Origin of the sequence: Dyella monticola (genome assembly GCF_003363155.1) — a bacterium.
Taxonomy (GTDB): domain Bacteria; phylum Pseudomonadota; class Gammaproteobacteria; order Xanthomonadales; family Rhodanobacteraceae; genus Dyella_B; species Dyella_B monticola.
Map to the genome: position 1 here is coordinate 1 of NZ_QRBE01000008.1, position 57,671 is coordinate 57,671.

General features: G+C 61.2%; 48 protein-coding genes and 3 tRNA genes (1 of these 51 running past the window's edge). 17 read left to right on the plus strand and 34 right to left on the minus strand.

The window, feature by feature from the left end; genetic code table 11:
- Window positions 1–297: 297 nt before the first annotated feature.
- From DWU98_RS13295 to DWU98_RS13310, 4 genes are all read right to left on the minus strand, one after another.
- A complete protein-coding gene (locus DWU98_RS13295) occupies window positions 298–675 on the minus strand; it encodes an LrgA (RefSeq protein WP_115496058.1) in 378 nt (125 codons plus the stop codon).
- On the minus strand, window positions 672–1,952 hold the full coding sequence (serS, locus tag DWU98_RS13300) for a serine--tRNA ligase (protein WP_115496059.1): 1,281 nt from the start codon (window positions 1,950–1,952) through the stop codon (window positions 672–674). Before serS ends, DWU98_RS13295 begins: the two co-directional genes overlap by 4 nt.
- Before the next feature lie 368 nt (window positions 1,953–2,320).
- On the minus strand, window positions 2,321–2,902 hold the full coding sequence (locus DWU98_RS13305; protein WP_115496060.1) for a hypothetical protein: 582 nt from the start codon (window positions 2,900–2,902) through the stop codon (window positions 2,321–2,323).
- Window positions 2,903–3,168: 266 nt separating this feature from the next.
- The gene (locus DWU98_RS13310; RefSeq protein ID WP_115496061.1) at window positions 3,169–4,527 is read right to left on the minus strand and encodes a replication-associated recombination protein A; all 1,359 of its coding nucleotides are present in this window, start codon (window positions 4,525–4,527) and stop codon (window positions 3,169–3,171) included.
- 485 nt (window positions 4,528–5,012) lie between these two features.
- On the opposite strand from DWU98_RS13310, the gene DWU98_RS13315 reads away from it, so the two are divergent.
- Together DWU98_RS13315 and DWU98_RS13320 are read left to right on the plus strand one after the other, a co-directional pair.
- Window positions 5,013–7,265, plus strand: a complete 2,253-nt coding sequence (locus tag DWU98_RS13315; RefSeq protein ID WP_115496062.1) for a TonB-dependent receptor — start codon at window positions 5,013–5,015, stop codon at window positions 7,263–7,265.
- The gene (locus DWU98_RS13320) at window positions 7,265–7,969 is read left to right on the plus strand and encodes an acid phosphatase (RefSeq protein WP_115496063.1); all 705 of its coding nucleotides are present in this window, start codon (window positions 7,265–7,267) and stop codon (window positions 7,967–7,969) included. Before DWU98_RS13315 ends, DWU98_RS13320 begins: the two co-directional genes overlap by 1 nt.
- A 126-nt stretch (window positions 7,970–8,095) precedes the next feature.
- Here DWU98_RS13320 and lolA read toward each other — a convergent pair whose 3' ends face one another.
- Both lolA and DWU98_RS13330 read right to left on the minus strand, forming a co-directional pair.
- Window positions 8,096–8,749, minus strand: a complete 654-nt coding sequence (lolA, locus tag DWU98_RS13325; protein WP_115496064.1) for an outer membrane lipoprotein periplasmic chaperone LolA — start codon at window positions 8,747–8,749, stop codon at window positions 8,096–8,098.
- A 376-nt stretch (window positions 8,750–9,125) separates the two neighbouring features.
- Window positions 9,126–11,459, minus strand: coding sequence for a DNA translocase FtsK (locus DWU98_RS13330; RefSeq protein WP_115496065.1), 2,334 nt, complete (start codon window positions 11,457–11,459; stop codon window positions 9,126–9,128).
- Between the two features lie 257 nt (window positions 11,460–11,716).
- Here DWU98_RS13330 and trxB point away from each other — a divergent pair, with 257 nt between their 5' ends.
- The 3 genes from trxB to aat all read left to right on the plus strand — a co-directional run bounded on the left by trxB (window position 11,717) and on the right by aat (window position 14,704).
- Window positions 11,717–12,676 (plus strand): thioredoxin-disulfide reductase, encoded by a 960-nt coding sequence (trxB, locus tag DWU98_RS13335; protein ID WP_115496066.1) that lies wholly within the window; start codon window positions 11,717–11,719, stop codon window positions 12,674–12,676.
- A 145-nt stretch (window positions 12,677–12,821) separates the two neighbouring features.
- Window positions 12,822–13,958 carry a GNAT family N-acetyltransferase gene (locus DWU98_RS13340; protein WP_115496067.1) on the plus strand — a complete coding sequence of 379 codons (1,137 nt, stop codon included), beginning with the start codon at window positions 12,822–12,824 and terminating at the stop codon, window positions 13,956–13,958.
- On the plus strand, window positions 13,955–14,704 hold the full coding sequence (gene aat, locus DWU98_RS13345) for a leucyl/phenylalanyl-tRNA--protein transferase (RefSeq protein WP_115496068.1): 750 nt from the start codon (window positions 13,955–13,957) through the stop codon (window positions 14,702–14,704). The genes DWU98_RS13340 and aat overlap by 4 nt, the downstream gene beginning before the upstream one ends.
- Here the strand turns inward: aat and DWU98_RS13350 are convergent.
- Window positions 14,688–15,503, minus strand: coding sequence for an HD-GYP domain-containing protein (locus tag DWU98_RS13350; RefSeq protein ID WP_115496069.1), 816 nt, complete (start codon window positions 15,501–15,503; stop codon window positions 14,688–14,690). The genes aat and DWU98_RS13350 overlap by 17 nt on opposite strands.
- A gap of 375 nt (window positions 15,504–15,878) precedes the next feature.
- Entirely contained in the window at window positions 15,879–17,816 is a 1,938-nt protein-coding gene (locus DWU98_RS13355) for an acetyl-CoA hydrolase/transferase C-terminal domain-containing protein (RefSeq protein ID WP_115496070.1), read from the minus strand.
- Between the two features lie 61 nt (window positions 17,817–17,877).
- On the opposite strand from DWU98_RS13355, the gene DWU98_RS13360 reads away from it, so the two are divergent.
- The 4 genes from DWU98_RS13360 to DWU98_RS13375 all read left to right on the plus strand — a co-directional run bounded on the left by DWU98_RS13360 (window position 17,878) and on the right by DWU98_RS13375 (window position 24,026).
- Window positions 17,878–19,332, plus strand: a complete 1,455-nt coding sequence (locus DWU98_RS13360) for a phospholipase D-like domain-containing protein (RefSeq protein ID WP_115496071.1) — start codon at window positions 17,878–17,880, stop codon at window positions 19,330–19,332.
- A gap of 129 nt (window positions 19,333–19,461) precedes the next feature.
- Window positions 19,462–20,829, plus strand: coding sequence for an exodeoxyribonuclease VII large subunit (gene xseA, locus DWU98_RS13365; RefSeq protein WP_115496072.1), 1,368 nt, complete (start codon window positions 19,462–19,464; stop codon window positions 20,827–20,829).
- Window positions 20,830–20,943: 114 nt separating this feature from the next.
- The gene (locus DWU98_RS13370) at window positions 20,944–22,593 is read left to right on the plus strand and encodes an acetolactate synthase large subunit (RefSeq protein ID WP_115496073.1); all 1,650 of its coding nucleotides are present in this window, start codon (window positions 20,944–20,946) and stop codon (window positions 22,591–22,593) included.
- Between the two features lie 2 nt (window positions 22,594–22,595).
- Window positions 22,596–24,026: an aldehyde dehydrogenase family protein gene (locus DWU98_RS13375; protein WP_115496074.1), complete on the plus strand. Its 1,431-nt coding sequence runs from the start codon at window positions 22,596–22,598 to the stop codon at window positions 24,024–24,026.
- A gap of 125 nt (window positions 24,027–24,151) precedes the next feature.
- Here the strand turns inward: DWU98_RS13375 and DWU98_RS13380 are convergent, their stop codons facing one another.
- Entirely contained in the window at window positions 24,152–25,099 is a 948-nt protein-coding gene (locus DWU98_RS13380) for an AraC family transcriptional regulator (RefSeq protein WP_115496075.1), read from the minus strand.
- Between the two features lie 176 nt (window positions 25,100–25,275).
- On the opposite strand from DWU98_RS13380, the gene DWU98_RS13385 reads away from it, so the two are divergent.
- A complete protein-coding gene (locus tag DWU98_RS13385; RefSeq protein ID WP_115496076.1) occupies window positions 25,276–26,334 on the plus strand; it encodes an NAD(P)-dependent alcohol dehydrogenase in 1,059 nt (352 codons plus the stop codon).
- 143 nt (window positions 26,335–26,477) lie between these two features.
- Here DWU98_RS13385 and DWU98_RS13390 read toward each other — a convergent pair whose 3' ends face one another.
- Window positions 26,478–27,239: a YdcF family protein gene (locus DWU98_RS13390; protein WP_115496077.1), complete on the minus strand. Its 762-nt coding sequence runs from the start codon at window positions 27,237–27,239 to the stop codon at window positions 26,478–26,480.
- An 83-nt stretch (window positions 27,240–27,322) separates the two neighbouring features.
- Between DWU98_RS13390 and DWU98_RS13395 the strand changes: the two genes are divergently transcribed.
- Window positions 27,323–27,922, plus strand: a complete 600-nt coding sequence (locus DWU98_RS13395) for an IMPACT family protein (RefSeq protein WP_115496078.1) — start codon at window positions 27,323–27,325, stop codon at window positions 27,920–27,922.
- Between the two features lie 89 nt (window positions 27,923–28,011).
- On the plus strand, window positions 28,012–29,784 hold the full coding sequence (locus tag DWU98_RS13400) for an ABC transporter transmembrane domain-containing protein (RefSeq protein ID WP_115496079.1): 1,773 nt from the start codon (window positions 28,012–28,014) through the stop codon (window positions 29,782–29,784).
- 188 nt (window positions 29,785–29,972) lie between these two features.
- Here the strand turns inward: DWU98_RS13400 and DWU98_RS13405 are convergent, their stop codons facing one another.
- The 7 genes from DWU98_RS13405 to DWU98_RS13435 form a co-directional block, all read right to left on the minus strand.
- A complete protein-coding gene (locus tag DWU98_RS13405) occupies window positions 29,973–30,179 on the minus strand; it encodes a cold-shock protein (RefSeq protein ID WP_115496080.1) in 207 nt (68 codons plus the stop codon).
- A gap of 151 nt (window positions 30,180–30,330) precedes the next feature.
- Window positions 30,331–31,080: an S-methyl-5'-thioinosine phosphorylase gene (locus DWU98_RS13410; RefSeq protein WP_230474847.1), complete on the minus strand. Its 750-nt coding sequence runs from the start codon at window positions 31,078–31,080 to the stop codon at window positions 30,331–30,333.
- A 72-nt stretch (window positions 31,081–31,152) separates the two neighbouring features.
- The gene (locus DWU98_RS13415; RefSeq protein WP_115496082.1) at window positions 31,153–31,710 is read right to left on the minus strand and encodes a hypoxanthine-guanine phosphoribosyltransferase; all 558 of its coding nucleotides are present in this window, start codon (window positions 31,708–31,710) and stop codon (window positions 31,153–31,155) included.
- A 10-nt stretch (window positions 31,711–31,720) separates the two neighbouring features.
- Window positions 31,721–32,722, minus strand: a complete 1,002-nt coding sequence (gene nagZ, locus DWU98_RS13420) for a beta-N-acetylhexosaminidase (RefSeq protein WP_115496083.1) — start codon at window positions 32,720–32,722, stop codon at window positions 31,721–31,723.
- A complete protein-coding gene (locus tag DWU98_RS13425) occupies window positions 32,722–33,261 on the minus strand; it encodes a CYTH domain-containing protein (RefSeq protein WP_115496084.1) in 540 nt (179 codons plus the stop codon). The genes nagZ and DWU98_RS13425 overlap by 1 nt, the downstream gene beginning before the upstream one ends.
- 9 nt (window positions 33,262–33,270) lie before the next feature.
- Window positions 33,271–34,584, minus strand: a complete 1,314-nt coding sequence (gene rlmD, locus DWU98_RS13430) for a 23S rRNA (uracil(1939)-C(5))-methyltransferase RlmD (protein ID WP_115496085.1) — start codon at window positions 34,582–34,584, stop codon at window positions 33,271–33,273.
- 123 nt (window positions 34,585–34,707) lie between these two features.
- A complete protein-coding gene (locus tag DWU98_RS13435; protein ID WP_115496086.1) occupies window positions 34,708–36,723 on the minus strand; it encodes an intermembrane phospholipid transport YdbH family protein in 2,016 nt (671 codons plus the stop codon).
- Between the two features lie 185 nt (window positions 36,724–36,908).
- Here DWU98_RS13435 and DWU98_RS13440 point away from each other — a divergent pair, with 185 nt between their 5' ends.
- Window positions 36,909–37,616: a response regulator gene (locus DWU98_RS13440; protein WP_115496087.1), complete on the plus strand. Its 708-nt coding sequence runs from the start codon at window positions 36,909–36,911 to the stop codon at window positions 37,614–37,616.
- Between the two features lie 12 nt (window positions 37,617–37,628).
- Here DWU98_RS13440 and recO read toward each other — a convergent pair whose 3' ends face one another.
- The 11 genes from recO to DWU98_RS13495 form a co-directional block, all read right to left on the minus strand.
- Window positions 37,629–38,339 carry a DNA repair protein RecO gene (recO, locus tag DWU98_RS13445; RefSeq protein WP_115496088.1) on the minus strand — a complete coding sequence of 237 codons (711 nt, stop codon included), beginning with the start codon at window positions 38,337–38,339 and terminating at the stop codon, window positions 37,629–37,631.
- A 22-nt stretch (window positions 38,340–38,361) separates the two neighbouring features.
- Window positions 38,362–39,297 carry a GTPase Era gene (gene era, locus DWU98_RS13450; RefSeq protein WP_115496089.1) on the minus strand — a complete coding sequence of 312 codons (936 nt, stop codon included), beginning with the start codon at window positions 39,295–39,297 and terminating at the stop codon, window positions 38,362–38,364.
- 121 nt (window positions 39,298–39,418) lie between these two features.
- Window positions 39,419–40,078 (minus strand): ribonuclease III, encoded by a 660-nt coding sequence (rnc, locus tag DWU98_RS13455; protein ID WP_115496090.1) that lies wholly within the window; start codon window positions 40,076–40,078, stop codon window positions 39,419–39,421.
- Between the two features lie 9 nt (window positions 40,079–40,087).
- Window positions 40,088–40,474 (minus strand): DUF4845 domain-containing protein, encoded by a 387-nt coding sequence (locus DWU98_RS13460; RefSeq protein ID WP_115496091.1) that lies wholly within the window; start codon window positions 40,472–40,474, stop codon window positions 40,088–40,090.
- A gap of 125 nt (window positions 40,475–40,599) precedes the next feature.
- On the minus strand, window positions 40,600–41,499 hold the full coding sequence (gene lepB, locus DWU98_RS13465; protein ID WP_115496092.1) for a signal peptidase I: 900 nt from the start codon (window positions 41,497–41,499) through the stop codon (window positions 40,600–40,602).
- A gap of 12 nt (window positions 41,500–41,511) precedes the next feature.
- Window positions 41,512–43,302 carry a translation elongation factor 4 gene (gene lepA, locus DWU98_RS13470; RefSeq protein ID WP_115496241.1) on the minus strand — a complete coding sequence of 597 codons (1,791 nt, stop codon included), beginning with the start codon at window positions 43,300–43,302 and terminating at the stop codon, window positions 41,512–41,514.
- A 204-nt stretch (window positions 43,303–43,506) separates the two neighbouring features.
- Window positions 43,507–44,985: a DegQ family serine endoprotease gene (locus tag DWU98_RS13475; RefSeq protein ID WP_425480229.1), complete on the minus strand. Its 1,479-nt coding sequence runs from the start codon at window positions 44,983–44,985 to the stop codon at window positions 43,507–43,509.
- A 144-nt stretch (window positions 44,986–45,129) separates the two neighbouring features.
- The gene (locus DWU98_RS13480; RefSeq protein WP_115496094.1) at window positions 45,130–45,786 is read right to left on the minus strand and encodes a sigma-E factor negative regulatory protein; all 657 of its coding nucleotides are present in this window, start codon (window positions 45,784–45,786) and stop codon (window positions 45,130–45,132) included.
- Window positions 45,783–46,379 carry an RNA polymerase sigma factor RpoE gene (gene rpoE, locus DWU98_RS13485; RefSeq protein WP_196239513.1) on the minus strand — a complete coding sequence of 199 codons (597 nt, stop codon included), beginning with the start codon at window positions 46,377–46,379 and terminating at the stop codon, window positions 45,783–45,785. The genes DWU98_RS13480 and rpoE overlap by 4 nt, the downstream gene beginning before the upstream one ends.
- 176 nt (window positions 46,380–46,555) lie before the next feature.
- Window positions 46,556–49,153, minus strand: coding sequence for a putative bifunctional diguanylate cyclase/phosphodiesterase (locus tag DWU98_RS13490; RefSeq protein ID WP_115496096.1), 2,598 nt, complete (start codon window positions 49,151–49,153; stop codon window positions 46,556–46,558).
- Window positions 49,150–49,641: a hypothetical protein gene (locus DWU98_RS13495; RefSeq protein WP_115496097.1), complete on the minus strand. Its 492-nt coding sequence runs from the start codon at window positions 49,639–49,641 to the stop codon at window positions 49,150–49,152. The genes DWU98_RS13490 and DWU98_RS13495 overlap by 4 nt, the downstream gene beginning before the upstream one ends.
- 180 nt (window positions 49,642–49,821) lie before the next feature.
- Here DWU98_RS13495 and DWU98_RS13500 point away from each other — a divergent pair, with 180 nt between their 5' ends.
- A complete protein-coding gene (locus tag DWU98_RS13500) occupies window positions 49,822–51,873 on the plus strand; it encodes a 3-hydroxyacyl-CoA dehydrogenase NAD-binding domain-containing protein (protein ID WP_115496098.1) in 2,052 nt (683 codons plus the stop codon).
- Window positions 51,874–51,931: 58 nt separating this feature from the next.
- Here the strand turns inward: DWU98_RS13500 and DWU98_RS13505 are convergent, their stop codons facing one another.
- The 5 genes from DWU98_RS13505 to DWU98_RS13525 all read right to left on the minus strand — a co-directional run bounded on the left by DWU98_RS13505 (window position 51,932) and on the right by DWU98_RS13525 (window position 56,966).
- Window positions 51,932–52,486 carry a DUF2058 domain-containing protein gene (locus tag DWU98_RS13505; RefSeq protein ID WP_115496099.1) on the minus strand — a complete coding sequence of 185 codons (555 nt, stop codon included), beginning with the start codon at window positions 52,484–52,486 and terminating at the stop codon, window positions 51,932–51,934.
- 34 nt (window positions 52,487–52,520) lie between these two features.
- Window positions 52,521–52,733: a SlyX family protein gene (locus DWU98_RS13510; RefSeq protein ID WP_115496100.1), complete on the minus strand. Its 213-nt coding sequence runs from the start codon at window positions 52,731–52,733 to the stop codon at window positions 52,521–52,523.
- Window positions 52,734–52,735: 2 nt separating this feature from the next.
- Complete coding sequence (locus DWU98_RS13515; RefSeq protein WP_115496101.1) at window positions 52,736–54,079, minus strand: UDP-glucose dehydrogenase family protein; 1,344 nt, start codon at window positions 54,077–54,079, stop codon at window positions 52,736–52,738.
- Window positions 54,080–54,233: 154 nt separating this feature from the next.
- Window positions 54,234–55,031 carry an FKBP-type peptidyl-prolyl cis-trans isomerase gene (locus DWU98_RS13520; RefSeq protein ID WP_115496102.1) on the minus strand — a complete coding sequence of 266 codons (798 nt, stop codon included), beginning with the start codon at window positions 55,029–55,031 and terminating at the stop codon, window positions 54,234–54,236.
- A 168-nt stretch (window positions 55,032–55,199) separates the two neighbouring features.
- On the minus strand, window positions 55,200–56,966 hold the full coding sequence (locus tag DWU98_RS13525) for a cation:proton antiporter (protein ID WP_115496242.1): 1,767 nt from the start codon (window positions 56,964–56,966) through the stop codon (window positions 55,200–55,202).
- Window positions 56,967–57,123: 157 nt separating this feature from the next.
- Between DWU98_RS13525 and DWU98_RS13530 the strand changes: the two genes are divergently transcribed.
- The 3 genes from DWU98_RS13530 (at window position 57,124) to DWU98_RS13540 (ending at window position 57,427) form a co-directional block, all read left to right on the plus strand.
- Window positions 57,124–57,199 (plus strand) — tRNA-Ala (locus tag DWU98_RS13530).
- A gap of 8 nt (window positions 57,200–57,207) precedes the next feature.
- Window positions 57,208–57,283 (plus strand) — tRNA-Glu (locus DWU98_RS13535).
- Window positions 57,284–57,350: 67 nt separating this feature from the next.
- Window positions 57,351–57,427, plus strand: a tRNA-Asp gene (locus DWU98_RS13540).
- A 63-nt stretch (window positions 57,428–57,490) separates the two neighbouring features.
- Here DWU98_RS13540 and DWU98_RS13545 read toward each other — a convergent pair.
- On the minus strand, window positions 57,491–57,671 hold the 3' portion of the coding sequence (locus DWU98_RS13545) for a DUF1249 domain-containing protein (RefSeq protein ID WP_115496103.1). 284 nt of this gene lie beyond the right edge of the window; 181 of the gene's 465 nt are visible here — the last part of the coding sequence; the start codon falls outside the window, past its right edge; the stop codon is at window positions 57,491–57,493.

Consider the following 57,671-nt stretch of genomic DNA (forward strand, 5'->3'; position numbering starts at 1 on the left):
GGCCATCGGCTTCGCCGATGTTCGCTCCGGCGTCCTGCCTCCGCGTCAAGACTGCTGCCTTAAACCACTCGGCCATCTCTCCGTTGTACTTTGCGAGCAGGTGCGCTCTGCGCACCTCTACGGCAGTTTGACTCCGGGCATCCTGCCCTCTGCCCCTTCGGGGCCATCGGCTTCGCCGATGTTCGCTCCGGCGTCCTGCCTCCGCGTCAAGACTGCTGCCTTAAACCACTCGGCCATCTCTCCGAATTCTGTGCGGTCGATCGTGTAGAGGTCGAACTCGCGAGGGGGCTAATCCTATCAGGAACCGCGTGCTGTCGGGCCATTTGTGCCCTTCCGCGACAGCGACATCAACGCCCACAGCAGGATCGCCACGGGAATCAGCGCACCCAGCAGCGGGAACAGGATAACGGGGTGACGCAGCACCATCGGCAGCAGCTGCGTGGCGGTGGCGAAGGCGATGATCCACAGGCGCCAGCTTCGGCGCTTGCGGGCGATCCAGAAGCTGGCGACTACCAGCACCAATGCGGTGATGCTGAGCACCAGGTCGACGGTGGGAAGTTCCCACACGCTGGCGAAAGCCAACCGCGTGCCGATAACGGAGGCGAGCACGAGCATGAGGAAGTAGCTGGTGTAGAACTCCACCTTGTCCCAGGAACGGCTCGCCTGCGTGGTCATGCAATGTGCTCCGCGCCGGCCATGTAGGGGCGAAGGGCTTCGGGCACGGTGATGGAGCCGTCGGCGTTCTGGTTGTTCTCCATCACGGCGATCAACGTGCGGCCTACGGCGAGGCCGGAGCCGTTGAGTGTGTGCACGAGTTCGGGCTTGTTGGTTTCCGGGTTGCGTACGCGCGCCTGCAGGCGGCGGGCCTGGAAATCGGTGCAGTTGGAGCAGCTGGAGATTTCGCGATAGGCGTTCTGGCTGGGCAGCCACACTTCCAGGTCGTAGGTTTTGGCGGCGCTGAAGCCCATGTCGCCGGTGCACAGCATCACTTTGCGATAAGGGAGCCCAAGCTTTTTCAGGACGGTTTCGGCGTGGCCGACCATTTCTTCCAGCTGCGCGTAGGAATCCTCGGCGCGCGCGATCTGCACCATTTCCACTTTTTCGAATTGGTGCTGGCGGATCATGCCGCGCACGTCGCGGCCGTAGCTGCCGGCTTCGGCGCGGAAGCATGGTGTGTGTGCGGTGAGGCGCAACGGCAGTGCATCGGCGTCCTGAATGGTGTCGCGCACGAGGTTGGTGAGTGACACTTCGGCGGTGGGGATGAGGTAGCGCTTGGTGTCGCCTACTTGCGTGGCGAACAGGTCTTCTTCGAACTTGGGCAGTTGCCCGGTGCCTTGCATGCTGTCGGCGTTCACCAGCAAGGGTACGTTGCATTCCAGGTAGGCGTGTTCGCGCGTGTGCAGGTCAAGCATGAATTGCGCGAGTGCGCGATGCAGTTGCGCGAGTTGGCCACGCATGACGGTGAAGCGTGCGCCGGAGAGCTTGGCGCCGGTTTCGCCATCGAGCCAGCCGTGGCGCTCGCCGAGGTCGACGTGATCTTTCACGGCGAAATCGAACTGGCGCGGTGTGCCCCAGCGGGTGATTTCCTGGTTGTCGTTTTCGTCTTTGCCCAGCGGCACGGATTCGTGCGGAATGTTGGGGATGCCCAGGGCGATCTGGGCGAGTTTGGCTTGCACGTCGGTGAGCGCGTGTTCGTTGGCTTTGAGCTTGTCGCCGATGCCGGCGACCTCGGCCATGAGGCTGGAGACATCCTCGCCCTTGCCCTTGGCCTGGCCGATGGCTTTGGAGCGGGTGTTGCGCAGGTTCTGCAGTTCCTGCGTTTCGGTGGAGAGCTGCTTGCGTTGGCTTTCCAGCGCCTCGACGGCGGCCACATCCAGGGAGAAGCCTCGGGTTTCCTTAAGGCGCGCGGCGGTTTCGGCCAGGCGCGAACGCAGCAGTGCAGGGTCCAGCATGTCTGATCCAGAGGGATGGCGAGAACGTTGGATTATCGCTGTGGGGGTGCGGGTGTCGCAACGCGGGGGCGGTGTTGGCGAACGGGGGCGCTGCTGGGGGCCTGGCGCTGGTTGGAGACCTTTGCGTGACTTGCCTCGCCTTCTCCTTGTTCCTCACTGTCATTCCGGCGAAGGCCGCACGGAGCGCGAAGTGCGGGAACGTCCGGAGGACGGCCCCGGAGGGGTGAGCGAAGCGAATCATCCATTGGCATGGGGACGTGGAAGTCACCGGAATGACGATGAGGTAAAAATGTACCTTTGGATGAGCACCTGCATTCAGCGCACGGGCACGGAAGGGCTGCTCACCCACGTTGCGGGACGACTTTGAATCAGACTGTGGCCGCCTTGCGCTCCTGCCGCCCCATCCACCAGGCCATCACCGCCCCGGCCAGCAGCCAGCCGATAAGCTGCTCGACCAGCGCAGCCCAGGCCATTGCGGCGGGAAAGCGGTACCACGTCCAGTACGGCACCAGTACGGCGAGCCAGGCGAATATCGCTGCCGCTGCGGCAATCCCCATGCGTCTGGCGAAGCCGAATGCGGCCAGGCCCATCACGAAGGCCAACGCCAGCGACGCCAACGTGTCGGACGCCCACTGGCGCGGGAGCTGGCGGTGCATGTCGGTCATGTCGTCGCCTTGCGGCAGGTAGACCACCCAGGCGTACGGCGAGCTTGCCGTTTTCTGGGCATAGGCGGCCCTGGCAGCGTGGTTGTTCCACTGCTTGGGATCGAAGCTGGGGAGAATGTAGACGCCCGGGGCGGCGCCGAGACCTTCGTGCAGGGTGCTTAGTACGACGTCTTCATGCGCGGGTTGAAGAATGCCGGGGTTGCCCAGGCCCAGCACCATATGCGCCACGCCGCCCCAGATGAACATCACGATGCCGCCGAAGATTGCTGCTACCAGGATGCGCATGGCACTGCCCTCCGCTCGTGGATGGGTGGGAATCTAGGGGTGTACGGGGCGAAGTGCAAATGGCTGGGGGCTTGGGGTTGCGACGATGGGGTGAGTTTCCTCGGCGTCATTCCGGCGAAGGCTGGAATCTATGCTGCGCGTTCACGATGGATGATTCGCTTCGCTCACCCCTCCGGGGCCGGCTTTCGCCGGAATGACGGTGAGTGGCACGCAGGCTTCACAGCGAGCGTGGATATCTTTGCTTTCAACCAGAACGAGCCCAACTGCTACTTCCCGCGCGCCTGCTTCCTCGCCTCACGCAACGCCACCAGTTTCTCGCGCAATTTCAGTTCCAGCCCGCGTTCGACCGGCTCATAAAACTCGGTGCCGGCCAACGCATCAGGCAAACACTGCTGATCAAGTGCAATGCCACCCTCCGCGTCGTGATCGTATTGATAGCCTTTGCCGTAACCGAGGCCTTTCATCAAGCGCGTCGGCGCGTTGCGCAGATGCATGGGTACATCCAGCGTGCCAGTTTGGCCGACGACCTCGCGCGCTTTGTTGTACGCCATGTAGGCGGCATTGCTCTTGGGTGCAATGGCCAGCCAGATGGCCAATTGCGCCAGGCCCAGTTCGCCTTCGGGGCTGCCGAGTCGTTCGTAGGTATCCCACGCATCCAAAGCCATGCGCCATGCGCGCGGTTCTGCCAGGCCGACATCTTCCACCGCCATGCGCGTCATGCGGCGTGCGAGGTAGAGCGGATCGCAGCCGCCATCGAGCATGCGCACGAGCCAGTACACGGCGGCGTCGGGGTCGGATGAACGCACGGATTTGTGCAAGGCGGAGATCTGGTCGTAGAACTGCTCGCCGCCTTTGTCGAAGCGACGCGTGCGATCGGCCAGCACTTGCTCCAGCGTGGTTTCGCCGATGACGCCGTCTTCGGCGAGCTCGGCGGCGATTTCCAGCAAGGTGAGCGCGCGGCGCACATCGCCATCGGCGGCGTGCGCAATCAGCTGCAAGGCGCCATCGCTTACGGTGAGTTGCAAGGCGCCGAGGCCGCGCTCGGCATCGTTAAGCGCGCGCTCCAGCGCGGCGACGATATCGTCCACGGATACTGCATCAAGCACGTGCACGCGGCAACGCGAAAGCAGCGCGGAGTTGAGCTCGAACGATGGGTTCTCGGTGGTGGCGCCGATGAAGATGATCACACCGCGCTCGATGTGCGGAAGAAACGCATCCTGCTGCGCCTTGTTGAAGCGGTGCACCTCGTCCACGAACAACACCGTGCGCCTGCCCTGCGCAAAATTGCCTTCGGCTTCGGCCAGTGCCTTGCGCACATCCGGCAGACCGGAAAGCACGGCGGAAATGGCGCGGAAATCCGCATCGGCATAGCGCGCCACCAGCAGCGCCAGCGTGGTTTTACCGCAGCCGGGCGGACCCCACAGCACCATGGAATGCACGCGGCCTGCTTCCAGCGCCCGCCGCAGCGCCTTGCCTGGCGCCATCAGACGTTGCTGGCCGACGATTTCGTCCAGGGTGCGCGGCCGCATGCGTTCGGCCAGGGGTTTTAGATCTTCCGCATCGGTGCCGAAGAGTTGCGCGGTGTGGGGGGTATCGCGTGGGTCCATCGGCCGATGATAGGACATTCGGCGTGATGGGCTTTCCTGCCCTACCCCGAGCGCGGCCGTGTTGCTATGACAGTGTTTTGGTTCTGGTCGTCATGCCGGCGAAAGCGGGCATCCATGTTGCCCCGATGCAACATCGAACATGGATGCTCGCTTCGTGGGCATGAGGGCGCGTTACTTTCTGGCCAATTTATGCGCGCAGCGGCCTACGTTAGGACGATGGAGATGGGGCGCACCGCGCTGGGCGTGCGCTCACTATGAGTCATCGTCATTGGCAATAGCTTTTCAATTATTATTTTTCGCTTATATTGGATTAATGGCGTTATTCAAAAACTGCCTAAAAATGGCATTATTCATTACAGAAATCATTCCAACCTTAGATAACGCTTAGCGCATTTTCTTTCGTGCCCGAAATTTTATCCTTTTAATACAAACGTTACGGAAGTGTCATAAAGCAGCTCTACGGTGTCGGGCTTTCTACCACCCGCCGATACCGGAAAAAAACAATGACATCTTCCACACATGCGCTGTATCGCCGTTCCCCGGCCTATCTGGCCATTTGCCTTGCACTGGCTATCGCCCATCCAGCGTCGGCGCAGGATGCGACCACTACTACAAATACTGTGACAAATGGTCCGGGAGCCACTTCCAATACGAATAACGGGCCTTCGTCGAATAATGCAAAAACGCTTGCCGGCATGCAGGTAACGGCCAATTCGGCGGTGACCTCATTGGCACCCACGCAAGGCTCCACCATCGCCACGGAACCGCAATCGATTATCAGCACCAAATTCATTCAGGAAAACATTGCGCCGACCGGCGATTACACCGATATCGCGGCCATCTCGCCCAGCGTCTACACCGTAACGCCGAACGGCTCCGGCCTGATGGAAGCGCCGGTCGTTTCCATCCGCGGCTTCCAGGACGGCCAATACAACGTGACGTTCGATGGGATTCCGTGGATGGACTCCAACGACTTCACGCACCATTCCACGTCGTATTTCACGAATCAGGAAACCAACAGCGTCGTGGTTGATCGCGGCCCAGGTACGGCCGGCACGCTTGGCAATGCGACATTCGGCGGCACCATTTCGGTGGATTCGATCAGTCCGGAGCAGAAGTTCAACATCAACCCGTACATCAGCTTTGGCAGCTGGGACACCGCCATCGAAGGCGCCCGCATCGACACGGGCGCCATGAACAACAGCGGCACCAGCGCCGTGATCAACATACAGAACGGCAGTTCGGACGGCTATCTCAGCGATGCCGGTCAGCGCCGCCAGAGCGTATTCGCCAAGGTCGTGCAGCCGCTGGGCGAAAACACCACGTTGACCTTCGCCGCGATGGCGAACAAGCTCAACCAGTACGTACCCTTCGGCGCCACCAAAGCGCAGATTGCGCAGTACGGCGTCAATTACGCCTTGAACAATGATCCGAGCAGCCAGGCTTACTACCGCTACAACGAGGATCAGATCAACACCAACTTCGGTTATATCGGCCTGCATTCGGAGTTCGATGGCTGGACCATCGACAACAAGGCTTACACCTATGGCTATAACCATTTCGGCTTCAACGGCGAAGATCCGAATGGCGAAACGCCCAATGGCACGTTTTATAGCGCTGATGACGTACCCGGCCAGCACATGCGCAATACGAATCGCTCCTGGGGCGACATCTTCCGCTTGAGCAAGGAAATCGGCCCGGGCGAAGCGCGTACGGGCGTGTGGTACGACCACCAGGACGACATTCGCTGGCTCTATGAGTTCGACGACACGCTCGACAAACTCAATCCGGTGGTCGATCCCGGCGCCTCCACGCTGCAGATGGCTGCAGCCGATCGCCTGATGTATGACTCGCTGGTCACGATCCAGCCGTTCATTGAATACCAGTGGAACATCACCGACAACGCGTACCTGGTCGGCGGCGCAAAATACGATTACTTCAAGCGCGACATCAATGCACCGGTGAACCAGAAAACAGAAACCCCGCTGAATTATTCCAAGGATTGGAATGCCACGCTGCCATCGCTTGCGTTCCACTATTTGTTTACCTCGAACTGGTCGGCCTATGCCCAGTGGGCCAAGGGCTATCTGGCACCTAACCTCAACTTGTTCTATGTGCCCAATCCGGCGGTTTCCGACGCTGCGATACAGCCGGAAAAGACCACCAACCTTCAGCTCGGCACCACGTGGACCGAGGATCGCCTGACCCTGTCGGGTGACGTCTACAAGATCAACTTCAACAACTTCGTCCAAAGCCAGAAAGTGGGTGGAATTACGGAGTTCTACAACGGTGGCGGCGTGCACTATAAGGGTGTCGAACTGGAAGGCACATACATGCTGGGCGGCGGCTTCAGCGTTTACGCCAACGGATCGATCAACCGCGCCATTCAAACCGCCGACAACACGTGGAATCCGAACACACCGCACAAGACCGCCGCGCTGGGCTTCATTTTCGACAATGGCCCCGTTTACGCATCGCTGGTCGACAAGTTTGTGGGCAAGACCTATTACACCGCCAACGCCAACGACGACACGCCGATCGGCGGCTATGCAGTCACCAACTTCGCCGCCAGCTATAAGTTCGATCCGCACATCACCGACGTGAAGGATTTCAAGATCGGCTTCCAGATCAACAACCTGTTCAACAACACGGCCATCAATGCCCTGGCCGGCACCACCGTTGCGGACAGCACGCCGTTGTTCTGGACGATTCCGGGGCGTAACTTCAACTTCACCGTTTCGGCGGATCTGTTCTGATGAAGTACGCAACGTTGTTGTTGTCGTTGTTGTTTATCGGCCAGCCCCTTGTGGCCTACGGCGACGGTGCTTCCCCCGTCGCCGTGGAACTGCCGAACCTGCTGCCGCCTCCGCCGGCAGCAGGTTCGGCAGCGGCACAACGCGACCTGCAAGCCGTATTGGCCGCGCAGCATTCGCGGAATGCCGAGGACGCCGCAGCCGCCAAGGCCGATTCAGTGCGTTCCGTATCGCGCTTTGGCGATGCGTTGGGATTGACGATACAGCCGACGACGCTGCCGAAAACCGCGGCGTTCTTCGATCGCATTGCCAAGTTCGACAAGGCCGAGGTGAAAGAGGCCAAGCTGTATTGGAAACACCCACGCCCGTCGGTGGTATCCAGCCAGGTGCAGCCGTTGTCCAAGGAAAAGCCCGACGACTGGAGCTACCCCAGCGGGCATGCCACGTTCGGCTATACCACGGCGGTTCTGCTGGCCAACATGCTGCCGGAAAAGCGTGCGGCGATCTTTGCGCGGGCCCAGTTGTACGGCGAACACCGCATCGTGATGGGCGTGCATTTTCCCAGCGACGTGGAAGCCGGCAAGATTGCCGGAACCGTCATTGCGGCGGAGATATTGCGTGATCCGCAATGGCAGGCGGATTACAACGCGGCGCGTGCAGAGTTGCGGCATGCGCTGGGGTTGTCGGCAACTCCCACGCAGAGGTAATGCTTAAAGGCCGTCATTCCCCGCTTTCGCGGGAATGACGGCCAGGAAGGGCTGCATTAAGCGGCTAGCGCAAGCAAGCCGCTGATCCATGCGTAACGCGGCAGCTGGCAGACCATGCGGTGCCGATCAATTCTTCAACGGTTGCGTGGTAAGTTCCGGCAGGTCACCGATCACATCCGCGCCTTTAGGCGGCGTGAAGTTGAAATCCTGCGGCGGAATGTCAGGGTTGCGCTTCCAGTTGGAGAAACGGATATCCGTGACGGAGCCGAGCTGGTCCTTGAACTGCATGCGCGCCAGGCCATTGGCATCGAAGCCAAGATCGGCATAAGCAAATTGCGCGTTCTGCCCAATGGACGTGAGGCGCAGCCATTGCAGCCCATCGTGCTCACCTTGCTCGGTGACGCGGAATTCTTTGTCCAGCTGCGACAGATCGGTAAGCACCGTCAGCGGGCTGTGGGCTTCTTCCGTGTCTTGCCTGCGCACCGTGACCTGTTCCAGATCCGGGTCGTACAACCACACGCGACTGCCGTCGGCGACGATGGTTTGCTTGGAGGGCGCAAGCGTGTCCCAGCGGAATTGACGCGGCGCCTGCAGCACTAGCGTGCCGCTGCTGTTGAGGCTTTTGCCGCTGGGGTCGATAAGCGTCTGGCTGAAGTTGCCCGAAAGCGCGTGCAAGCCTTGCGCGAAGGCATCCAGGCGCGCGCGGGCGGGGCCGGTGGCTGCCTGGGCCACGCTGCTTACGAGCAAGATGAGGAGAGCGGCAAAGCGGAGGCGTTTCATGGGTTCCCGTTCCTGGTGGAGCGCATTTCGCAAGTGTGCGGCTGAGAGGCTTAATGCAGGTGTGACGATGGATGATCTCTAATTATCGCGATGTGCTCCCTCTCCTGCATGCAGGGGAGGGTTGGGTTGGGGTTGTATGAGATTGCCTCACTGCTGAGCTTCGCCGCGAGGTTGCTTCACCCCACCCCAACCCTCCCCTACTACACGTAGGGGAGGGAGCGAGTGGCGGCGTGCCCCCTCCCCTGCATCTAGGGGAGGGCTGGGGTGGGGTTGCATGAGCTTGTCGCACTGCTGAGATTTACCGCGAGGCTGGTTCACCCAGCCCTGACCCTCCCCTACTACACGTAGGGGAGGGAGCAGATTGCGCAGTAGTTAATTAATGCTTGGGCGGCGGCGGCGCCAGCACTTCACGATTACCGTTGTGCTGCGGCGCGCTGACCACGCCGTCCTGCTCCATTTGCTCGATCAGGCGCGCGGCGCGGTTGTAGCCGATGCGCAGATGGCGTTGCACACCTGAAATGGAAGCACGCCGCGTTTCGGTGACGATGCGCACGGCCTTATCGTAAAGCTGCGCGTCGGCATCGCCGCCACCTTCTTCGCCATCCTGAAGCAAGCCGGCGTCGTTAATGAATTTGCCATCGCTCGTGGCCTGCACTTCTTCCAGCACGCCTTCGATGTATTGCGGCGAGCCCTGAGCCCTGAGCCAGTTCACCACGTTGTGCACTTCGTGGTCGTCCACGAATGCGCCATGCACGCGCTCGGGCGTCGCGGTACCGGGCGGCAGATACAGCATGTCACCGTGACCGAGCAGCGTTTCCGCGCCTGATTGATCCAGAATCGTGCGCGAATCGATCTTGCTCGACACCTGGAACGCAATACGCGTGGGAATGTTCGCCTTGATCAAACCGGTGATCACATCCACCGACGGGCGCTGCGTGGCAAGTACGAGATGGACACCCGCGGCACGCGCCTTCTGTGCCAGGCGTGCGATGAGTTCTTCCACTTTCTTGCCGACGATCATCATCATGTCGGCAAACTCGTCGATGATCACGACGATGTACGGCAGCGGCTCCAGCGGCTCGGCCACCTGGTTGGGCATATCCGGGTTGGGACGGAACAGCGGATCGAGCAACGGCTGGCCGGCGTTCTCGGCGTCCTTCACTTTCTTGTTGAAGCCGGCGAGATTGCGCACGCCCACCGCGGCCATCAGCTTGTAGCGGCGCTCCATTTCGGCCACGCACCAGCGCAAAGCGTTGGCGGCTTCCTTCATGTCCGTCACGACCGGCGCGAGCAAATGCGGGATGCCCTCGTACACCGAAAGTTCCAGCATTTTCGGGTCGATCATGATCATGCGCACGTCTTTGGCGCTGGCCTTGTACAACAAGCTCAGCACCATCGCGTTCACCGCCACGGATTTACCCGAACCGGTGGTACCGGCCACCAGCAGGTGTGGCATTTTCGCCAGATCGGCCACCATGGCGCGCCCGCCAATGTCTTTGCCCAGTGCCAGCGTGAGCGGCGATTTCTGTTGGTCGTATTTGTCGGAACGCAGGATTTCCGACAGGTAAACGACCTGTTTCTTGACGTTGGGGATTTCCAGGCCGATGACGTTCTTGCCCGGAATCACATCCACCACGCGTACGCTGACCACCGAAAGGCCGCGCGCGATGTCTTTGTCCAGGCTGGACACCTGGCTGCCGCGCACGCCCGCCGCCGGCTCCAGCTCGAACCGGGTGATCACAGGGCCGGGATAAACACCCACCACCTTGGCCTCGATGCGGAAGTCCTTGAGCTTGAGCTCGACCTGGCGCGAGAGCACTTCCAGCGTTTCTTCCGAATAGCCGGGCCCTTGTTCGGGTGCTTCATCGAGCAGCGACAGCGGCGGCAGTTCACCCGGCTGCGCGGCGCCGACAAACAGAGGTATCTGGGTTTCCACGCGTGCGCGTTCGCTTTTCACCACCGGAGCGGCAGGTGCCTCGATGCGCACGGGTTCGCGCTTGGCCTGCTTGATCGCTTCGGTTTTCTTGACCACCTCGCGCTCGACACGCGCCTGGTGCGCGGCGATGACTTCGGGCGCTTTGCGCAGCTTGCTGCCGAACCAGGCGGCGAGTTTCAGCACGCCCTGCCCGGTCAGATCCATCACCCTGAACCAGGAAAGCCCCGTGGCGAGCGTGATCGCCACCAGAAAAATCGCCAACAACAACAACGGTGCGCCCTTGTCGCCGAATGCGCGCAGCAAACCGTGACCGACCGCGCGACCAATCACGCCGCCAGCACCTTCCGGCCCCATGCTGCTGTCGGGGAAGTTCAGCCAGCACAAGCCCGGCGCGGTAATGAAAAAGAACACCGAGCCGATCAGGCGCAGCGACGGTTCCCACGGCTGCACGCTGCGCAGGCCATGGTTGCGCAGCACCTTCACGCCCAGGAACATCAAAAGCAGCGGGAAGCAGTACGCCACGCTGCCAAACAGATAACGCAGCAAATCGGCGATATAGGCGCCGACCGTGCCACCGAGGTTGTGCACGTGGCCGCTGGTGTCGGCATGCGACCAGCCTGGATCGGCCGCGTCATAGCTGAACAGGCAGACCAGCAGATACAGGGCCAGCGGCAGGAGCAGCAACGCGCCAGCCTCGCGCAGGCGCCGCTTCACTTCCTCGCTGAGGGCCGGCTTTACCTTTTCTTTTCGTACGTTTGCGCTACGCGCCGCCACCGGGGTGTGTTTCCTTCAGGTTCGAAATGAATTGCGCGCTGCAGTGTACAGGGCACAAGGGACGCGTAGCGAAGACACCGATTCGGTCGTTTTGCTACCAGCGGCCGCGCCAGGCGTTGCTCGACCGCCATCACACGACCTTGAATAGCCCCCTGGACTTCCCCATCCTTGCGAACTCCCGCGGCGCCGGTAAAGGCCCTGCGGCAATCCAAGAACTACCTTAACAAATCGCCTGCAACCCCTTAAGGATTATAGCAATGACCACCCCGAAGCATAGCCGCCTGCTGATCCTCGGCTCTGGCCCCGCCGGCTACACCGCCGCCGTGTATGCCGCGCGCGCCAATCTCAAGCCGACCATGATCACGGGGTTGCAACAGGGTGGACAGCTGATGACCACCACCGAAGTGGACAACTGGCCCGGCGACGTCAAGGGCGTGCAGGGTCCGGAACTGATGCAGCGCATGGCCGAACACGCCGAGCGCTTCGAAACGGAAATGGTGTTCGACCACATCCATAGCGCCGACCTCTCGCAGCGCCCGTTCCGCCTGAAGGGTGATTCGGGCGAGTACACCTGCGATGCATTGATCATCGCTACCGGCGCCACCGCCAAGTACTTAGGCATTCCCAGCGAAGAGCACTACAAAGGCAAAGGCGTCTCGGCCTGCGCCACGTGCGATGGTTTCTTCTTCCGCGAACAGGACATCGTGGTTGTCGGCGGTGGCAATACCGCCGTGGAGGAAGCGCTGTATCTGGCCAACATCGGCCGTAAGGTCTACCTCGTGCATCGCCGCGACAAGTTGCGCGCAGAGAAGATCATGCAGGACAAGCTGTTCGAAAAAGCCGCTGCCGGCAAGATCGAACTGGTGTGGAATCACACCATCGGCGAGGTGCTGGGCGACGAAACCGGCGTGACGGGCGTGCGCGTGAAAGACGTCAACAGTGGCGCCACGCGCGATATCGAAGCGACCGGCTTCTTCGTGGCGATCGGCCACTCGCCGAACACCGGCATTTTCGAAAGCCAGCTCGACATGCACGATGGCTACATCAAGATTCGCAGTGGCCTGGAAGGCATGGCGACAATGACCTCGGTAGCTGGCGTGTTTGCCGCCGGCGACGTGGCCGATCACGTGTACCGCCAGGCGGTGACATCGGCAGGCTTCGGCTGCATGGCGGCGTTGGATGCGGAGCGGTGGTTGGATCAGAACGGGAAGGTTTGACGTTCTGCTTTCGTCCGCGTTATGAAGGGTGAAACAACCCTGGCGGCAGTACTGAACCTCACCTCGCCGTCATTCCGGCGAGGCGCCAGTAAGCTCTCCCGGAAATCTGCAGCTATATACCTCGGGAGAGGGAGCCGAAAAGAACGTGATCGAAGCCCGCTTCCACGACAACATCGACGACATCCCCGCCTCGGCATGGGACGCCCTGCGCCCCGATGACAACCCTTTTCTCTCGCACGCCTTTCTCGCCGGCCTCGAACGCAGTGGATGCATTCGCCTGGAATGGGGCTGGCAAGCCCATCACCTGGGTTTGTATCGCAAGGGGAGCTTGCTGGCCGCCGCGCCGCTGTACCTGAAAGGTAACTCGCACGGCGAGTTCGTGTTCGATTGGAGCTGGGCCAGTGCCTGGGAAAACGCGGGCGGCCAGTACTACCCCAAACTGCTCAACGCAGTGCCCTACTCGCCCGTCACCGGACCGCGGCTGCTGACGGGCACGGATACTGAGCACGCACCCGCATTGCGGGCGTTGCTGGTGCAAGCAATGCAGGAGCAGGCTGAACGCCTGCAGCTCTCATCGATCCACGCGAACTTCCTGTGCGACGCGGACGCCGCTGCGTTCGACGGCAAGTGGATGGCGCGCAGCGATGTGCAATTTCATTGGCACAATCACGACTATGCCGATTTTCAGGCCTTTCTAACGGCGCTCAATCACAAGAAGCGCAAGAACATTCTGCACGAACGCAGGCGCGCGGCGATGCACGGCCTGCACATCGGCATGGTCGGCGGCGAAGCATTGAGTGCACGCGACTGGCGCCGTGTGCACGCGCTGTACACCTCCACCTTCGACGCCAAAGGCAATCATGCCGCACTGACCGAAGCGTTCTTCCAATACCTGCGCAAGGAGTTTGGCAACGCCGTACAGATCGCGCTCGCGCGTCAGGACGACGACATCGTCGCGATGGCGCTCATGCTACGTAGCGCAACCACGCTCTATGGGCGCTACTGGGGCGCGAGCGTCGACATGCCCGATCTCCATTTCGAACTGTGCTATTACCAGGGCATCGAATACGCCATCGCGCAGAAACTGCAACGCTTCGAGCCCGGCGCCCAAGGCGAACACAAGCTCGCACGCGGCTTCTTGCCGGTGCGCACGCAATCACGCCATTACCTGCTGCACGAAGGCTTTCGCGCCGCCGTGGGCCTGGCGCTTGCACATGAACGCGAAGGCATGGACGCTTACGCCGAGGAACTCCTCGACCATAGCCCCTATAGCCGCCAATGATCCGCCTGCCCCGGCTCGACGATCACGCCACGGACCGCTTTCCCGATCCGCGCAGCGCGCTTCTCCAACCCAACGGGCTGTTAGCGTTTGGCGGCGATCTGTCGCCGTCCCGGTTGCTGACAGCGTATGCGCACGGCATTTTTCCATGGTTCAACGAGGGTGAGCCGATCCTGTGGTGGTCACCCGATCCGCGCTGCGTGTTCCATACCGATCATCTGCGGCCCAATCGCAGCTTGCGCCGGGCACTCAAAGGCACCTTATGGCACATCAGCGTGGATCGCGCATTCGGCCGCGTCATGGAAGCATGCGCTGCACCGCGCACAGGACAGTCCGGCACGTGGATCAGCCCCGCCATGATCGATGCGTATAGTGCGCTGCATGAGGCCGGTTATGCGCACAGCGTGGAAGTGTGGGATGAAGATCGGCTCGTCGGCGGCGTCTACGGCGTTTCTCTGGGGCACCTCTTCTGTGGTGAATCCATGTTCAGCGCATGCAGTGGCGGATCGAAACTCGCCTTGTACGCGCTCGCCGCGCTGTTACGCGAGTGGGAGTTCCCGCTCATCGATGCGCAGGTCAGCAATGATCATTTGCTCGGCCTGGGTGCGCTGGAAATGCCGCGCGCGGCATTTCTCAAAAACGTTGCGCACTTGACCACGGCACCGTTTGACCAGGATCGCTGGCGGCAATTGCCGGCCGTGCCGGCGCAATGGATTGTCGACGGCAAATCGTTTACGACGACGGGTTGAGCGCCAGCTTTTTCAGCGGCACGTAGTTGTCCAGAAAAAGCCGCACCAGATGCGGATCGAGCTGATGTCCCGCCACATCACGCAAGTATTGCAACACCTCAGGTTCGGGCCATGCGGGTTTGTAGACACGCTGAAAGCTCAGCGCATCCCACACATCCACCACGCTGAAAATGCGTGCCGCAAGCGGAATCTGCTCGCCCTTTAGACCCTGCGGATAACCGGTGCCATCCCAACGCTCGTGATGACTATAGGGAATCGCGCTGGCGCCGCGTAGAAAATCGATCCGCTGCAACATTTCGTAGCCCATGCGCGGATGCGTGCGCATCACGCGCGTTTCCTCATCGTCGAGCTTGGCGGGTTTGATCAGAATCGTATCGGGCAACGCGAGTTTGCCGATGTCATGCAGCAGTGCGCCGAACTTGATGTCGCGCAAGGCATCGCCTTCCACGCCGACCAGTTGCGCCAACCCAAGTGCCATGCGCACCACGCGCTCGGAGTGATCGCTCGTTTCCTTGTGGCGGATATCCATGGCTTCCACCAGCACACGCAAGGTTTGTTCGTGGCTCGCCACAAGACGTCGGTTGATGTCGTCCATGCGATGCACGGTACGACCAATCATCCAGTACAGCAACACGCCGGTACCAAGAACAAAGCCCCACCCTTTCAAGATCTGAAACAGCACGATACGCCGGGGATCATGCACCAGGTGGCCCAGCAACTGGCCCGAAAACCAGATCCACGCCGCGGCAAGCAGCATGTATGTGGCGGCAGTGCGTAGCTGCGGACTGAGCTTTTTCATAAGCCTTCACGAGAGCGCGAGGCGATCGGCACGCAAGACGCCTCGCACCACGCGGCCTCGAATCAATGCCAACCACAAACAAAAAAACGGATCCGGCCGAGCGTCAGGCAAGCGTCGACCGCAAAACGATTCCAACGCCACAGCTTGTTCCCCCTATTGCATCCCTGGACACGCATTCTGCTTCGGAGGGCACAAAATCCCATGTGCCACTTTTCCGCATCATCCACTGCGTGACGTGAATTTCTAGACAAAATCAACACACAGAAAAGACATATCCACGACATTCTTCGACGGATATCCGTCGCCGCCTTCAAAACGCGCACGCCATCATGCGTTGTGTGTCAAATTTTTGGCGAACGCATTCGTGCCATGTGCCTAGCGCCGCAATGCGGCCTGTAACAATCGGCGATAAAGCAGATCAACGGCGCTTGCGGGCACAGCCAAGCCCATCCGCTCCAGTGCCGCCGGCTCGTGCGCAACAGCTTCGCCGGGCTGCCATAGCGCCTTGAGCAATTGCCATCGCCCCTTCCACGTGGCGCTCGAGGATTGCAACCATTCCAGCGCAGGCAACAAGCGCTGTTCCACCTCGGTAAAGTCGCTGCCGAATGGAAAGGTCGGCAGCACGCCTTTGCGCATCGGCTTGGCCAATGCTTTGTGCAGCGCATCCGGGTGATGTTGTCGCCACGCTTCGGGAATCCTGAAATCCGCCGCAAGCTTGCCGTGCGATTTGGCTTGAGCTGCCAAGACATCGATGAAGCGTGCGTCACTGATGGCGAGCATCGCTTCGATGCACTCGCTGTCGCTCTTGCCGCGCAAATCGGCCACACCGTATTCGCTCACCACGATATCGCGCAAATGACGCGGTATGGTGCATTGACCATAATGCCAACGGATATTGGTTTCCACGCCGCCGCGCCCTGCGCGTGTCGCACGTTGCAGCAGCACGGAGCGGCCATCGGGCAGTTCGTGCGCCATGGCCACGAAGTTGTACTGGCCACCCACGCCGCTCACGACATGCCCATCTTCCAACGTTTCGGAAATGGCCGCGCCGAGCAGCGTCGACATCATGCAGGTGTTGAAGAAACGTGCGCCCCGACGCTGCAACATCGCCAGAGCCTGATGATCGCCATAAAGCTGATTCACGTTGGAAACGCGGCACATGTCGATCGCATCCGGATCGCTTCCAACGGTGGTTTCCAGCCAGTCGTAAAGATCGCGCGAACCGAGGAAAAACGCGCCGCGCAAATAATGTCCGCCGGGGACGTCATCAGGCAGACGCCCTGCCGCCGCGGCGCGTTCCAGCGCGAGATTGTCCCAACTGCGCCGCTTGATCACGCCGGCCTTGGCCAGGTGCATGAGACCATCCATGATCATTTCGCTGCAGCCGTACAAGCCGGCTCTGAATCCACCGAGCCCACCGATGCGCCCGGCAAGCGTATGCGTGGCGCCGTGCGGATCCAGTGTTACCAATATCCGACGCCACGCCACGTTGTCCTGCTGCCGTAGCAACAGGCCTTTCACAAGTGCATCGGAGAGAACGCCGATGCCGATCTGCAGGCAACCGCCATCTTTCACCAACGCACTGGCATGCATGCCGAGCGCGTACTCGGCCACGTCCAGCGGCAGCCTGGGCACTGAAAACAGAGGCGCCGATGGCACCGGTGCCAATTCGATATCGAAGAAATCCTGCGGCACCTCCGCCTCGCCACCGATATAGGGCAACGCCGGATGCACCACCGCCACACACAACGGCCGCGCCTTGCCGGCGGCCTTCACGCGATCGAGAAAATCCAGCGTGAGATCGGGATTGCACGACAGGCTGTAATGCGTTCCGGCGGGCGTGTCGCGGCGCGAAACGAGCTGCACCAGCAGGTTGATGTCCTGCACGACGAGATCACGCGCAACGTGCGTGTAATTCTGGCTGATGTAGTTGCGCTGCGCACTGCCCGAATGCAACAAGGCACCGGACTGCATGTAGAACTCGTGTATGGCAACGTTGGGTGGAAGCGTGTCTTGCAGTTGATCGAGCGCGTACTGCGGGTCGACGCAATCGGCGCCGAAATGCCGCTCCACGAACGGCGCCAGGAAGCGCGTCTGAAGCCGTCCCTTGGCGTGCGGTCGCATCAGCGATAACGCGGTGTAAAGCGTCATGGAGCGCCAGGTGTCGGCCAGCATCAAGCTATACAAGGCGTTGAGCAATCCGTGCGGCTTGCCCAGGCCCAGCGGGGCGGCAATACGCAGGTCGGCGCCCAGCCGCTCGACGATCAGGCGCGCGCAGGCATCGGTGTCCGTAAAGCGTTGCTCTGGCAACATGGGCCGATCATGCCAGTTCTCCAGGTGCTTGGCATGTCATTGCCATCGATAAACTGCAGCCATGGTTTCAACATCCCCCGCGCCAAACCGGATACTCGCCGAACAGGCACTGAGCCGTGCAGCCGGTGCGCCGTTGATCGGCGGCAACCAGGTGGATCTGCTGATCGATGCACAACAGCATTTCGATGCCTGGCTGGCTGCTATCCGCGGTGCACAGCAGCGCGTGCTGCTGGAAAACTACATCGTACGGAACGACGACATCGGCCGGGCTTTTCGCGATGCGCTCACCGAATGCGCGCGCAGCGGTGTTTACGTCGCGGTGATCGTGGACTGGCTGGGCTGCCTTGGCCAATCCGGTTCGGCCTTCTGGAAACCTCTGCGCGACGCCGGTGGTGAAGTTCGCGCGTTCAATCCGCCGCAGTTCGGGCAGGCATTGGGATGGATGACTCGCGACCACCGCAAGCAACTGGTGGTGGATGGCCGCCTGGGCTTTTTGTCTGGCGTATGCCTCAGCGCCAGGTGGCTGGGCAATGCCTCGCGCAACGTGCCGCCCTGGCGCGATACCGGCGTAGTCCTGCGCGGGCCGGCCGTGGTGGAACTGGAAGCGGCGTTTGGCGATAGCTGGATGGCGGCGGGCGCATCGCATCCGATCCATGCGCCGGTTATGCAGGCAACCACCGCCGGCAACATCGCCTTGCGCGTCATCGCCACGCAGCCGGCCACCGCCGGCATGTATCGGCTTGATCAGATGATCGCTGCGATGGCACGCAAAAGCCTGTGGCTCACCGATGCCTATTTCGTAGGCGTGGCACCCTACGTGCAGGCCCTCTCGGCCGCCGCACGCGACGGCGTGGATGTGCGCCTGCTGGTACCCGGCAGCAGCGATATTCCACTGGTCGCCAGCATGTCCCGCACGGGCTATCGACCGTTGCTGAAAGCCGGTGTTCGCGTGTTCGAATGGAACGGCTCGATGCTGCACGCCAAGACCGCGGTGGCCGATGGCCTGTGGGCGCGCGTAGGTTCGTCCAATCTCAATCTCGTCAGCTGGTTGAACAACCGCGAGATCGATGTGGCGATCGAGGACGAAGGCTTTGCCACGCAACTGGCCGCGCAATACGAAAAGGATCTGGAGAACGCCACCGAAATCGTGCTCGCGCCACGCCGGCACCGGCGCGGTGAACGCGTGCGCAGCAGCGAATCACGACCGCAGCAGCCGCGCCACGTGGGCGGCAGCTCCGGCCGTGCGGCGGCCGGCGCCCTGCGTATCGCCAATACCGTGAGCGCTGCGCTGACCGAACGGCGCGTGCTGGGCGATACCCAAGCCGGCGCGCTGATCAGCGTCACGCTCGTACTCGTCGTTCTTGCCGCGGTCGCGGCGTTCTGGCCGGCGGTCATTGGCTGGCCCATCGCGGCGCTTGCGTTCTGGTTCGCCATCAACACCGGCATCCGCGCGTGGCGGCTACGCAAGCGCCGCGCGCGACACCTGCGCGGTAGGCGTGAGTCCGACGAAACCTGATCCAACCATACAGCCAGCGTCGCCTCTTTCAGAAAGATCAGCAACTTATGCAACGTGAATCATGGATTGCCTGCAGACCCGCCGGCAATGGAATGTTCTCCAAGCCATTCGTGCTAGTCTCCCGCCCCCATGCACGCGCCAGATGACTCCAGCGAAGGTGCCGGCGGTCGACCGCCTCGGCAGGTTCTCACGCCCAGCACACTCAACCGGCTGGTGCGCGGGCTGCTGGAAGATGCGCTGCCGCTGATCTGGATCGAAGGTGAACTGTCCAACGTGGCGCGGCCAAGCTCAGGCCATCTCTATTTCACCTTGAAAGACAGCATGGCGCAGGTGCGTTGCGCCATGTTCAAGACCAAGAGCGCCACCCTGCGTTTCAAGCCAGCCGACGGCATGCACGTGCTGCTGCGCGCGCGCGTGGGGTTGTACGAACCGCGCGGCGAATTCCAACTTGTCGCCGAACATATGGAGCCGGCTGGCGAAGGTGCACTGCAACGCGAGTTCGAGCGACTCAAGGCGCAATTGGATGCCGAGGGCCTGTTCGCACAGGAACGCAAGCGCCCGATGCCGCGCTTCGCACGCCGTATCGGCGTGATCACATCGCCGACCGGTGCGGCCATTCGCGACGTTTTAAGCGTGATAGCACGACGCTGGCCACTGGTCGATGTCGATGTGCTACCCGTGCCCGTACAAGGTCGTGAAGCGCCGCCGGCGATCGTGGCGATGTTGCGCAAGGCTGCCGCCTGCGGCCGCTACGACGTGCTGCTGCTGACGCGCGGAGGTGGCTCGCTGGAAGATCTATGGGCCTTCAACGATGAACAGGTCGCGCGCGCCATCCACGCGAGCCCGGTGCCAGTGATCAGCGCCGTCGGACACGAGATCGACTTCAGCATTGCGGATTTCGTTGCCGATTTGCGTGCGCCCACCCCTTCAGCGGCGGCAGAGCTGCTGGTGCCGGATATCCTCGCGCAGCGACGTCATCTGCAACAGTTGCAGCAACGCGTCCTGGCCATTCACGAACGCCGCCTGCAAGCGCGTATCCAGCGCGTCGATCATTTGCTGACGCGTTTGCAGGCGCAGCGTCCACAGGCACGGCTCGCACGCGATCGCGATCGGCTGCTGCACTTGCATCGCCGCTTGCTCGCCTGCCGCCTGGCGCATCTGACGCAGAAAACCGTACGCCTGGACCGCGTGCATGCGCGCTTGCTTGCACAACATCCGCGCCAGCGTGTCACCTTGTTGCGGCAACAGCTGGAACAACATGCGCTGCATCTGCGCCACATGATCCAGCACCGGCTGGAACGCGAGCGACTGAATGTGCAGCAGGCTGCACGCGCCATGCACGCCATCAGTCCGCTGGCTACATTGGAACGCGGTTACGCGATCCTGTTCGATACGGATGGCAAGGTGCTGCGCTCGGCGCAAAACGTAGCCGTCGATACGCCGTTGCGGGCAAAGCTTGCGGATGGTGAGTTGGCATTGCGGGTGAGCAAGGAATAAGCCCTTTTTGCCGGAACGCCTCACGCATCCATTCTTCACGCGAATCAAACGCTTTCCCGCACGAATCGAACATTGCGGTACATATAGCATCTGTATCTCCACGGAGACGGTGCAATGAATGCAGCATCCCTGTTTGTGAAAGCGCTGGAGGCCGAAGGCGTGAACTGCATCTTCGGCGTGCCGGGCGAGGAAAACCTCGATCTGGTCGAAGCGCTGCGTGAGTCGTCCATTCGCCTTATCGTCACCCGGCATGAGCAGGCCGCGGGCTTCATGGCCGCAACCTGGGGCCGCCTCACCGGCGAAGCAGGCGTCGCCCTTTCCACACTCGGTCCCGGGGCCACCAACCTGGTAACCGCCGCTGCCTACGCCCAGCTCGGTGCAATGCCGATGCTGATGATCACCGGGCAAAAACCCATCCGCACGCACAAACAAGGCTTGTTCCAGCTGGTGGATGTGGTGGACATGATGCAGCCGCTCACCAAATACACCCGCCAGATCGTTTCGGCGCCGACGATTCCGGCGCGCATCCGCGAAGCCTTTCGCCGCGCGGAGGAAGAACGCCCGGGCGCCGTGCATCTGGAACTGCCCGAAGACATCGCGCGCGATAGCGTTGAAGGCGCGATCCTGCTGCCGACCGAATACGCGCGCCGCCCCTCACCGGATGATGCAGCCCTGGTGCAAGCCGCCGAAGCCATCAGCAATGCCCGGCATCCGATCCTGATGATCGGGGCAGCCGCCAATCGCCAACGCACCGCCGTGGCCTTGCGCGCATTCATCGACAAGCTGGGCATTCCCTTCTTCACCACGCAGATGGGCAAAGGCGTGGTGGATGAAGATCACCCGCTATGGCTCGGCAATGCCGCGCTTTCCGATGGCGATTTCGTCCACCGCGCAATCGATGCGGCCGACGTCATCATCAATGTCGGTCATGACGTAGTGGAAAAGCCCCCGTTCTTCATGCAGCGCGGACGGCGGACGGTCATCCACATCAACTTTTCTTCGGCCGAAGTGGATACGGTGTATTTCCCGCAGATCGAAGTGGTGGGCGATATCGCGCACACGGTGGAGCGGCTGACCGATGCGCTGACGGCGCAGCATCATTGGGATTTCCGTTACTTCGACAAGGTGCGCAAAGCGTTTCAGGTACAACTTGGCAACTATGCTGACGAGACGCGCTTTCCCATGCATCCGGTGCGCATAGTGGCCGATACGCGGCGCTTCATGCCGGACGATGGCATCCTTTGCCTGGATAACGGTATGTATAAGCTGTGGTACGCGCGCTATTACAAAGCGCGACAACCCAATACCGTGCTGCTCGACAACGCACTGGCCACCATGGGCGCAGGCCTGCCCTCGGCGATGGCGGCCAAGATGGTGTACCCGGAGCGCAACGTGCTGGCGATCTGCGGTGACGGCGGCTTCATGATGAATGCGCAGGAGCTGGAAACAGCGGTGCGCCTGAAGCTCGACCTGGTGATCTTGCTGCTACGCGACGATGCCTACGGCATGATCCGGTGGAAGCAGGCCGACATGGGTTACGCCGACTACGGCATGCAGTTTGGCAATCCCGATTTCGTACTGTTTGCCCAGGCGCACGGTGCGCATGGGCATCGGCCCGAAAGCGCCGAGGAATTCCTACCCACCTTGCAGCGCGCTTTCGACCAGGGTGGCGTGCATCTGATCGACCTGGCCATCGACTATTCCGACAATCACCGCGTACTCGACGAGGAAATCCGCAGCTTGAGCGCGGCCGTGAAGGAGTGATTATGCTCGACAAAACCTACCCTTATTACCTGGCCAACGAGCCGCGCACCTCCTCGACGACGATGGAGGTGTACGACAAGTACAGTGGTGAGATCGCCACGCGCGTGGCCGTACCGGATGATCAAGCCACGGAGGAAGCCATTCGTGCCGCGGTACACGCCGCGGGCCCGATGAAAAACGTCAAGCCGTGGGCACGGCAAGCCGTGCTCCAGCATTGCGCGAAGCGTTTCCAGGAGCGCCACGATGAGCTGGCGATGGCACTGTGCATCGAAGCCGGTAAGCCGATCAAAGATGCGGCTGGCGAAGTCACGCGGCTGATCGAAACGTTTCGCATCGCCGCCGAAGAAGCGGTGCGTATGAACGGGGAAACCCTGAACCTGGAGCTCGCTGGGCGATTGGATGGCTATCGCGGTTACACGCAGCGCGTACCACTGGGGCCGGTGTCGTTCATCACGCCGTTCAACTTCCCCTTGAACCTGGTTGCGCACAAAGTGGCGCCGGCGATTGCGGCCGGTTGTCCGTTTGTGTTGAAACCGTCGGAAAAAACGCCGATCGGCGCCTTGATCATCGGCCAGGTGCTGGCCGAAACGGATCTGCCCAAGGGCGCGTTTTCCGTGCTTACACTGGATGGCAAGCATGCATCGCCGCTGGTGCAAGACGAACGCCTGAAACTGCTCTCTTTCACGGGCGGGCAAATCGGCTGGGATCTCAAAGCCCACGCGGGGCACAAGAAGGTGACGCTGGAGCTGGGTGGCAATGCATCCTGCATCGTGGATGCTGACCAGCGCGACCATTTGGATAAGGTGATCGAGCGCCTGGTCTTCGGGGCCTTCTATCAATCGGGGCAAAGCTGCATCAGCGTGCAACGCATCTATGCGCACGCGTCGCTTTACGACGACCTCAAACAGCGGCTCGTTCACGCTGTGCAGCAGCTCAAGGCCGGCGATCCGAAGGACAAGAGCGTTTTCCTCGGCCCGATGATCGACGAGGCCGCCGCGCAGCGACTCGAAGGCTGGATCAACGAAGCACAGCAAGCCGGTGCCACGATACTGTGTGGCGGCAAGCGCAAGGGCAACATGCTCGATGCCACCTTGATGGAGAACGTGCCCAAGAATGCCAAGGTCAATCGCATGGAAGCGTTCGGCCCATTCGCCCTGCTCGTGCCTTTTGCGCGCATCGAAGATGCCTTCGCGATGGTCAACGATTCCGATTACGGCTTGCAGGCCGGCATCTTCACCGACAGCCTCGCTCATGCAATGCGCGCGTGGAACGAATTGGAACAAGGCGGCGTGATCGTCAACGACGTGCCCAGTTTCCGCGTGGACAATATGCCGTACGGTGGCGTGAAGCTTTCGGGCATCGGGCGCGAAGGCGTGCGCTATGCGATCGAGGACATGACGGAGATTCGCTTGATGGTGATGCGGGGGATGTAAATCGTGCGGACGACTCCCTATTCCCTTCGGAAATAGCCCGCGAATAATCGCGTGTGCTTACAGATACCAGCTTGCCGCCATTCCCACTTTCGCAGGAGTGGCGGCAATAAACACGTTGGCGACCGTTATACGTAGGGGTTTGCGTCCACCGGCGCCATCGCCCGCAAGCGCATCACGTCCCGCAACGGCGGCGCGCCATGTTGCCGGCTGTATTCGCGACTGAACTGCGACGGACTTTCGTAACCCACTCGATGCGCAGCCGTCGCCACATCGCAGCCTTCGGTCAACAGCAAGCGCCGCGCTTCATGCAAACGCAGCACCTTTTGATACTGCAATGGGCTCATCGCCGTGATCTGCCGAAAATGGTGATGCAGCGATGACGCGCTCATGTTCACCATGCTGGCCAGATCACTGATGCGCAGCGGCTTGTTGTAATGCTGCCGCAACCACTGGATGGCACGCGCTATCTGTTGACCCTGACCGCCGGCCGAAGCGATCTGGGCCAGACGCGCGCCCTGCTCTCCCGTCAGCAACCGATAGATCAGCTCGCGTTCGATCAGAGGGGCAAGCAAAGCTAGATCGTTGGGTGAATCCAACAGGCGCACCAGGCGCAGCAGGGGATCGAGCACGTCCGTGCCCACGGGGCTCAGCGCGATGCCGCGCGCAGTCGCCGAAGAAGGCTTGGCCAGTTTCACGTCCGACAACCATTCGCCGATGCGCACGGGGTCCAGACGCAGGGTGATGCACAGGCACGGTTCCTGCGGCGTGGCGCGGACCACTTGCGCCGTGACCGGCACATCGATCGAGTTGATCAGGTAGTGGCCATGCTCCTGCTCAAGCCGCTCCTCGCCGACCAGGATGTGTTTGTTGCCCTGCAACAACAACCCGAGGCAGGGCTCGTACATGACACAGCTGCGGTCGCTGGGCGCGTCGGCGCGAAAGAACGATAGCGCTGGCCACGCCGTGGCCGTGACGCCTTCGGAGTGGGCGTATCGTTCAACGAGGGCTGCCAATTCCTCGCGATCCCGCTCCAGGCGGGGGGATGTCTCGATGGGCTTGAGCTGGCTGTTCATGCGGGGGAGCGCGTGTCAGATAGCTGCAGAGATTGCCTGTTCCTGCAGGTCATAGGGAGGTGTGCACAGGTAAATTACAGGATCGTGCAAGCATTCAGCAGGATTCGGCTACCGGGACTTCGCTGCGCTGCGCATACTTTTGGGCTTTCGCCGCCCCCTTCCCCTTGGAGAACCGCATGGCCCTCAGCATTCATGGCTACGCCGCGCATTCGGCAACCACCCCCCTCACCCCCCACACCTTCGAACGGCGGGACCCGCGCGCGGACGACATCGTTATCGACATCCTGTATTGCGGCGTCTGTCACTCCGACATCCATTCGGCGCGTAACGAATGGGGTAACGCCCGGTACCCCTTGGTGCCTGGTCACGAAATCATCGGCAAGGTGGTTTCCGTGGGCGAAAAGGTCACCGCCTTCACGCCGGGCCAGATGGTAGGCGTAGGCTGCATCGTCGACTCCTGCCGGCATTGCGATGCCTGCCAGGAAGGCTTGGAGCAATACTGCAAGGAAAGCCCCACCTTCACCTACAACAGCAGCGATCGTCATGATGGACGCACGACCTACGGCGGCTATTCCGAACGCATCGTGACGTCCGACAAATTCGTGTTGCGCATGCCCGAGGGCCTGGATCCGGCATCCGCTGCGCCGCTATTGTGCGCCGGCATCACCACATGGTCGCCGCTGCGCCATTGGAAGATCGGCAAGGGCCACAAGGTCGCGGTGGTCGGGCTTGGCGGCCTGGGCCACATGGGCCTGAAATTCGCCAAAGCGCTGGGTGCGGATGTCACCCTGTTCACCCGCTCACCCGGCAAGGAACAGGAAGCGCGCCGGCTCGGCGCTGATCACGTGGTGCTTTCCACCGATGCCAGCCAGATGGAAGCGGTGGCCGGCCGCTTTGATTTCATTCTCGACACGGTGCCGCATCAGCACGATCTCAACCCGTATCTGGCAACGTTGAAGTTGAATGGCGTGCATGTGCTGGTTGGCTTGGTCGAACCGGTGAATCCGCCCGTGCATGCAGGCAGCCTGATCTTTGGTCGTCACTCGCTTGCCGGCTCACTGATCGGCGGTATGGCCGAAACGCAGGAGATGCTGGATTTCTGCGCCGCGCAGGGTATCAGCGCGGACGTGGAGATGATCGCGATGCAGGACATCAATACCGCCTATGGCCGGATGCTCAACAGCGATGTGCGCTATCGGTTCGTGATCGATATGGCGTCGTTGAAGAACACATGATCGTGCTCGCGCCCCCTGCTTGCAGGGGAGCGCTGGGGGTGGGTTGCATGGTCTCGCCGCACAACGTTCATGCATCGCACGATTGCCTCACCCAACCCGCTCCCTCCTACACGGGGAGTTATGTTCCGCGCAACTGTCGTTGATCAAGGTGCGCCGTACCTGCTCGGTGGCGGCGCGTCCCATCCAAGCGCGTTGTAGACGCGGAAGGTCAAGGCACCCACGTATTCGTGCAAGGCCGCTTCGGTCAGCGCCACGTTCCAGCCGTTAGGGAACCATGTCAGCCGTGCATCCGCGTAATCCGCACGTACCGGTACGGCGTCGATGCCGAAATGCGTAAAGAACATTCGCGCACGGCGCATATGCACCGCCGCCGTTACCAGCACCACGCGCTGCGGCGCATAGGCTTTCAACATCGGTTGCACGAACTGCGCATTCTGCCAGGTGTTCATGCTGCGCGTTTCCAGCATGAGGTCCGCACGATCTAGGCCCATACCAAGCAAAACGTCACCATAGGCAGCCGCTTCCGACCTACCGTTGCGAAACGCATCGCCGCCGCTGACGATCACCTTGCAATTACCACCGCTTTGCTTGCATTGGCGGTAGAGCGTGTAGCTCTCCACGAGCCGATTTCCCGCAAAGACTGTAGGAACCACCTCACCCGTGGCCGCGACGCGTGATGTGCCGACACCCAGCACCACAATCGCGTTGCGCGATGCCCAAGTGATCGTCGGCCGGGTCGCATAGGATGCCTGCAGATGCGTCAGCAGCCATGCCGGCAAGGGTCCGCAGCCGCTTGCCACGAAGAGCACGACGGCCAGTGCGTAAAACATCCACGCAGCACCGCGCCGGCGCAAGCGATTTGCCGACACACCCAACAGGCAAAGCACAAACAGCAGCAAGAGCATGGATATCCATCCTGATTCAGAACAAACAGCGTAACGCAAGTCACCGTGTGACCGAGGGCCGCCATTGCCCTACCCTGCACACCATGACACCCCTGCTGCATACCCTGGTTGCCGCATTTGCGCACAGCGAAGAGATCCGCAAAAGCCGCTTTCTCGCCCAAGCCTCCCCCGTGACGTCGCCACAGCAGGCGCTAAGTTACGTGCAGGCCGCCAGCGATGCCGCGGCCACGCACAATTGCTGGGCCTATCGCATCGGCCAGGATTATCGCTTCAACGATGATGGTGAACCCGGTGGCACAGCCGGTCGCCCTATCCTGCAGGCCATCGAGAGCCAGGGCATCGACCGGGTCGTCGTGGTGGTCACCCGCTGGTATGGCGGCATCAAGCTCGGTGCGGGCGGCCTGGCACGTGCCTACGGCGGCACCGCGGCCGAATGCCTTCGCCTTGCCGAACGCATGCCCATTATCGCCATGGTGCGACTGGGGCTGCATTGCGATTTCGGCGAACTGCCACGCATGAAGTCCCGACTCAAGGACATGGGCGCCGAGATCGAGCAGGAGCAGTTCGACGCAGCAGGCGTTACGCTGCATCTGCGCCTGCCGGCAGACCGGGTGAACGATGCCAGGATCCTTATCGTGGACATCAGCCGCGGACGTAGCGAGGCATACGCGCTGGAAGGGTGATGGGCGGCCGGCACCGCACACTGCAGCCGTCATTGAATCGATCCGCCAAACCCCCAACTCACAACCCATACCCGCCCCCGCGAGCCCTCATGAGTACGATTCCCGCGAATGACCCCAAGCCGCGTCGACAGATCGGCTCGCTGAAGCGGCTGTGGCCGTTCGTGAAACCGCACCGCAAGCTGGCGGCGGGGTGGCTGATATTCCTGGCCATTTCCTCCAGCGCCACATTGGTACTGCCCACTGCCGTGCGGCACATGATCGACCATGGCTTTCGCAATTCCAGCACTGCGGCGATCAACGGCAGTTTCCTTGCCCTGTTTGCGGTGGCGCTGGTCATGGCCTTCGCGACGGCTGCGCGGTTCTATTGCATCTCGCTGCTGGGCGAGCGCACGCTGGCGGCACTGCGCGCCAAGCTGTATGAACATGTCATTCGCCTGGACGTCAGCTTTTTCGAACGCAATCGCGTGGGCGAATTGATCTCACGGCTCGGCACCGATACCGAAGTGGTGCAGGCCTTGGTGGGCTCGGGCATCTCCGTCGCCTTGCGCAGCGCGGTAATGCTGGTGGGCGCAACCGTGGCGATGATCTGGACCAGCCCGCGTCTGGCCGGACTCACGGCGCTGGTGATCCCTGCCGTGGTGCTGCCGATCCTGATTTTCGGGCGCCGCGTGCAAAAGCTTTCGCGTGCCAGCCAGGACCGCCTTGCCGATGCGGCAGCCATCGCCAACGAAACGCTCAACGCCGCGCAAGCCGTCAAAGCCTATGCGCGCGAAGGCATCGAAAGCGATCGCTACGGTGATGCGATTGCACGCGCTCTGGCTACGGCGCGGCGACGTATCGGCACGCGCACGTTTCTTACCGCGGCGGTGATCGTGCTGTTTTTCGGTGCGATTACGCTGGTGCTGTGGGTGGGCGCGCGCGATGTGCTGGCCGGCACCTTGGATGCCGGTGTGCTGGCACAGTTCGTCGTGTACGCCATGCTGTCCGGCGGTTCGATGATGGGTCTTTCCGATGTGTGGGGCGACGTGTTGCGCGCCGCTGGCGCCATGGAACGCATCGGCGAACTGTTCAACGAAGAGGCGACCATCGCCGACCCGATCCATCCGCAGGCCCTGCCCCAGCCGATACGCGGCGCACTGCATTTCGACGATGTGCAGTTCCACTATCCATCGCGGCCGGACGCGCCGGCCCTGCATGATTTCAACCTGGACATCCGTCCTGGCGAAACGGTGGCGTTGGTCGGTCCCTCGGGTGCGGGCAAGAGCACGGTGTTTGCACTGCTGCTGCGCTTTTACGATCCGCAACGCGGCCGTATCCGTTTCGATGGCGTGGACTTGCGCGCCATGACACTGCCCGAACTACGCGGCGCCATTGCGCTGGTACCTCAGGAAACCGTGATCTTCGGGGGCACCGCGGCCGACAACATCCGGTTCGGCCGGCAGGACGCCAGCGACGAGGAAGTACGTCTGGCCGCCCGTGCCGCGGAAGCCAACGACTTTATCCAGATGCTGCAGGACGGTTATGGCGCGGAGCTGGGTGAGCGTGGCGTGCGCTTGTCGGGTGGTCAGCGCCAGCGCATCGCCATTGCGCGCGCGATCCTACGCAACGCGCCGCTACTGTTGCTGGACGAAGCAACCTCCTCGCTGGACGCGCAATCGGAGGCCGCCATCCAGCAGGCGCTGGAGCGCCTGGAAAAAGGCCGTACCACACTGGTGATTGCCCACCGCCTCGCAACGGTGCAGCGTGCCGATCGCATCGTGGTGATGGATGGCGGCCGGATCGTCGCCCAAGGTACTCACGAAAGCCTGCTGGCCGAAGGCGGCCTTTACGCCGAGCTTGCGCGCTTGCAGTTCGTCGCGTGAGGCCGCGCGGTCTGGGCGTGTTGTGCTGAGTCCGTCCAGCGGGATCACGATGCGCTTTATATCGATTTAAAAAACAAAGCACACGTTTTCCGACAGCGCATTCCGCAAGCAGTCGATCCCCAAAAGAGAAAGCCTTGCACGAGGCAAGGCTTTCTTTAAGCACTACATGATTACAACGATGGACCCGATCAGCTTGCGAGTTCGACCCCGGAAGCCTGAGCACCTTTCGGGCCCTGGGTTACTTCAAACTTCACGCGCTGACCTTCCTGCAGGCTGCGGAAGCCCTTGGCATTGATAGCCGAGAAGTGGACAAACACGTCCTCCCCACCGTCCTCGGGTGCGATAAAGCCGAAACCCTTGGCATCGTTGAACCACTTGACCGTACCGAAACGCATTTGCGTGAACCTCTGAATCTAAGGACTGGATGCGCCAAGTCACTGCGAGAACCACCTCTACCCCTAGGTCCGCCGCCCCTGGCGCAGAAAGTATCTGCATGTTTTCAGGTAAAGCGCAATATGCACCTGCGATTTGGGATAACCTGATCGCTTACCTTTTGAGCAGCTCGGCAAGGATCGGGGGCACCGCCGCCGTCGCCGCGGCCAGGTGGGCGAAGATCTCTTCGATGCTGATTTCAGCCTCATCCCCGCAACCGGCTGCAAAGTTGGCGACCAGAGCGAGGCATGCGTAACCGATTTCGAGCTCGCGCGCCAAAGCCGCCTCCGGCATGCCGGTCATACCCACCAGATCGCAGCCATCGCGCTTCATGCGCGCGATCTCCGCCCGGGTTTCCAGACGCGGTCCTTGGGTGGCGCCGTAGCACCCGCCATCGATCACCGCGATACCGGCTTGCGTGGCCGCATCGATCAGGGCCATGCGCAACGACGCCGTGTAGGGCTCGCTGAAATCGATGTGCCTGACCTCGGCACCTTCCACATCGCAGAAGCTCGTGTAGCGGCCATGGGTGTAATCGATGACCTGGTCCGGCACGACGATGGTGCGCGGCCCCATGTCATGGCGAATGCCACCGACCGCGTTCACGCCGATCACCGTGCGCGCGCCCAGATGATGGAGTGCCCAGAGGTTTGCGCGGTAGTTGACGCGATGCGGCGGCAACGTGTGGCTTTCGCCATGGCGCGCAAGAAAAGCAATACGACGGCCAGCGAAATCACCGACAACTACATCGCCGGAGGCCTGCCCGAACGGTGTGTCGACGCGCTGGCGCGTGGCATTTTCCAGGCCGGGAAAGCGGTAAAGCCCACTGCCGCCGATCACGGCAAGATCGATGGTTTGCGACATTTCAAACATTCCTATCTCAGTTGACTGAGGTGTGAGGCATGTACTCGACTACGCGCCACCCATGCGTGCGCACTAGTCTTTCAGTGCGTAGATGGCAGGCAGATTACGACCCTGCTCGTAATAATCCATGCCGTAGCCGAAGACATAACGGTCGGGAAGGTCCACCCCGTTGAAATCGCTCTGGATGCCTTGGACACAACGGTCATGCACCTTGCGACACAGCGTCGCAATGAGGACGCGCCGCGCGCCACGACGCAGGCAATCGTCGCGCACGGCCTTGAGGGTGTGTCCCTCGTCGAGGATGTCATCCACCAGCAGCACGGTTCGGTTTGTTAGCGATACCACCGGCTCGCGCAGCCAGCGCAAATCGTTGCCGGTGGTGGCGCCGCGGTAGCGGGTGGCGTGCACGTAGTCGAACTCGAGATCGGTGCGTATCGATAACGCGAGCTGGCCGCCGAACATCAGCGCACCATTCATCACGGTGAGAAATACCGCACGCTCCCCATCGAGCGCGGCATCGATAGCGCGACCGATATCGGCGATGACGGCGTCAAGCGTTTCGCGCGTGACCAGGATGTCTGAGCGGGTGAGCGCTTCGACCAAAGAGGGAATCGCAGGGTTTGTGCTCATGGAAAGGCCTTTAGCTGTCCAATGCAGTGACGCGCGCGACGAAATGATCACGCTGCGGATTATCGAGCAGGCTGGCCCAGGTCGAGCCGATGGCGCCCCGTAAGGCGGCCACACGTTGCATGCTGGCCTGGGCCGGCGCAGGTATCGCGGCAATCGCCTCTTCCACGACATCCGGGAAACAGGCCAGCACCAGGTCGCAACCTGCCTGAAGATGACCTTGCACACGCTGTGCGACATTCCCCGCCGAACCGGCGGCGGCCATGCTGATGTCGTCGCTGATCACCGCGCCTTGAAAGCCAAGCTCGCCACGCAGGATGTCGCCAATCCAGCGCCGCGAATAACCGGCCGGCTGGTCATCCACCGCCGGATAGACCACGTGCGCCATCATCACGGCTTCGGCGTGCGCCAGAAAGCCTTCCACGAACGGCCGCAGGTCGTTCTGACGGATGTCATCCAGCGCGCGCGGATCGATCGCCTGCGCCTTGTGCGTATCGGCCGCCACGGAACCGTGACCGGGGAAATGCTTGAGTACAGCGGCCATCCCGCCGAGGTGAATGCCACGCACATACGCGTGGCTGAGTTCAGCACAGATGTCCGGATCGGCGTGAAACGCGCGCGTGCCGATGGCGGCGTTACCGCGCGCAAGATCGGCCACCGGTGCGAAACTGAAATCGATACCGCTGGCACGTAGTTCGCTTGCCATCACCCATGCGTGCTCTTCGGCCAATGCGATTGCCTCGGCGGGATCGCGGTTGTAGATCGCACCGATTTTTGCCAGTGCCGGCAAGCGGGTGAAGTCCTGGCGGAAGCGCTGCACGGGGCCGCCTTCCTGATCGACAGCAATTAAACAGGCGTCGCCCGCTACCTCACGAATGGATTCCACCAGCGCGATGAGCTGCGCTCGGTGGCTGTAGTTGCGCGAGAACAAAATCACACCCGCCACACCGGGCGCGGTGAGCCAGGCATGCTCGTGCGGCAACAAGTGAGTGCCAGTGAGGCCGATCAGCAACATCAGGTGCGGTCCCCTTGCAGCGTCTGTACATCGATGGCGTTGCGCTCATCCTCGCCCCAGTCGGCGAAGGGGCGCTCAATCAGGTTGACGTTGTAGTAGCGCGCCAGGCTGCTGACTTCGCGCCCCAGCCACGCGGGACGCGGAAACGATGCATGCACATCCGGCAGTTCGATTTCCGCAACGATCAGGCCGCTGTTCGTACCGAGAAATTCATCGATTTCGAATAGCCAGCCTTCGATTTCGACATGGTGCCGATTTTTTTCAAGCACACCGTTGCACAAGGTCTCGACCATGGATTGCCCATCGGTAAGCGACAGAGGCAGTTCGTACTCGGCGCGTGCTACACCCAGTTCTACCGACTTGATGTTGAGCCACGCATCATCGCCGCTGATGCGCACACGCACCGACGCACGCGCGGTACCGTCGCGTAAAGCGCGTACATCGACCAAGTAACCTTGCGCGATATGCCTGGTGGATGTCACCGCACCGCGCCAATCGTCGTTGGCGAGAAGAAACTTGCGTTCGATTTCGATACCCATCGGGCCATCTTACCTGCGTTCGAACAGGGCGATGGATTCCACGTGGGCGGTGTGCGGGAACATGTCCATCACGCCAGCAGCCTTCAATCGAAAGCCATGCTGGTTGACAAGTATGCCCGCATCGCGCGCCAGCGACGCCGGATGGCAAGACACGTAAACGATACGCCCGGTTTCCCTGTGCGGAAGATATTCCAGAACCTTGTCGGCGCCGGCGCGCGGCGGATCCAGCAACAGTTTGTCCCAGGGCTTGCGCGCCCAATCGGTGCCACGCTGATCTTCGAAAAGATTCGCTACATGAAAATGCACGTTGATCAATCCATTACGCGTGGCGTTCTCGCCTGCGCGCGCGACCAGCCCGTGCTCACCTTCGATGCCGGTGACGTCAGCCACGCGACGCGCCAACGGCAAGGTGAAATTGCCCAGGCCGCAGAACAGGTCCAACACGCGATCGTGCGGTTGCGGATCGAGCAGTTCGAGCGTGCGCAGCATCATGCGTCGATTCATGCCCGCATTGACCTGCACGAAATCGAGCGGCTGAAATTCGAGTTCCACATCGTCCACGCCCTCGCCCGCGGGAACACGGAATGCCAGGCGCGGATGTTCCGGCCACAGCGGATGCACACTGCTGATACCGCCGGGCTGCAGATAAATGGCAAAACCATGCTCCTGGGCGAATGCGATCAGCTTTGCGCGATCGCCATCGCTCAACGGCTTCAGATGCCGAACGACCAGCGCAATCGTGTCATCGCCAGCCGCAAACTCGATCTGCGCAATATCAGCTGCGGCATCCATGCTACCGATAAGTTCGGCGAGCAGACCGATCTTCGGACCGAGCGCGGGATGCACGACGTCGCAATGCGCAATGTCCGCCACGAAGCGCGGATTGTTTTCCTCGCGAAAACCCACCAGCACGCGGCCTTTCTTCGCGACCGCGCGCACTGACAGGCGCCCTTTGCGGCGATAGCCCCAAGCCTCATCCGTTAGCGGCGGCAGCCAGTTTTCCGGCTCCACTTTTCCTATGCGTGCGAAGTTGTCCACCAGCACGCGCTGCTTGGCCTGGATTTGCGCGGCGGCGTCCAGATGCTGCAACGAACATCCGCCGCATTGCCCGAAATGGCTGCAACGCGGTTCCACGCGATGCGGGGAACGCGTAACGATCTCAACCGCCTCGGCCTCGTCAAAGTTGCGGTGGCGCTTGCGTATACGCAGACGCACCTGCTCGCCGAGCAACGCGCCGCTGACGAACACAGTCTTGCCATCAATGCGGGCCACGCCCCGGCCGTCGTGGCTGAGATCGGTAATGGAGGCTTCAAAATCGTTCATCGGCACTCTTGGAGAAATAGAACGCTCGGATCGCATGCGACCCGGGCCAACGATGCATAAGGGAGCACTCGGGTCCGGCGACCCCCGGCTAGCCATCCATAATACCAGCGGCGGCAGCCACCCTTAGCGCTCCGCCACCGTCCCCTGCGCAGCGGTCTTCAGGCGATGAACCAGCACCGGCCAATCGATCCGGCTCTGGGTGCCGGTCACGTGCATGTAGGGCAAGCCGCTGCCCTCCACGATCGAGTAACCGCTGGCGTCGCTGTCCAGCCCGCTGAGCGTGCATACACCATCCTGCAGGCTGGCGTTGATACCCATGCGCTTGTAACTGGCGGACTTGAACAGCTTCATCATGGCGCTCTGCAGACCGCTGGCGGGGTTGCCACCGGTGATGATCGAAAGGTTATTGGCCGCCCGCAGGCTGATATGCCCCCCGTTCTGCGCAAGCAGGGACGCCTTGAATGCCACCGCGCTGCCGCCCGTGAGCTCGAGCGCGTCGATGGTGCCGTCCAGGCGCCCTGTGATGGCGCCGAAGTTGAAGGTATCGGCCAGCGGCGCAAGGTCGATCTGCCGTAGCGTCACATCGGCGCCCATCATCGGGCTGCTGCTGAGGGGCCCACGCAGCGTAAGGCGATCGAGCACGGCCGTGCCGCCGAACGCGTTGATGGTCAGATCGCCATCCAGCGCATAGCGGTCACCAGTCCATTGCAGCGCTGAAATGGCGCCGTTCAAGGTGCCGGGGAAAGGCAGCCAGCCGAGCGCCTGGTTGAGCGCGGCCATGTCGATGCCACCCGCCGTCGCCGCAACGTCCAGGCGCGTTGCCTTCGGCGCTGCCGGCCGCCAGTCCATTTTCGTGAATCGTACCTGCCCTTTCCACAAACCCACGGCAAGCGGGGATTGCAGGCTCAAGGTGCCCCCATGGCTTCGCCAGTGCGATTGCGCGGCACCCATCGTGATCTGGCGCATGATCAGCTGATTCCAGGCCAGGGTGGTGGCTGGTTTCTCGCTTTGGGCCGACCAGTCGAGCTCACCATGCAATCCGCTGGCCTTCAGTTGTCCGGTGCTGTCGGCAACATCCAGCCCATCGGTGTGCATATCGAAGCTGCGCACGTTCTCGGCGGTGTAATCGACGTGCCCATCCAACTCGCCGGTGATGACAAGGTTCGGTGCGGCCAGATCGTCCATCCATGGCTGTCCATAGCGGTCATAGGCGGCAGGGAAACGCGCCTGGAAATGATCGAGCCGCAGTTTCTGCATGGTGCCCTTGGCGTCGATGGCCAGGGCGCCATCCAGTGCGAGCGCGTCGGCATCATCCATGTGCAGGTGGCTGATGGAAAGGCCGCCATGCTCAGTGCTGGCATCGAAATCGACCGCCACCTCGTGCGCGGGGAACTTGGCCAATACCGGACCCAGTTGCAACTCGCCACCACGTAGGCCGCCATTCAAGGTCAGCTGCGCGGGGTGCGCGTTGGCATCAAGCGAAAAACGGGCGTGACCGTCCAGCCCTTGCCCAGCAACATTACCCGCGGACGTGGCGTATTTGATGTCGGCGAAGGTGATGTCACCGGATGACTGGAAGCCTTGATCCGTGGCATCCAGTGCAAGCTCCGCGTCGAGCTTTCCATTGCTGATGCGCCCTGCCCACACGGTGCCGAGCAAGCCTTGCAGCCAGCCAGCAGGCAGGTTGCGCAGATTGATCTGGGCGTGCGTGGGCTGATCGAGCGGGAACGCCGTCTCGATGCTGGCCGCGCCCTGGCTGGCATTGACCTCCAGCGTATTGGCAGCATCGTCCACGATCATGTCGACGGCCGCATTGCTCAAGGCGCCACCTGGCGTGCCGCTGAGCTGTGCGGTGCCGTCGAACAGCCAGCGCATCTGCGCGTCGCGATGCAGGCTGCCGTCAAGGGCGACAGCGATTTTCCGCCAGCCAAGCGCCGGAATATCCGCCTTGCCCGCGTGCAAGCTGATCCGCACGGTATCGGGCGTGGCGCCAGGAGCCAGTTGAGCCCTCACGTCCTGCAGGCTGGCACCGGGCATGTCGATGCGTTTGGCCGTAACTACCGTATCGGCCCACGCGGGAACTGCCCACAGCAAGGTGCAGAAGGCGCAAAGAACGAACTGGCGGCTGAACGAAAACATGGATGGAGCATTCTGCCAAACTAAGCTGAACGATACGGACACAAGCCATGCCGTACCCCTCAAATGTCTCGCCTGGCCCGCATTTCTCGTCCCCCTTCTTAGGCGGGCGTCCAGAAGCCGGCCTGATGGGCGATGCGGACCGAGGGCCTGCGGATCGTCGGTCAAAGCACGAAGGAGCGTGAGAAATGGGGACTAGCCAGCCTTATGTCCTGGTTGCCGATGACGATGCGCCCACGCGCTGTTTCCTGGGCGACGCCCTCCGCCAATTCGGGGCACGGGTGGCGCTGGCCTCTGGCGGGCAAGAAGCGCTGGGGCTGGCGCGCGCTGAAACCTTCGACCTGCTGGTGTTGGACTGCCGGATGCCCGATGCCGGCGCCGTGGAGGTACTGACGGCCCTGCGTAGCGACTCGCATGCGCGTTCGCTATCCAGCCCGGCGATCGCCAGCAGTGCGGAACTGAACACTGATGAGCAGCAGGCGTTGCTGGCGACCGGCTTCCACGCCGTGCTGCTCAAACCGTGCACGCTCAAGGATCTTCAGAACGTACTAGCGCTGGCCGCCACCGATCGCGACACCCTGCCCGTGCTGGATGATGGTCTTGCCGTGCATACCAGCGGTACGCCGGCCGTGGTCCAGGCGTTGCGCACTCTCTTCAAGCAGGAATTGGTGAATCTGTGCCAGGAGCTCGAGGCGCTAAGCACCGATCCCAAGGCGCTGGAAGCGCGTTTGCATAAATTGCGCTCATCGTGCGGCTTCTGCGGCGCAGCGTCGCTATCGGAACATATTGCATCGCTCCAGCGGCATGTGAAGCTGGCTCATCGCGGAGTGATGCTGCCCCTGGCGGAGTTCCGTCGCTCCGTCGTGCAAACCATCCAAGCCCTGGACGTTTCATAGCGGCGCGAGAGATCAGCGCCGCGTGAGCGTACCGCGCAATACTCGCCACGCACGCAACTCGACACCGCCCAAGTGGAAGCGGATCACCTCGCGCATCATTTTGCGCAGGGCATGCAGCCCTTGCGCATCAGGCATGTGGTCTTGGTGCAGTGACATCAGATCATCGCCGCGCACCGCATGCGATTCGTTGGCGCCACACCGCACTGGCCCGTGCTCTGCGCGATACGCATAGAGATTATCGGCTTGCAATGGATCGCCGGTATTGGCCTCGAACTCCAACTGCAGCGCGTAGCCGAGTGCGGTCAAGAGATCGCGTTCGAAACGTCGCAGATGCCACGCCAGCGTTTCACCTGTCGCCAGACGTGCAAGCGTTTGCGCATATGCGTGATACAGCTGCGGATAGGGATCCTGCCGCTCGGTGAGCCTTACTACCAGTTCGTTGATGTACAGACCGGACAGCGCCGCGTCGCCCAGCAAGCGAAATGGCGCAGCGGAGAGTTCAGCATTGCGCAACGTCGCCAGTTCGCCGCGCCATTGCAGGTCCAGTGTCAGCGGTTGAAAGGGTTCCAACTGCGAACGCTGCAAACGGCCACGCTGACTGCGCACCCCGCGCGCAATCACGCCAATACGGCCTTGATCGCGCGTCAGGCATTCGAGCAATAGCGACGTTTCCCGATAGGGGCGCACATGCAATACGTAGGCGGGCTGTTGCTCGATGAGCATGGCGAACCCTCAGCCACCGCGATCAATCGGTATAACCGAACTGTTTCAGCATGGCATCGTCGTCGGCCCAGCCTTCGCGTACCTTCACCCACAGGCGCAGGAAGACCTTGCGCTCGAACATGCGCTCCATGTGACGGCGGGCTGCGGTGCCGACGGCTTTCAATTGCTCGCCGCCCTGGCCGATGACGATGGCCTTCTGACCATCGCGCTCGACCCATATCACTGCATGGATTTCCGCAACGCCATCAGGTCGATCCTTGAACTGCTCAATCTCCACCGTGGTGGCGTACGGCAGCTCCTGGTTGAGGCGCAGCATCAATTGTTCGCGCACCATTTCCGCAGCGAGAAATCGTTCGCTGCGATCGGTGATTTCGTCTTCGCCAAAAACCGGTGCGCGTACCGGCAGACGCGTGAGGATGTCCTGCGTGAGTGCATCCAGGCCTTTATCTTTTAACGCGCTGATGTAATGCACGGCGTCGAAACTGTGCTTTTCGCACAATTCCGCCACGAAGGGTAGCAACACCGTTTTGTCCTTGCTGAGGTCGACTTTGTTGATCGCCAGCAGGCGCGGAATGCTTTGCTCGGCCAGTACTTCATAGAGCGCTTCGTCTTCGTCCGTCCAGCGCCCGGCTTCGATGACCTGCACGGCAAGCTCTACTTCGCTGAGCGCAGAGTGCACAGCGCGATTGAGGCTGCGATTCATCGCTCGCTTGGCGCCACGATGCAAACCCGGCGTGTCGACATAGAGGATCTGTCCTGCATCGTTGGTGGCAATACCGAGGATGCGGTGGCGAGTGGTCTGCGGCCGTGGGCTGACGATGGACAGCCGGAGGCCGATCAGCGCATTGAGCAGGGTCGACTTGCCGACGTTGGGGCGGCCGGCCAGCGCCACGAATCCGCAGCGGAAATCAGGGTGCGGAAGCTCGTTTTCGACGCTTTCGTCGGGTTCGTCTTGCATGTGCGCAAACACTCTTTCGATGGATGGGTATAAGCATGGCGCTGTGCGCGCGCCAGCGCCACTGGCAGACACACGCATTACGCAAAGGGTGAGTTTGATGGCCGGGCGGCTGCCGCCCGCGTCAATGCCCTTCCTGGGCAACCGCCAGGCGGGTCAGGACCAGCTCAGCAGCATCCTGTTCAGCAAGCCGGCGGCTGCTGCCGCGCCCCGAGGCCGTCACGGATACTGGCTCGCCGATCATGCAACTCACTTCGAACGTGCGTGCATGCTCCTCGCCTTCGGTGGCCACCAGGTCGTACTGGGGCAACGGCCAGCCTTGTGCCTGCAGCCATTCCTGCAATCGCGTCTTGGCGTCCTTGGAGGAACGCGGCAACGCGGCGACGCGATCGGCGAACAAGGTGCGCACTGTCTGCCTGCAGGCGTCGAAGCCGCCATCCAGATAAACCGCCGCCACCAGCGCCTCGAATGCGTCGGCCAGGATGGAGTCGCGCCGAAAACCGCCACTCTTGAGTTCGCCGGAACCCAGTTTCAATTGTTCACCCAGTTCAAGCTCGCGCGCCATGGAGGCCAGCGCCTGACCGTTCACCAACTGCGCGCGCAGCCGCGACATTTCCCCTTCGGTCGCTTTGGGATGCGTTTCGTACAGCATCTCTGCCACGATCGCGCCGAGCAATGCATCGCCCAGAAACTCCATGCGCTCATTGTTGGGCTTGCCGGCGCTGCGATGAGTCAGGGCAAGCGCGGCAAGCGAGGGATCGCGAAACGAATAAGTCAGAACCACAGGTGATCTTTAATTTGGCGCGGCGATGTTGCCCTGTATGGGAACGGCCTTCTGGAAGTGAATCAGGAAATCAATGTTATAGATGAACGGAATGTCTTTGTCGTAGCTGACGCGAAGCTCCGTACCTTGTGCACCCTGGCCGATTGAAATGTCGCTGGGTTGAACCGTATCGTCGCCTACGTATTGGTATTCCATCCTTTTAAACAGGTCGCGACGAATCTCTTCCGGCGCTTTGCCATCGAAGCTCTCGCTGGTCATCTCGCCCATGGCCTTCTGCACGCCCATGAACTCCGTATAGGCTGGCACCAGCTTCATGGCCATGTACGCGAAAAAGCCGGCGACCATCAGCACAATGATGAAGGACATCAACGTAATGCCCGTCTGTTTCGATTTCATCGTCCCCTCGCTATGCCGCCGACGCGGCCCCTGTTCCGACATCAAACTCGACACGCGTACTTTGCCCGGTCCGGGCGGACGTCGCCAGCGACAGAGTCACGTTCCGTGCCGGCCATGCCCATGGATCAATGGATGACGGAGCCGATGCGGTGGAAATCCACCCCACCGGTGCCCCAACCCTTCCAGCTGAACCAGATCATGAACGCCTTACCGACCAGGTTCTGCTCTGGCAGGCAGCCCCACCAGCGGCTATCTTCACTGTTTTCGCGGTCGTCGCCCATCACGATGTAGCAGTTAGGGGGTACCACGGAAGGCACGCGGTTGTTGGGAATAGGTGGCGTAGGGCCCCGTGAAGGCATCCGCGCAATCAAATGGTTGACCGAGCCGAGCTGCTCGCTCCAGATGCTGGCGTTGTAGTAGAGCAGTTCGTTGTCTTCGGGACGAGCCGGGTTGCCCTTGAACGGCCCGATCAGCGTATCGACCACCGGTTTGCCATTGATGAAAATCTGGCTGTCACGCACTTCGATGGTGTCGCCGGGCAAGCCGACGATGCGCTTGATCCAGTTCTGGCCGGGAATCGATGCATTCGGGTCGGCACAGGTGACGTCACCGCTGCGCACGATCTTGCCGCTATCGTCCTGACAGAGGAACCCAGGGAAGCGGAACACCACCACATCGCCACGCTTGGGCTCACCAAGGCTCACAAACTTGTTGTTGAAGGCCGGAAGACGCAGCCCATAGGCGAACTTGTTGACCAGGATGAAATCACCGACATCGAGTGTGGGCATCATCGAGCCGGAAGGAATGCGAAACGGTTCGGCCACGAAGGAGCGCAGCAGCAGCACCACGAAGATCACCGGAAACAGCGAACGAGCCCAGTCCACCGCCGCCGGATCGCGGTATTCCTCGCCAGCCTCTTCAAAGTGCGCCTTGCGCTTCTTATACAAAAACAGGCGATCAAGGCCCCACACCACACCGAACAGTACGGTGAGGGCAAGCAGAATGGCCGAAAAATCGAAATCCATGCATTGGCTCCGCTATTTGTCCACTTTAAGCACGGCGAGGAAGGCTTCCTGCGGAATCTCCACCCTACCGACCTGCTTCATGCGTTTCTTGCCTTCCTTCTGCTTCTCAAGAAGCTTCTTCTTTCGACTGACGTCGCCACCGTAGCATTTGGCCAGAACATTCTTGCGCAGGGCCTTCACCGTGGAGCGCGCGATGACTTGCGCGCCAACGGCCGCCTGGATCGCCACGTCGAATTGCTGACGAGGGATCAGGTCCTTCATGCGCTCCACCAACTCGCGGCCACGTCGGTCGGCTTGGCCGCGATGCACGATAAGGCTGAGTGCATCGACGCGGTCGCCGTTGATGAGCACATCCACACGCACGAACGGACCGGCGTCGAAGCGCTCCAGGTGGTAATCCATGGACGCGTAGCCGCGCGACACGGATTTAAGCTTGTCGAAGAAATCCAGCACTACTTCGGCGAGCGGCAGCTCATAACTGATCTGCACTTGCGTTGCCAAGTATTGGATGGAGCGCTGCACACCGCGCTTTTCTTCGCACAGGGTGATGATGTTGCCGATGTAATCGGGCGGCGTAAGGATGCTTGCGACGATCACCGGCTCACGGATTTCCTCGATCTGCGTGACCGGTGGCAGGCGCGCGGGATTATCCAGCTGCATCACCGTCCCATCGCTTTTAAGAATCTCATACACCACCGTGGGTGCGGTGGTGATGAGGTTCAGATCGTATTCGCGCTCCAGGCGCTCCTGCACGATTTCCATGTGCAACATGCCGAGGAAGCCGCAGCGGAAACCAAAGCCCATGGCTTCGGAGCTCTCCGGCTCGAAGAATAACGCAGCATCGTTGAGGCGCAACTTGTCCAGCGCTTCACGCAGCGCTGGAAAATCATCAGCCGAAACCGGAAACAAACCGGCGAATACGCGCGGCTGCATGGTTTGGAAACCGGGCAGCGGATGCGGCGCGGGCTTGCCGGCGAGAGTGAGCGTGTCGCCCACCGGAGCTCCATGAACGTCTTTGATCGACGCAGTGATCCAACCCACTTCACCGGCGGAAAGCTTTTCGAGCTTCTTGCGCTTGGGCGTGAAGACACCCACTTCGCTCACTTCATGCGTGCGGCCAGTAGACATGACCAGCAGTTTGTCGCCCGGCTTGATCTCACCTTGCATGACGCGCACCAGCGACACCACGCCCAGGTAATTGTCGAACCAGGAATCGATGATCAGCGCCTGCAAGCGATCGGTGTCGCGCGGTTGGGGCGGCGGAATGCGCGCAACGATTGCCTCGAGCACCTCCACCACGTTCTGCCCCGTCTTGGCGCTGACGGCTACTGCATCGGTCGCATCGATGCCAATCACGGCCTCGATTTCGCCTTTCACCTTTTCTGGGTCAGCCGTGGGCAGATCGATCTTGTTGAGCACGGGCACCACTTCCAGCCCCTGCTCCACCGCCGTATAGCAATTGGCGACCGACTGCGCCTCCACGCCTTGGGCAGCATCTACCACCAGCAGCGCGCCTTCACAGGCGGCGAGCGAGCGGCTTACTTCATAAGAGAAGTCGACGTGCCCGGGCGTATCGATGAAATTGAGCTGATAGGTCTTTCCGTTGCGCGCCGTGTAGGGCAGCGATACGGACTGCGCCTTAATCGTGATGCCGCGCTCGCGCTCGATGGGATTGCTGTCCAGGACCTGAGCTTCCATCTCACGCTCCGCCAGGCCGCCGCAAATCTGAATGATGCGGTCGGCAAGCGTCGATTTGCCGTGATCGATGTGGGCGATGATGGAGAAATTGCGGATCAGTTCCATGGGCACGCTGTCGGCTTCACCACCCGGCGCGATGCACAGGCGGCCTATCACCGGAATGGTGATATTAGCCGCTCATTATCGCATGGATTGAGAACGCCGGCCCACGATGCTGTAGGGCACTCACCCCCATTTCCATCGGCAAGACGCCTCGCCGCATGCTCCCTGATGGTGAAGACCCGCCACGCGGGCGGGTCTTCGAACCGTTTACTCGTCCTTGCCGCTGGGAACGGTCAGGGCAATGAAGTTGTTGGAATCACCCCGCCGCACCAGCAGCAGCACGGTGTCACCCGGCTTAATACCGGCCGTGGCCGCGCGGAAGGCCTCCACGCTACCCACCTTCTTCTGATTCACCATCAAAATCACGTCACCCTGTTGCAAGCCGGCCTGCGCAGCGACAGGGCCGGTAATGTCCCCAATGGCAACGCCCTCGCCCGGCCTCAGGCCGAGTTGGCTGCGCGTGGCCGAGTCAAGGTTCTGCACGGTCAGGCCCAGCGCGTTCGAACCGCCGCTCGGCGCAGCCTTGCCCAGCTCCGACGCGGCATTCCCGTTGCGCGGCATGGTGCCAATGGTCGCATTGAGCGTCTTCTCGCTGCCATCGCGCATGATCTCGACCGGCACGCTGGTGCCGGGTTTGGTCATGGCGACCAGCGGCGGCAGATCGCTGCCTTGCACGATATCGTGACCGTTGTAAGCCAGGATGATGTCGCCCGACTGCAGGCCAGCCTTCTGTGCAGCACTATCGGGCGTCACGCTGACGACAATCGCGCCCTTGGCGCTACCGAGCTTCAACGCCTTCACAACGTCATCGTCGATCGGCTTGATCTCCACGCCAAGCATGCCGCGCGTGACATAGCCCTTGGTTTTGAGCTGGTCGACGGCGTTCATCACCAGGTCGATCGGGATCGAGAACGCGATGCCCTGATAGCCACCGGTGTCGGAATAGATCTGCGAATTGATGCCCACGACCTGCCCCTGCAGGTTGAACAACGGGCCGCCGGAGTTACCGCGATTGATCGGCACGTCAGTTTGGATGAAAGACGTACTGGGCTGATCGCCTGCGCCGAGGCTGCGGCCCACGGCACTGACGATACCTTGGGTAACGGTGTAGTCGAATCCAAACGGCGAACCGATGGCCAACACCCATTGACCGGGCTTCAACTGACGCGAATCACCGATGGTCACCGTTGGCAGGCTGCCTCCGGCGTTAACTTTCAGCAATGCGATGTCGTAAGTGGGATCGGTACCCACGACCTTGGCGGTCAGTGTGCGGCGATCCTGCAAACGCACCGTCACGACATCGGCGTGATCGACCACATGGTTATTGGTAAGGATGTAGCCATCGCTGGAAATGATAAAGCCTGATCCCAACGAGGTATGCGCTTGCTCTTCCGGCGAGGGGAACATCGGCATGCCGAAGAAGCGGCGGAAGATTTCTGCCTGCCCCGGATCCATGCCCTGTATCGGCGTGCCGGCGGAATTTTTGGGGCGGCGGGCGGAATACTTGGCTTCCACGTGTACGACGGCGGGTGCGTTCTTCTGCACGATGCCTGTGAAATCGGGCAGTGCCGCCGTCGGCGCGGCCTGCGCCGATGCTGCGCTACTGGGCATGGCGATACCCATTGCCAAGGCGCAGCCCAATAGGCCACTGAAAAGACGGCTGCTGACGAGACGGGTGTGACTCATGACTCCTCCTCAGATACTGGCCACCCTACTTCCGCTCCAGGGCTCGCAGGGTGGAGCGAAAATGAGGGGACAATGAAAAAAGCGTGCCCGCGGGGGCCGGCGCGGAAAGCCGCGAGCCAAACTCGCGGCCTCCGGGCTAGAGATCTAGCGGGCGCCTTGCGCTACGGGCGCCTGTTGCGGCGTGTCGATCAGTAGCAGGTAACTGCCGTCCTGGTTATTCAGCGCCCGATAGCCATGCATGGAATACGTACGGCTCGGATAGCGCTGAAACAACGGGTTGTCGGACGGATCGCCGAGCGTCGCCGTGGCGCGCTGGCTCAGGGCTGAGGCCGAATAGGGGCTCAGTGACGGCGGAACGGCTGCCAGCACATCGCTATTGGTACGCGTTTCATTGGCCGCGGCCAGCGCTGCGCCACCCCTCGCCTGGGATGCTCTTGCACCCACCGCAGCGATCGATGCCGGATGTTCGGAGTCGGGCGCGGTGGGTCGGGAGACCATCAGCGCCGCCACCGCGACACTTGCTGCGATCGCGCTACCCAGGGAGAGGCGCAGCCAATCGCGCTTGGGTGCCTTGGCCGCAACCTGCTCACCTTCGATGGCGGCCATCACGCGCGATGCAAAGCCGGTGTCGGCCACAGCAGGCAACTGATGGCGCAAACCGTCTCCGACCACATGGTAACGCGTCCATATATGCAGCAACGAAGCGTCGTGATCCAGCCTGCGCAACAAGAAGCGCAGCTCTTCCCTGGACAGTTCACCGTCCATCGCCGCGGAAAGATTTTCCATGTTGGCTTCACTCATGACGTCTGATCCTCGCGGTCTGATAGCAATGGCCGCAGTTTTTCGTCGATCGCTTCTCGTGCCCGGAAGATGCGTGAACGCACCGTTCCGATCGGGCAGCCCATGGTTTCGGCGATCTCTTCATAGCTGAGGCCTTCCACTTCACGCAGGGTGATGGCTGTCCGCAGCTCCTCGGGCAAAGCTTGGACAGTGGCAAATACCGTTTGTTCAATTTCTTGGCGCATTAATTCGCGTTCAGGGGTGGCCCCTTCCTGCATGCGGTCGGCGCCAGGCACGAACACGGCGTCCTCGATCGCGATATCGTCCATGGGCGGGCGCCGGCCCATGGCCACGAGGTGGTTCTTGGCCGTGTTCACGGCAATCTTGTACATCCAAGTATAGAAAGCGCTCTCGCCGCGAAATGATCCGATGGCCCGCCAAGCCCTGACGAACGCCTCCTGGGCTACGTCTTCGCATTCAGCGTGGTTGTGGACGTAACGGGAAATAAGGCCAATGACCTTGTTCTGATATTTGCGCACCAAAAGGTCGAACGCGCGCTTGTCTCCATTTTGTACACGCTCAACCAGCGCACTATCGAGTTCGTTATCGCCCATCCGGGCCGTCTCCTTCGTCACTGGACCATACCGGCTGCTTCCCCTGTGGATGGGTGAGCTGCTCTGACCTGCCACGCGCCCGCAAGTTCATTACGTGACCACCGGGTCTACCGATATATAGGCCCCTTGGCAATTCTAAGATAGGGACAGCATGTTGAGGCTCAAGCACATCCGCTCTAGGCGGGCACGGCTGTCAGCCCCTGGCCGGATAGCAGCCGCTCGCGCTCGCTCAGCAGACGTTCGAAGGTGCCGTGTGGCAACGGCCGGCAGAACAGATAACCCTGCAGCTCATCACAATGATTGGCGCGCAGGAATTGCAGGTGCTGCTCGATCTCCACCCCTTCGGCCACCACCCCGCGCTTGAGGCGATGCGCCATTTCGATGGTGGCGCGCACGATCGCTTCGTCATCCGGATCCACGCCGATATTGCGCACGAAGCTCTGATCGATCTTGATGCGGTCGGCGGGCAGCTTGCGCAAGTAATCCAGCGAGGCGGCACCGGTGCCAAAGTCATCGATGGCGATGTGGCAGCCAAGCTTGTGCAGCTTCTGCATGTTCTCCATGAGATTGGGCGCGGCCTTGATGCTGATGCTTTCTGTCACTTCCAACTCAAGCAATCCCGGATCGAGCTCCGTCTCTTCCAGCACAGCCGCCACCACATCAGGCAGGTCCGGTTGCATGAGTTGCACAGCCGAGAGATTGACACCCAGCCGCAAACGCAAACCGAAGCGGTCCTCCCATCCTTTTGCTTGCTTGCAAGCCGTGCGTAGCACCCACTCTCCGATGGAGACGATCAAGCCGGTTTCTTCGGCCAGTGGAATGAAGAAGCCAGGACCGATATTGCCCAACTCAGGATGTTCCCAGCGCAGCAGCGCCTCCATGCCGACGATATCTTCGCTTTCCGCGTTGATTTGCGGTTGATAGAAAACACGCAATTCGCCGTTGCCTTCGGCGTGACGCAAGCGCGCCTTGAGCGCCGCGTTCTGCTGTTCTTGCGCGGGGCTCACATCATAGACGCGATAGTTGTTGCGCCCCATGCTCTTGGCCGCGTACATCGCTTCGTCGGCATGTTTGAGCAGCGTTTCGGCATCAAGTGCATCTTCAGGAAAGAAGCTGACACCGATGGACGCAGTGACTTGCAACTCCGGGCCATCCTCAAGGTGCAGCGGCGCGTCCATCAGTTGCACGATTTTCTCAGCGACGCGCAGCACGTCATCGGTCTTCACGATATGCCGCAAGACGATCGTGAATTCATCGCCTGCATAGCGAGCCACGGTGTCGGAAGCGCGCACGCTGCTACGCAAGCGCTGTGTGACCGCCACCAATACCTGATCGCCCACTGCGTGACCAAGTGTATCGTTGATGAACTTGAAGCGGTCCAAATCCACGAACAACACGGCGAACGTTTCACCCGTGCGATTGGCTTCACGGATGATGGTATCCAGACGGTCGTTGAACAGCAGGCGATTGGGCAAGCCGGTGAGTGCATCGAGCAGGCCCTCTGCTCGCCCCTGTTCACGTGTTCGCCGCAATTCCAGCATATGGGCGAAGTGCGCTGCCGCGCAGTGCAATACCGGCTCTACGACGCCAGGTTCGCTGAAAGGGAAACGACTGCCAGCCAGCAAGGCACCGATCACGCTGCGCCGCTCGTCGAACAGCGGCAAGCCGACGAATCCGCGCAAACCGAGCAAACCAATCAATGGATCGACGTCCGCCAATCGGCGCGCATCGCTGGGATGCATCAATGTCCGGCCGTTAAGCACCAGCCGCAACGAACTTTGCAACTGCGGTCCCGGCCAATGCTGATCCTCTCCTCGCCAACGCTGCACGACCTGCACGGGAACACTGCTTTCTTCCGGGCGTGCGGACCATACCGCGAAATAATCGAGCCCCATCTCTTCCAGCAAGAGCCGCGCCGCCTCCGGCACGCTTGCGTCGTCATGGCCGGCATTGAACAGGCGCGCCAGTACCCCCAGCGATGCCGCCGGACGCGCACTCGCGTTGCTGCTTCGAAATTGCAAAGCCAGCATGTCGCGTCCGTTGTGACGTACGCGACGTACATTCGCTTCGCCAGTTTCGTGACCGCGAATCGATTTACGCCGACAGGGTAGCCATTGCCGATCGGCGTCGAACAACGCCTTGTCCAGGCTCACCGTTTCAAAGATCAGAATGTCCTGCAAGGGCGAGCTGGCCAGAATGCTATTGGCCAGACCGCTGCGCCGCACGTATGCAGGGTTCGCTTCCACCATGCGCTCGGTGATCGGATCGACAATCAGCCAATCGCCATCGCCATCCTCGAAGACGAATCGATAGTCGTTCGTGATGGGCGGTAGCGCGACAGGAGCAAGCGATGCTACAGGTGTTACCGATTCCACAACGGGCACGTGTTTACCGCTGCGTAATTGCTGCCAGCGCGGGATCAGTTCTGTGCCGATCTGCGATGCGTACAACCATCCGCCGACCATGGTGGGCAATTGCATGGGCTTGACTGTTGCGTCATCCAGCAATACGGCAATGATCGGCGCATCCACGCACGGCGGTAGCAAGCGCAATTGTTCACATAGCACGCTGCTGCTCCGCCCATCGCCATCGAACACCACCACGATCAAGGCGAGCGGTTCGCGCCCTTCCACGAGAATGGCCGCGTGTGTCGTATCGCGTGCAGAGTGAATGGTCGGATGGCCCTCGCGATCGAGCACGTCGAAAAGCTCGCGACGGACCTCGCGCTGCGCGGCCACCAGCAAGATACCGGCGTGAAAGGTCGTCCCCGTCACAGCAACCAACGTCCATCGCGCAAGCGGGGGCGCTGCATCATGTGCGTGGTATCACCCAGGCGCACGGCAACATCATCGACGCTCGAAACCAGCGCCGATTGCGCATCAATCAGCACGACCCGACGCACATGCCCGGCAGGCGCGCGTGCAAGCTGACGCAAGAGGGCGCTCTCGGTCGGTACCATCGGTAACGGAAAAGGGAAAAGCAGATAGACCCCGAAATGAATGCTCTGCTGGATGTAGCGCAAGGCATTGCCCAAACGCTGCGAACCGGGAACGAGCGCATGTGCCTCACGCAGGTTCTCCATACCGCTTTCGGGTTTCCACAGATAAACGGACTGTCCGTTATGACGGGCAATGGCCCGGAATTGTTCCACCAGGGCCTTGCTGTCGACATGTTCGAGCACTACCAGGCCGCCGGGCGCGGTCAGGATGCGCTCATAGATATCGCTGCCGGCCAGCGGCGCGGGGGCCATCAGGGAGGTCATAGCAACCCAAGGAAGTCATTGCAGGTCGTACGTTACGCGGTCGCACGCGAAGCGCAATAGCCCATGCGCCGAGGCGTGATCTATACGGCAGACCGCCACATACCCGCCCGCATGGTACGTCTCGCAATCACGGCTGCGGGACGGTATGGTGGGGGTCTTCCGGCTATCTCCCCATGCCCTATGTTCGAAGGATTGCGCTTCAATCATTGGAAAACGAGCCTGGATGACAGCGGCATTGTCACGCTCACCCTGGATCGGGCTCACAGCAGCGTAAACGCCATTTCCCGGGACGTGCTTGATGAACTTGGACAGATCGTGGAGCGACTGGCCATCGAAAAGCCGGCGGGCGTCATGATCCACTCGGGCAAGTCCAGCGGGTTTGCCGTCGGCGCGGACATCAAGGAATTCGTGGCGTACGCCGACCAGGGGACCGTGCTGGAGAACATCCAGAACGGCCAGCGGGTATTCGAAGCGCTGGCGCGCCTACCCTGCCCCACGGTGGCGATTGTGCACGGTGCCTGCATGGGTGGCGGTACGGAGCTGATCCTGGCATGCCGCCAGCGCATTGCCGCCGATGACGACGAAACCCGCATCGGACTGCCGGAGGTGATGCTGGGCATTCATCCTGGCTGGGGTGGATCGGCCCGCTTGCCGCGCCTGATCGGTGCAGCGGAAGCGCTACCGGTCATGCTGACCGGTAAGGCGCTGTCTGCCCGCCGCGCCAAGAGCATAGGGATGGTCGACCGACTGGCCCCCCCGGAGGAGCTCATGGCCGAAGCGCGTGCGCTGCTTCGCCATCCTCACGCGCGTCCTTTTACGCAACGCGCGACAGCCTGGATCACCAATACGTGGCTTGCGCGCCAGATACTCGCGCCCATGGTGGTCAAGCAGACGGCGGCGAAGGTGCGCAAAGAGCACTACCCCGCACCGTTCGCTCTGATCAATGTATGGAAGCGCGGCGGCAGCAACATTCAGCAGCGCCTGAAACTCGAAGCGCGCTCGGTCGCCAAGCTCGCCGAAACGCCGACCGCGCGCAATCTCATCCGCATTTTCTTTCTGCAGGAACGACTCAAAAGCCAAGGCAGCGGTGTCGATGCCGGCATTCGACGCGTACATGTCGTCGGCGCAGGTGTCATGGGTGGTGACATCGCCGCGTGGGCCGCGTTCAAAGGCTTTGATGTGACGCTGCAGGATCGCGAAATGAAGTACATCCAGCCCGCACTGGATCGCGCGAGCGCACTGTACGAAAAGAAACTCAAAACACCGGAAAAAATCGCCCAAGCGCGCAAACGTCTGCGCGCGGACGTGGATGGCACCGGCGTCGTGCAGGCAGATCTTGCCATCGAAGCTATTTTCGAAAATCCCGAAGCGAAGGAATCGCTATACGCCACCATCGAGCCGCAATTAAGCGCCGGGGGCTTGCTTGCCACCAACACATCCTCCATTCCGCTGGATGAATTGCGCAAAGGATTGAAAACGCCCCAGCGTTTTCTAGGACTGCATTTCTTCAATCCCGTCGCACAGATGCCATTGGTGGAAGTGGTGCGTCACGACCGGCTTGATCCGACGATAGAAAAGCGCGCAATGGCGTTCTGCAAGGCCATCGGCAAATTGCCGGTAGCGGTTAAAGGTACGCCGGGCTTTCTCGTCAATCGCATCCTCATGCCTTACTTGCTGGAGGCCCTGCGTCTTTACAACGAGGGCGTGCCCGGGCCGGTATTGGACAAAGAAGCCAAAGCGTTTGGCATGCCGATGGGGCCGATCGAACTGGCCGACACCGTCGGCCTGGACGTGTGCGCGTCGGTAGGCAAAGAACTGGCGCCGTTCCTTGGTTTGGAGCTTCCGCCCGGGCTTGAGGACAAGCTCGAGGCCGGCAAACGCGGCAAGAAAGACGGCCAAGGCCTTTACGTCTGGCAGGAAGGCAAGCCGCAAAAGCCTCAGGTCGATCCGGATTACACGCCACCGCCCGATCTGCAGGACCGCATGGTCCTGGCAATGGTCAACGAAGCCGTCGCATGTCTCGGCGACGGAGTGGTGGATGATGCCGATCTGCTTGATGCCGGCGTGATCTTCGGTACGGGGTTTGCGCCGTTTCGCGGCGGTCCGATCCAGTTCGTGCGCAGCGAGGGTGCGGAAAAAATCCGCCTGAAGCTCGAAACGCTGGCCAAGCGCTACGGTGAACGCTTCCTGCCAAAAAACGGCTGGGATCATCCCGCTCTGAAAATGCCCTGACTAATGCTACGCAAGCGGCTTCGCAATGATGCGAGGTGGCTGTGCCCACCTCGCGTGATCACCACATCAAGTCGTTCGGTATGCCGTCTTCGTCGACGCCCGCATTGGCCGGATCTACCAACAGCGCCACCGAGTGCGGATCGATATCTCGCACCTGGTGGGCTACCGCTTGGTTCACCAGCAGATAGCGGCCGCCAGTCTGCACGACGCCCAGTTTGCCGATGTTGAGATCGGCCAGTTGCAGGGCATCCACATACACGCGACGGATTTTGCCGCCGTATTCGAAGTGACGGATTTGCTCGGCATCCGCTTTGTTGAGCACCTGGCCTTCGAGCAGCTTCTGCACTTTCTCTTTACGCTCGCGTTTGAGGCGCGCCTGTTCTGCCGCTTCCTGCTCGGCACGCTTGCGCTCTACCGCTTCGATCTGCGCGCGAATGGCGTAAGCCTTGGCCAAGTCCATCTCCGCATCGCTAGGCGCGGGCTTCGGCTTGTGCGGCGGCTTGCCCTTGAAAGAACGAGCAATCGGCTTTGAGGGAGGAAGTTGACGCTTCTCTTCCTTGAGTTGTTTGACGATGCCGCTCTTGAGGAGCTGATCTCGTAATGAATCGACCATGGTCTAATCCGGTATTGCCTGTGTCGCGTTTTTTTCAGTAGTGCGGCGGGGGTGGTTCGCTGTGCGGATCGGGTGCCTGGCCAATGCGCACCGTTGCCAATTCGCTGCGCAAATCACGCACGAGGCGTTCCAGCGTCGCGATGCGCAGCGACTGATCCGCATCCGCTGCCACCAGCGCCTGGACCGCATCATCGACAAAAGCGAGCCGGACTTCCAGCTCCGTGAGGCGTTGTTCGGTCGTAGTCATGATTACGCCGGCTGCGCCACGCTGCGTCCGCGCCCGATACCGTAATAGGCCAGGCCGGCCTCTTCCACCACCGCCGGTTCGTACATGTTGCGGCCGTCGAAAATGGCAGGATCCTTGAGCATGTTGCGGATACGGGCGAAATCCGGGCTACGAAAGGCCTTCCACTCCGTAACGATCGCCAAGGCATCGGCGCCATCCAGCGTCTGGTAGGCGTTATCGCACAGCACCAGATCGCTGCGTTCGCCGTAAAGCCGCTGTGCCTCCTCGCGGGCCTCCGGATCAAAGGCCCGCACCCTCGCACCGGCTTCCCACAGCGCTTCCATCAATCGGCGGCTGGACGCCTCGCGCATATCATCCGTATTGGGCTTGAACGCCAATCCCCACAAGGCGATGGTGCGGCCGCGCAGGGCTCCATCGAAATGATCCAGGATAAAATCGTAAAGCCTGGTTTTCTGGCTGTGATTGACCGCTTCAACCGCCTCGAGCAAACGCGCGTTGTAGCCCACTGTGCGGGCGGTGCGCTCCAGTGCCTGAACATCCTTGGGAAAACATGAGCCACCGTATCCGGCGCCCGGATAGATGAAGTGGTAGCCAATGCGCGGATCCGAACCAATCCCCTGGCGCACGAGCTCCACATCCGCACCGACGCGTTCGGCGATGTTGGCGATCTCGTTCATGAAGCTGATCTTTGTCGCCAGCATGGCGTTCGCCGCGTATTTGGTCAGTTCGGCGGACCGCACGTCCATGACCACGGTACGATCGTGACTGCGATTGAACGGCGCATAGAGCTTGCGCAGCAAACCGATCGCCCGCGCACTTGAAGTACCGATGACGATGCGATCGGGACGCAGACAATCTTCGACCGCGTCACCCTCTTTCAGGAATTCGGGATTGGACGCGACATCGACATCGATTTCGACACCGCGCGCTTTCAATTCGTCGCAAACCGCCTTATGCACACGATCGGCAGTGCCGACAGGCACGGTGGATTTATTGACGATAACCGCATAACGATCCAAATGCTGCCCGATCGACCTCGCCACGCTCAGCACGTATTGCAGGTCGGCGCTGCCGTCTTCGTCCGGCGGCGTACCCACAGCAATGAAGATGATTTGCGCATGCGCGACGGCAACGGCGGCATCGGTGGTGAATTCGAGTTGCCCATTGGCGTGATTGCGTCGAACGATCGGCTCAAGGCCCGGCTCGAAGATGGGTATCTCACCACGACGCAGGCGGGCCACTTTGCTTTCATCGATATCTACACAAACGACATGGTTACCCATCTCAGCCAGGCAGGCTCCGGTGACCAGACCCACATAGCCGGTACCAAATATGGTGACTTTCATCGTATGGGATCAACGCCTTGTTGGGGGGCGAGGATTCTAACAGCCCCAAAAGAAACGCCTATGTCAACGACACAGGCGTCTGCTTGAACCAATGCAAAACGAACGGGGCGCGTTTATCGCGCCCCGTTCGTGAGAACTGCGTGCAGTGCCGAGATTACCGGCCGCCGCCCTCACCCTCGCCGCCGCCAGGAGCGCCGCGCTCGCCACCACCAGCACCCGCCGGCGTGGGACCGGTCTTGACCAGCGTCACGTCAAAGATCAGCGCCTGGTTCGGCGGGAAGCCATTTTGCGGCTGCTCACCGTAAGCCAGCTTGGCCGGGATGAAGAGCTTGTAATGACCACCCACTTGCATCAGCTGCAAGCCCTCGCGAAACCCCGGGATCACGCCTGACAGCGGGATCGAGGTCGGGCCACCGCCGGGATGATCGGCCGAGGCGTCGAACTTCTCACCGCTCACGAAGGTGCCGGTGTAGTTGATTTGTACGGTGTCATCCGGACCCGGGCGTGCGCCGGTGCCCTGCGAAATCACCTGATACTCCAGGCCCGAAGCCGTGGTCTTCACGCCAGGCTGGCTCTTGTTCTTGGCCAGGAAGGCATCGCTTTCGCTCTTGTTCTTGGTGGAAGCGGCTTCGTACTGAGCCTTAGCCTTGGCCTGCACGCTAGCGATGAAAGCCTTCCAGGTAGCCTCTGCATCGGCATCGTTCATGTTCGGCTTGACGCCGGACAGAGCGTCCTGCACAGCCTTGCCTACCACAGCGGGATCTACCGATTCACGCATAGCCGGCGGCAATTGTCCGGCCATCTGATAACCAAGAATGTAGCTGGCCTTGGCCTTGTCTACGGGGGCAGCCGTAGCGGTGGACTTGGATGTCTGGGCCTGCACGCCAGCGGTCGTGCCCAGCACAACGGCCAGCGCGACCGCCGTTAGCGTGGGTCGCAGAAAATGCTTCATTAGGAACTCCCTAGTCATGGATATGCCGGCGTGCCGCACCGGACCTCCCCCCAAATGGAGGCTGGTCACGCATTGTGCTGTGTCCAGTCCGGTCTTGGCAACGACGATCCGGCATTGACCGACGAGGTCGGGAAAAGTTCAAGGATGCAACCGTGCGCAGCACCTCATTCAGCCTGATTCATTAGGTGGAGATGCAGGCTTTTCCAAGGTGTCCCGCAGCGCCGCCTGCAACCTTGCATGGACCTTAACAAGGCCGCGCCAGAGGATCACGGCGAGTATCACGCACACCGCGACAAGCGATAAAACGACACCACGCGGCGGCAAAATCGCCGAACCGAGTACGCCGACCAGCAACGCCAATACCAGCAACGTGGCCAGTGGAATCAATTTCGCAAGAACCTGCCGGATCGCTTGCGTGTAAGAACCCGCAAAACGCTCGCGTATCCCCAGTTCCGCAAGCAGCATTCCCAAGGCTTCCGCCTTGCGGTACACCGCAATCAACAAGGGCAGCGATAAAAACAGCGCACATGCCCAGATCACGGAGTGACGCATGTTGCGACCCATCCCCCAGTGCTCGAACCACGCCGCATGATGTGCGTTGATATACGCACCGATCACGAACAGCGTAACCACGAGCGCAATATTGATGGCGATGTGCCAAAGCAATCGACGGAACATCCGTGCCAGTACGGCGTTTTCATCCACGGGCCGCAAATTCTCCAGCCAACCGCTATAGCTGCTGATCAACAAGCGCAGCGGCCTGGGTATAACACGCTGCCCCGTTTGCGCCAGTACATCCGCACTGCGAAGCAGATATGGCGAGATCACCATGCATATCAGCGCAGCCGCCACCGCGATGGGATAGATGAATGTGCTCACCGCCCCGAGCGTGAGGCCGAGTGCGGCAATCACGAACGAAAACTCACCGATCTGCGCCATGCACAAGCCAGTGCGCAAAGAAGTACGTAGATCGTGCCCGATGAAGAACACGCCAGCACTGCAGATCACGCTCTTGCCAATCATCACCGTCAACGCGATCCACAAAGCAGGCAGCGCGTAGTGAATGAGTTGACTGGGATCGATCTTCAAACCGATCGCCACGAAAAAGAGCGCCGCGAACATATCGCGCAACGGTTCTACCAGGTGCACCACGCGCGGTGCACTGTGGGCCTCGGCGACCACCGCACCGGCCAAAAAAGCACCTAGCGCCACGCTGAAACCCAACCAGGCGGCGAGCAAACTGGTGCCAAAACAGATGGCGAGCACACTCACGAGCAAGGTTTCGTTGCGATCAAACTGTGCGACGTAGTCCACCAGCCTCGGCAACAGCAGTAGCCCTACGATCATGCCAGCGACGACGAACAGTCCAAGATGCCCCACGACACTGATTGCCACGCCCGTCTCCACCGTCCCGCTGATCGCAATGGCGGTAAGCAACGTAAGAAGCACAATGGTGAGCATGTCTTCGGCCACCAGCATGCCCACAACCAGCCGTGCGAACGGCCAATGACGCAGGCCGCTTTCCGTCAACGCCCGCGTGGCCACCATGGTCGAAGACAACGCCATGATGGCGCCCAGGAACAATGCATTTCGGCTTCCCCACCCGAACACGAGGCCCAGCTGATAGCCGACCCACAGCATGAATCCCACTTCGATCACGGTGATCAACAACAATGCGCCGCCCACTTGGCGCAACTTGCGCACACTGAATTCGAGCCCCAGCGTGAACATCAAGAGCACCACGCCAAGGTTGGAGATATCGGCAATTGCACGGGGATCGTCCACCAGCACGCCAGGCGTGTGCGGACCAATCACCATACCCGCCAAGATGTAGCCCGGGAGCACAGGCAACCGCAGTCGCTGGAAGAGTATGGTCGTGGCGCCGGCCACAAGCATCACTAGCGCCAGGTCGCGAATAAGGCCGATGTCGTGCATGCTGCTCTCTACATTCTTTTCGATCACAGCTTAAACCGAAGCAACAAACACGCGACGCTTCGAAACGGACAAGGCAGCATTCGCAGGCCGTGAATTTTTTTGAAAAAAAGCTTGACGGAAATCCGGACCCACCCTATTCTTTCTGGCTTCCAGCGGCGGGGCCATAGCTCAGCTGGGAGAGCGCTTGCATGGCATGCAAGAGGTCGCCGGTTCGATCCCGGCTGGCTCCACCAACACATACGTCCCCATCGTCTAGAGGCCTAGGACATCACCCTTTCACGGTGGCGACCGGGGTTCGAATCCCCGTGGGGACGCCACTCCAACCGGTCACGGCAGGAGTGGAAATGGACTTGAGTGTTGGCGTGGTGCTGGAATGTACAACGTGGAGCGGTAGTTCAGTCGGTTAGAATGCTGGCCTGTCACGCCGGAGGTCGCGGGTTCGAGTCCCGTCCGCTCCGCCATTTGTTTGACCAAGAAGCTCGCTCCCGGCGGGCTTTTTTGTTGCCTGAATGCAGGCACCAGCGTTACTTCGGCACGTGTTCCAGCGTGCCAGCCGAGTGCCCCTGCTCGGCCAGATATTCCAGCCAGCGGGTGAGAAAGCTGTTCATCTGCAAACGATGCTGGAATACCGTATGAGCAGGCGAAAACGGCCCCAGAACCTGCCACAAATGGCGCCCAGGATGGCAATGCAAGGCTTCAGCCACG

Coding starts and splice junctions, on each gene's coding strand:
- DWU98_RS13520 (WP_115496102.1), bottom strand. CDS start 55,031: ATGAAGCATTTTCTGCGACCCACGCTAACGGCGGTCGCGCTGGCCGTT.
- DWU98_RS13375 (WP_115496074.1), top strand. CDS start 22,596: ATGCTCGACAAAACCTACCCTTATTACCTGGCCAACGAGCCGCGCACC.
- rlmD (WP_115496085.1), bottom strand. CDS start 34,584: ATGAACGATTTTGAAGCCTCCATTACCGATCTCAGCCACGACGGCCGG.
- DWU98_RS13510 (WP_115496100.1), bottom strand. CDS start 52,733: ATGACTACGACCGAACAACGCCTCACGGAGCTGGAAGTCCGGCTCGCT.
- DWU98_RS13390 (WP_115496077.1), bottom strand. CDS start 27,239: ATGCTCTTGCTGCTGTTTGTGCTTTGCCTGTTGGGTGTGTCGGCAAAT.
- DWU98_RS13310 (WP_115496061.1), bottom strand. CDS start 4,527: ATGTCCTATCATCGGCCGATGGACCCACGCGATACCCCCCACACCGCG.
- DWU98_RS13380 (WP_115496075.1), bottom strand. CDS start 25,099: ATGAACAGCCAGCTCAAGCCCATCGAGACATCCCCCCGCCTGGAGCGG.
- DWU98_RS13425 (WP_115496084.1), bottom strand. CDS start 33,261: ATGGGTATCGAAATCGAACGCAAGTTTCTTCTCGCCAACGACGATTGG.
- DWU98_RS13525 (WP_115496242.1), bottom strand. CDS start 56,966: ATGCACGACATCGGCCTTATTCGCGACCTGGCGCTAGTGATGCTTGTG.
- recO (WP_115496088.1), bottom strand. CDS start 38,339: ATGCTCATCGAGCAACAGCCCGCCTACGTATTGCATGTGCGCCCCTAT.
- DWU98_RS13410 (WP_230474847.1), bottom strand. CDS start 31,080: ATGTCGCAAACCATCGATCTTGCCGTGATCGGCGGCAGTGGGCTTTAC.
- DWU98_RS13320 (WP_115496063.1), top strand. CDS start 7,265: ATGAAGTACGCAACGTTGTTGTTGTCGTTGTTGTTTATCGGCCAGCCC.
- DWU98_RS13495 (WP_115496097.1), bottom strand. CDS start 49,641: ATGACCTCCCTGATGGCCCCCGCGCCGCTGGCCGGCAGCGATATCTAT.
- DWU98_RS13435 (WP_115496086.1), bottom strand. CDS start 36,723: ATGTTTTCGTTCAGCCGCCAGTTCGTTCTTTGCGCCTTCTGCACCTTG.
- DWU98_RS13500 (WP_115496098.1), top strand. CDS start 49,822: ATGTTCGAAGGATTGCGCTTCAATCATTGGAAAACGAGCCTGGATGAC.
- DWU98_RS13315 (WP_115496062.1), top strand. CDS start 5,013: ATGACATCTTCCACACATGCGCTGTATCGCCGTTCCCCGGCCTATCTG.
- DWU98_RS13360 (WP_115496071.1), top strand. CDS start 17,878: ATGGTTTCAACATCCCCCGCGCCAAACCGGATACTCGCCGAACAGGCA.
- DWU98_RS13385 (WP_115496076.1), top strand. CDS start 25,276: ATGGCCCTCAGCATTCATGGCTACGCCGCGCATTCGGCAACCACCCCC.
- DWU98_RS13305 (WP_115496060.1), bottom strand. CDS start 2,902: ATGCGCATCCTGGTAGCAGCAATCTTCGGCGGCATCGTGATGTTCATC.
- DWU98_RS13480 (WP_115496094.1), bottom strand. CDS start 45,786: ATGAGTGAAGCCAACATGGAAAATCTTTCCGCGGCGATGGACGGTGAA.
- DWU98_RS13295 (WP_115496058.1), bottom strand. CDS start 675: ATGACCACGCAGGCGAGCCGTTCCTGGGACAAGGTGGAGTTCTACACC.
- DWU98_RS13460 (WP_115496091.1), bottom strand. CDS start 40,474: ATGAAATCGAAACAGACGGGCATTACGTTGATGTCCTTCATCATTGTG.
- xseA (WP_115496072.1), top strand. CDS start 19,462: ATGCACGCGCCAGATGACTCCAGCGAAGGTGCCGGCGGTCGACCGCCT.
- DWU98_RS13515 (WP_115496101.1), bottom strand. CDS start 54,079: ATGAAAGTCACCATATTTGGTACCGGCTATGTGGGTCTGGTCACCGGA.
- lepB (WP_115496092.1), bottom strand. CDS start 41,499: ATGGATTTCGATTTTTCGGCCATTCTGCTTGCCCTCACCGTACTGTTC.
- rpoE (WP_196239513.1), bottom strand. CDS start 46,379: ATGGGCGATAACGAACTCGATAGTGCGCTGGTTGAGCGTGTACAAAAT.
- trxB (WP_115496066.1), top strand. CDS start 11,717: ATGACCACCCCGAAGCATAGCCGCCTGCTGATCCTCGGCTCTGGCCCC.
- DWU98_RS13415 (WP_115496082.1), bottom strand. CDS start 31,710: ATGAGCACAAACCCTGCGATTCCCTCTTTGGTCGAAGCGCTCACCCGC.
- DWU98_RS13440 (WP_115496087.1), top strand. CDS start 36,909: ATGGGGACTAGCCAGCCTTATGTCCTGGTTGCCGATGACGATGCGCCC.
- serS (WP_115496059.1), bottom strand. CDS start 1,952: ATGCTGGACCCTGCACTGCTGCGTTCGCGCCTGGCCGAAACCGCCGCG.
- era (WP_115496089.1), bottom strand. CDS start 39,297: ATGCAAGACGAACCCGACGAAAGCGTCGAAAACGAGCTTCCGCACCCT.
- aat (WP_115496068.1), top strand. CDS start 13,955: ATGATCCGCCTGCCCCGGCTCGACGATCACGCCACGGACCGCTTTCCC.
- DWU98_RS13400 (WP_115496079.1), top strand. CDS start 28,012: ATGAGTACGATTCCCGCGAATGACCCCAAGCCGCGTCGACAGATCGGC.
- DWU98_RS13395 (WP_115496078.1), top strand. CDS start 27,323: ATGACACCCCTGCTGCATACCCTGGTTGCCGCATTTGCGCACAGCGAA.
- nagZ (WP_115496083.1), bottom strand. CDS start 32,722: ATGTTGCTGATCGGCCTCACTGGCACTCACTTGTTGCCGCACGAGCAT.
- DWU98_RS13405 (WP_115496080.1), bottom strand. CDS start 30,179: ATGCGTTTCGGTACGGTCAAGTGGTTCAACGATGCCAAGGGTTTCGGC.
- DWU98_RS13355 (WP_115496070.1), bottom strand. CDS start 17,816: ATGTTGCCAGAGCAACGCTTTACGGACACCGATGCCTGCGCGCGCCTG.
- DWU98_RS13350 (WP_115496069.1), bottom strand. CDS start 15,503: ATGAAAAAGCTCAGTCCGCAGCTACGCACTGCCGCCACATACATGCTG.
- DWU98_RS13475 (WP_425480229.1), bottom strand. CDS start 44,985: ATGAGTCACACCCGTCTCGTCAGCAGCCGTCTTTTCAGTGGCCTATTG.
- lepA (WP_115496241.1), bottom strand. CDS start 43,302: ATGGAACTGATCCGCAATTTCTCCATCATCGCCCACATCGATCACGGC.
- lolA (WP_115496064.1), bottom strand. CDS start 8,749: ATGAAACGCCTCCGCTTTGCCGCTCTCCTCATCTTGCTCGTAAGCAGC.
- DWU98_RS13505 (WP_115496099.1), bottom strand. CDS start 52,486: ATGGTCGATTCATTACGAGATCAGCTCCTCAAGAGCGGCATCGTCAAA.
- DWU98_RS13370 (WP_115496073.1), top strand. CDS start 20,944: ATGAATGCAGCATCCCTGTTTGTGAAAGCGCTGGAGGCCGAAGGCGTG.